We start from the raw sequence: 57,671 nt of genomic DNA on the forward strand, positions 1-57,671 counted from the left end.
TCCGGAGGGCGGCCCCTTGCTTATTGAGCCTGCTTTCTGCAGGCCCTACCTGGCGCGGCTGCGCAGGCCGCTGCCCACAGCCATGAGGTTGGCCAGCAGTTCATCGAACAGGGCCGCAGCGGATTTCGCCGAGTCGCCGGGCCAGTGGTGCACGGGGTGGGCGGCACCCTGGATCTGCTGCCAGTTGGCCTGTTCCGGAATCCGGGGGCTTAGGAGGAGATCCCCGAACATGGACTCCATCTCCGCGAGCCGGTACGCATGTTCCGAGGAACCCGAGCGCACCCGGTTGGCCACAATGCCTGCAGGTGAGAGGTTGGGAGCGAACTCCTGGCGGAAAAGCTGGATGGCGCGCATGGTCCGCTCGGTGCCGGCCACCGAGAACAGCCCGGGCTCGGCCACCAGCGCTACCTTATCGCTGGCAGACCAGGCCATCCGGGTCAGTCCGTTCAGGGACGGCGGGCAGTCCACCAGGACAAGCTGGTAGTCGTCCCCGGTGGCCAGGACAGAGGAGAGCCTGCGCAGGTCGCGGCGGCCCAGGTCCGGCCGGTCATAGATGCCGGTGTAGGCAGAGCCGACGGCGACGTCCAGCACGGCGGGGCCGGACCCGTTGGACTGCGCCCTGGCCGTCCAGCTGCTGCGCACCACGTTTTCGGCCAGTTTTGCCCGGCGGGGGCTCTTGAGCATCCTGCCGATATCCAGCTGGTCGCCGGGCTGGACCCCCAGGGCAGTGGTGGCATCCGCATGGGGATCAAGGTCCACCACCAGCGTGCTGATGCCCGCGGCCAGCGCCGCAGACGCCAATCCTGTGGTGACGGAAGTCTTGCCGACTCCACCCTTAAGGCTGCTGATGCTGACTACTTGCACTTGAGAGACCAAAACCTAACGCCGGATGCCGTGTTGGGGGTAATGTTTGCTCCGGCAGTGCCGAAGCCGGACGGTCCTGCCGCCCTACTCATCATATGTTGATGCATCGGCGAATCCTGCTTTATTGGGCGTCGGCATGGCACCGACTGTGCTGCCGGGGCGGTTTCCGCCCGGGCCGGCATAAGGGTTCGGGACATGACGGGGAAATCTGTGATGGTGGCCACAAAGATTTGTGTTTGTCCTTCGAGGTCCTAGACACTGTGACCACTCACCGATCCACCCGCAATGATGCAGGAGAAGTATGTTTTCCAAAGTTCTGGTGGCCAACCGCGGCGAAATCGCGATCAGGGCCTTCCGCGCCGGCTACGAGCTGGGCGCCAAGACGGTTGCCGTTTTCCCCCATGAGGACCGAAACTCGATCCACCGCCAGAAGGCGGACGAGGCCTACCTGATTGGCGAAGAGGGCCACCCCGTCCGGGCTTACCTGGACGTAGCTGAAGTGGTGCGGGTGGCAAAAGAGTCCGGTGCGGACGCCATTTATCCCGGCTACGGGTTCCTTTCGGAGAACCCGGACCTCGCCCGGGCCGCGAAGGCGGCGGGCATCACCTTTGTTGGTCCGCCGGCCGAGGTGCTCGAACTCGCGGGCAACAAGGTGGCAGCCTTGAAGGCTGCCCGCGACGCCGGCGTTCCCGTCCTGAAATCCAGCGCGCCCTCCAAGGACCTGGACGAACTGATCGCGGCAGCGGACGAGATCGGGTTCCCCATCTTCGCCAAGGCTGTGGCCGGTGGCGGCGGCCGCGGTATGCGCCGGGTGGATACCCGTGAAGCGCTGCCCGAAGCCCTGCAGTCAGCCATGCGTGAGGCCGATGCGGCCTTTGGCGACCCCACCATGTTCCTGGAGCAGGCCGTCTTGCGCCCGCGGCACATCGAGGTCCAGATCCTGGCCGATGCCCACGGCAACGTCATGCACCTCTTCGAACGCGACTGCTCCATCCAGCGGCGCCACCAGAAGGTCATCGAGATCGCTCCGGCCCCCAACCTGGACGAGGGCATCCGGCAGGCTCTGTACCGGGATGCCGTCAAGTTCGCCAAGGCCCTGAACTACGTCAACGCCGGCACGGTGGAGTTCCTGGTGGACACCGTTGGGGAGCGCGCCGGCCAGCACGTCTTCATCGAGATGAACCCGCGCATCCAGGTGGAGCACACGGTCACCGAGGAAGTCACCGACGTGGACCTTGTCCAGGCGCAGATGCGGATCGCCGCGGGAGAAACACTTGCCGACCTCGGCCTCTCCCAGGACACCGTAAAGCTCCGCGGCGCGGCGCTTCAGAGCCGCATCACCACGGAGGACCCGGCCAACGGCTTCCGGCCGGACGTCGGAAAGATCACCGGTTACCGTTCCGCCGGCGGCGCTGGTGTAAGGCTCGACGGCGGCACGGTTTACTCGGGTGCCGAAATCAGCCCGCACTTCGACTCGATGCTGGTCAAGCTCACCTGCCGCGGCAGGGACTACCCTGCCGCCGTCGCGCGTGCACGCCGCGCCCTGGCAGAATTCCGCATCCGCGGCGTCTCCACCAACATCTCCTTCCTGCAGGCGGTGCTGGACGATCCCGACTTCATTGCCGGGGACGTCGCCACCTCCTTCATCGATGAGCGTCCGCAGCTCCTCAAGGCCCGCGTCTCGGCCGACCGCGGCACCAAGCTCCTCACCTGGCTGGCGGAGGTGACCGTCAACAAGCCCAACGGCGAACTCAAGGTCCACTCCAACCCGGCCAGCAAACTGCCGTCCGTCAAGGACAAGCAGGCCGCCCCCGGCTCCCGGCAGCGGCTCCTGGAACTGGGACCCGAGGGTTTTGCCAAGGCGCTTCGCGAACAGAACGCGGTGGCCGTCACGGACACCACTTTCAGGGATGCCCACCAGTCGCTGCTGGCAACCCGCGTCCGCACCCGCGACCTCGTGGCCGCCGGACCCGCCGTCACCGCGCTGCTGCCGGAACTGCTGTCCGTTGAAGCCTGGGGCGGGGCAACCTATGACGTTGCACTCCGGTTCCTGGGCGAAGACCCGTGGGACCGGCTGGCCGCCCTGCGCAAGGCAATGCCCAACGTCTGCCTCCAGATGCTCCTGCGCGGACGCAACACCGTGGGATACACGCCGTACCCCGAAGAGGTCACCGAAGCATTCGTTAACGAGGCCGCAGCCACCGGAATCGACATCTTCCGGATCTTCGACGCCTTGAACGACGTCAGCCAGATGGCCCCTGCCATCCGTGCAGTCAGGGCCACGGGCACGGCAGTTGCCGAAGTGGCGCTTTGCTACACCGGCGACCTGCTGGACCCCGCCGAGAAGCTCTACACCCTGGACTACTACCTGGGGCTGGCGCAGAAGATCGTCGACGCCGGAGCCCACATCCTCGCCATCAAGGACATGGCCGGCCTGCTCCGTCCCGCAGCGGCGGCAAAGCTCGTTTCAGCGCTCCGCGAGCGTTTCGACCTGCCTGTCCACCTGCACACGCACGACACTGCAGGAGGCCAGCTGGCCACCCTGATGGCTGCCGTGGATGCCGGTGTCGACGCCGTGGACGTGGCCTCCGCGTCCCTGGCGGGAACCACCAGCCAGCCCTCGGCCTCTGCCCTGGTGGCAGCCCTGGCGCACACTCCGCGGGACACGGGCCTCAGCCTTGCTGCGGTCAGCTCGCTGGAACCCTACTGGGAAGCGGTCCGCCGCGTCTACGCCCCGTTCGAGTCCGGCCTTCCGGGCCCCACCGGGCGCGTGTACCAGCACGAGATCCCCGGCGGCCAGCTCTCCAACCTCCGCCAGCAGGCCATGGCGCTGGGACTGGGGGAGCGCTTTGAAGCGATCGAGGACATGTACACCGCGGCGGACCGCATCCTTGGCCACCTGGTCAAGGTGACCCCGTCCTCCAAGGTGGTGGGTGACCTCGCCCTGCACCTGGTGGGCCTGAACGCCGACCCCGCCGACTTTGAATCGAACCCGCAGAACTACGACATCCCGGATTCGGTGATCGGCTTCCTGTCCGGTGAGCTCGGCGATCCTCCCGGAGGCTGGCCGGAGCCCTTCCGCACCAAGGCCCTGCAGGGCCGCAGCGTGAAGGTCAGGGACGTGGAACTGAGCGCCGAGGACAGTGCGGCCCTGAAGTCCGACTCCAAGACCCGCCAGCACACGCTGAACCGGCTGCTCTTCGACGGACCCACCAAGGACTACCTGAAGAGCGTCGAAACCTACGGCAACATCTCCGTCCTGGATACCCGTGACTACCTCTACGGCCTGCAGCGCGGCCAGGAACACGAGATCCAGCTGGAGAAGGGCGTGCGGCTGATCGCGTCGCTGGAAGCGGTATCCGAGCCGGACGAGAAGGGCATGCGCACCGTGATGTGCACCCTCAACGGCCAGTCCCGCCCCGTGGTGGTGCGCGACCGTTCCGTGGTCAGCAACGTCAAGGCAGCGGAGAAGGCCGACCCTGCCCAGCCCGGCCACGTGGCCGCGCCGTTCGCAGGCGCCGTCACGGTGACGGTCAAGCCGGGCGACGAGGTAAAGGCCGGCGACACGGTGGCCACCATCGAGGCGATGAAGATGGAAGCATCGATCACGACGCCGGTGGCAGGCAAAGTCTCACGGCTAGCCATCTCATCCATCGAGCAGGTGGAAGGCGGCGACCTGCTCCTGGTGGTGGAGCAGTAATCCCGGCCGCGCAGTAAGACAGCGAAAAGGGTCCTCCCACTGAACACCAGTGGGAGGACCTTTCCCTTTCCAAACGGCCGCGCTTCCGGACCAGGCAACGGATACAGGCGGCCCCCGGTCCGGCAGCGTGCGTAAAAGGGGCCCTGCGCCCCCGCTCGCCGCGCAGCGGCCTCAGCGGGGCGTGGGGAATAGCACGCAGAGGACCGGGGGGCCGCCGGACCCCGGCGAACAGTCAGGAGCGCGGGGCTGCGTACATCTCTTCGATGACCGTCTCGAAGTCCTTCATGACCTGCGCCCTTTTTACTTTCATCGACGGTGTCAGGTGCCCTGACGCCTCCGTGAAGTCGGCGGGCACGATCCGGAACGACTTGATGGCCTCGGCCTGGGAAACCGACGTGTTCGCGGCGGTGATGAGGTCCTGGACTGCGGCCTTGACCACCGGGTTGGTGGCGGCGTCGGCCAGGGTGGTGTCTGCGGGGAGGTTGTGGCGCTGCAGCCAGCCGGGCAGGGCTTCCTGGTCCAGCGTGACCAGGGCGCCGATGAACGGCCGGTTGTCGCCGACCACCAGCACCTGCGAGACCAGTGCGTCGGCGCGGATCTGGTCCTCGAGCAGGGCCGGGATGACGTTCTTGCCACCGGCGGTGACGATGATCTCCTTCTTGCGCCCGGTGATCCACACGAAGCCGTCGTCATCGAGCCGGCCGATGTCCCCGGTACGGAACCACCCGTCGTCGAACGTCTCGCCGGTGAGGTCCGGCCGCTTGTAGTAGCCGCGCATGACGCACACGCCCTTGGCGAGGATCTCGCCGTCGTCGGCGATCTTCACCGCATTGCCCGGCAGGGGCTTTCCGACGGACCCGATCTTGATCAGCGACGGGGTGTTCACGGAGATGGGCGCCGTGGTTTCCGTCAGGCCGTAGCCTTCAAGCACCTGCAGCCCGATGCCTTGGAAAAAGTGGCCCAGCCGCTCGCCCAGCGGGCCGCCGCCGGACACGGCATGGGCAACGTGGCCGCCCATTGCGGCCCGCAGCTTGCCATAGACGAGTTTGTCGAACAACGCGTGGCGCAGCTTCAGGCCCAGGCCGATCCGGCCCTCCTGCCGTGCCTTGGAAAAGGCGATGGCGGTATCGGCTGCCTTGTGGAAGATGGCTCCCTTGCCGCCGTCCTCCGCCTTGGTCATCGCGGAGTTGTAGACCTTTTCGAAGACCCGCGGCACCGCCAGGATGAACGTGGGCTCGTAGCTCTGCAGGTCCGCCAGGAGGTTCTTGATGTCCGGGGTGTGCGCCACGGTAGTGCCGGCCGCCATGGCAAGGACGGAAATGAAGCGGGCAAAGACGTGCGCCAGCGGGAGGAACATAATGGTCTTCGCGTTCTCGTGGACGATCTCGCCAATGATGGCGAGCGCGTTGTCCGAAAGCTCAACGAAGTTGCCGTGCGTCAGTTCGCAGCCCTTGGGCCTGCCCGTAGTGCCGGAGGTGTAGATGATGGTGGCGGTATCAGCCAGGGAGGCTGTTTTCCTCCTGGCTTCAAGATCGTCATCGCTGACCTCCCGGCCGGCTTCGCGGAGGGCATCCAGTCCCTGGCCTTCCAGCTGCCACACGTGCTGGAGAGACGCCAGGCCTTCCGCCGTTACAGCCTGGCGGATGATGTCCTCATGGTGCGCTGCCTCGCCAAAAGCGGCCACGGCGCCGGAGTCGCCGAGGTTCCAGGCAACCTGGGAAGGCGAGGATGTTTCGTAGATGGGGACGGAAACGGCGCCGGCGAACCAAATCGCGAAGTCCACCAGGGACCATTCGTACCGGGTGCGGGACATGATGCCCACGCGGTCGCCGGCGCCCACGCCGCTCGCCATCAGTCCTTTTGCCAGCGCCCGGACGTCGGCCACGAAAGCAGTGGCGGAAATGTCCTGCCAGGACCCGGAGGCATCGCGCCGCGAAAAGAGGGCGGGGTTGCTCTCCTTGGCGGACTGCCGCAGCACCAGGTCGGTGATGTTGGTCTCCGGTGGGACTACAACAAGAGGCGGAACACTGAATTCGCGCACTATAGCTCCTTTGATATCCGAGGTCCCGCACGGGGGTATGCCTAAAGACTAGTACGGCGGTGCGGGGCGGTGCAGTATATAAAGTTACTGGCGGGTAACTTTACAGTCAATGACACCGGGAGACAAGTGGCCGGCATTGCGGCTGCCGCGGGCTCCGGCGATTGTGCCCACCTAGAATGGGGGACTATGTACGTACCGCCCACCGGCGAACAGGCCGGGCCCCTCAGAAGACCCGCCCCCTGGAAGCGCCGGCCCACCGCCTACAGGGCGCGGACGCGGCACGACGGCGGGGGCTTCCGTGAGCACCTGCGCCTCGGCCGCAAGGGCCTCGCCATCGGGATCGACATCGGCGGTACGAAAGTAGCCGCCGGCGTCGTTGACGCGGACGGCCGCATCCTCAGCGAAGCGCGCCGTGCCACTCCCGGCAGCGACCCCCGGGCAGTGGAACGGGTCATCGTCGAGCTGGTGGAGGAACTGGGCAAGGGCCACCGCATTTGGTCCGTAGGCATCGGCGCCGCAGGCTGGATGGACCTCGAAGGCGGCACGGTGCTTTTCAGCCCCCACCTGGCCTGGCGCAATGAACCGCTCCGGGCAAACCTGCAGCAGCTGCTCCGCCGGCCCGTCCTTCTGGCCAACGACGCCGACGCCGCCGCGTGGGCCGAATGGCGCTTCGGTGCCGGGCAAGGGGAGGACCGGCTGGTCTGCATCACACTGGGCACCGGCATCGGCGGCGCCATGGTGATGGACGGGCGGGTGGAGCGCGGCCGCTTCGGCGTGGCCGGGGAATTCGGACACCAGATCATCATGCCGGGCGGGCACCGCTGCGAGTGCGGGAACCGCGGCTGCTGGGAGCAGTACGCGTCCGGGAATGCGCTGGGACGCGAAGCCAGGATCCTGGCCCGGGCAAACTCCCCGGTGGCGCAGGACCTGATTGCGGCCGTCAACGGGCGGACCGAGGAGATTACCGGCGCCATTGTGACGGAACTGGCCCTGGCAGGCGACCCCGCATCACGCGAACTGCTCGAGGAAGTAGGGGAGTGGCTTGGGCTGGGGCTCGCAAACCTGGCTGCGGCCTTGGATCCGGGACTTTTCGTCATCGGCGGTGGCTTGTGCTCGGCCGGGGACCTGCTGGTGGAACCTGCCCGCAAAGCTTTCGCCCGCAACCTGACGGGCCGGGGCTTCAGGCCTGCCGCCGGTATCCAGCTGGCGGCGCTGGGGCCGAACGCGGGACTTATCGGCGCTGCCGACCTATCCCGCGTCAGCAGCCGGACGCGCCGCTAAACCCGGGCGCCGTCGTCGTCCTCGTCTTTTTCCTGCGGAAGCTGCATGATGAGGTACACCGTTCCCAGCACGAACACGGCCACGATTCCCACGATGGCAAGCAACGGTGCCGAGCGCCAGAACATGGCTGAGAACAGCAGCGCCACGGGCCCGCCCACGGCGGCGAGCCAGGCGAGCATGGTAAGCGGGTCCGTTCCGGCGAGGCTGGGTGGTTCTTCCGGGACGAACGCACCGTCCTCCTCGTCTACGCCATAGTCGCGTGGCCCGGCTGGAGCGTCTGCATCCGTGCTTCCGCCGTCCCCTGATGCCTGCCGTTCCGCGGCAGACATTTCCGCAGGTGCCGCGCCTGCCAGGCCCAGGGGGTCGAAGTCCCGGAAAACGGAAGGCCGTCCGCCCGCCGTCGAATCATCCTGCGAAGCAGCGGTAATGCTGGGATCGGTGCCAGGACCGGTGCCGGTGTCAGTGCCGGTGCTTGCGGCGGGAGAGTCGGCTTCGAGCCGGGCCACGAGGTCCAGCCACACAGCGTCGTCCTGGTTGGCGCCCGGGTCCGGGGAGCCGGGATCAGGCCTGTTCATGGGACGTGACCTCCAGCGTTGATGGCGCACTTGCCGTTGACGGCCCAGGACCCGTGCCGGAGGCAACCGACCGGATAAAGTCCACGGAGCCCTGGAAAATCCGGTCCGCGTCGTTGTCCAGGGTTGCCACATGGTAGCTGTTCTCAAGGTAGACCACATCCAGGGGAGCATGGGTGAGGCCGCGGCGGAGCGCCACCAGGCTCGAGTCGGATACCACGTGGTCCACGGTGGAGCGGAATACCTTGACCGGAGCAGTGATCCGGGGAAGGAGCCTGATGGTGTCCTTGAACATCTTGTTGAGCTGGTGCGCCGCAGCGACCGGTGTCCGGGGGTAGGCGCCCTCGTCCATGCCTTCCTTGAGGATGTCGTTGGCGATGGCAGGCGTACTTTTCATCACCAGCTTCAGGAGCCCGGCGATCGGCGCGCGCGGGTCATCGATGACCAGCCCAGGATTGACCACGATCACGCCGGCAACGGGCCGGGTAGCCGCAATCCGGAGCGCCAGCGCTCCTCCCATGCTCAGTCCGGCCGAAAAGACGTAGTCGCAGTCCGCGTCCAGTTCAAGGTAGGCCTGGTCCAAAGCGCCGTGCCACTCCTCCCACCGCGTCCGTGCGAGTTCCTGCCAGCTGGTGCCGTGCCCGGGAAGCAGCGGCATCCGAACGGCGAATCCGGCATCGGCCAAGGCCTGGGCCCAGGCGCGCAGACCGTGCGGACTGGCGGTAAACCCATGCGAGAGGACCACGCCGATGCGGGGCCCCCGGCCGGTGGAACTGCTGCTGAACGGGCTGTGGTCCAGGCCGGAGGTCATGGGGTCTCCAATGAAGTCTTCTGGCGGGCGAGGGCGTGGAAGAAGCCACTGGATTTCGCGTGGATCTCCGGCGCGTCCACGTCCAGCGTAGCGACATGTCCGCTGCTGTGGAGGTCCACTACGTCAACAAGGTTTGGGCCCAGGCCCTTCCGCAACAGTGCCAGGGAGGTTGGCGGCACCACCGCGTCCGTGCGCGACTTGAACACCTGGACCGGAGCCGACACCCTGGGCAAGCCCCGGGCCGCCACGGCAAAAAGCTTCTTCAGCTCGTGCACTGCTGCCAGCGGGGTGCGTGAATAGTCGCCGTCATTGGTGGCTGCCGCCGTCGGCTGTTCCTCCTGGATAGGGATGGTTGTCCGCTGGAAGTACTTCAGCACTCCAACCACCCGGACCCTCCGGTTGTAAAAACTCAGGCCCGGGTTGACCACGGACACCCCGGCCACGTTGTGCCGGGAAGCGGTGAGCAGCGCTATGGCCCCGCCCATCGAGAGTCCGGCGACAAACGTTGCGTCGGTCCGTTCCTCCAGCTCCAGGTAGGCAGCCTCGAAGCTGCTGTACCAGTCGGTCCAGCGTGTCCTGGCCAGATGGCGCCAGTCCGTTCCGTGGCCAGGCAGCAAGGGAACGGTGACGGCATAACCCTGGGACGCCAGGTGCTCGGCCCATGGCAGCAGGCTGAGCGGGCTCCCTGTGAAGCCGTGGCAAATGGCCACGCCGGTACGTGCATTTGGTCCGTGGCCGGGATAGCTGAAAGCGGCAGGAGGGGACGGGGTGCTGCTTTCGCTCATGCCTCCATCGTGTCACTGTTCCGTACAAATCTCACTAGAGTAGGGTTGCATTGAACTGCTGGCCAGGCCCAACGCGGGGTCCGGGGGCCGCCTTTCCGGAGAGGTTTCTCACGTGTTCTATTGGGTCATGAAGCGGATTTTCCTTGGTCCTGTGCTGAAGCTTCTTTTCCGCCCCTGGGTCAAGGGACTGGACAATATCCCGGCCGAGGGCGCGGCGATCATCGCCTCAAACCACCTGTCGTTTTCCGATTCGATTTTTATGCCGCTAATGGTGCGGCGCCCGGTGGTCTTCCTGGCTAAGTCTGAGTACTTCACCGGCACCGGCATCAAGGGCAGGCTGACCGCACTGTTCTTCCGCCTGACCAACCAGTTGCCCATGGACCGGTCCGGCGGGGCTGCATCGGCCGCGTCGCTGAGTGCGGGCATGGAGGTCCTCAACCACGGCGGGCTGCTGGGCATCTACCCGGAGGGCACCCGGAGCCCGGATGCAAAGCTGTACAGGGGCAAGGTGGGCGTGGCAAGGCTCGCCCTGCAGGCCGGAGTTCCCGTGGTTCCGGTGGCCATGATCGGCACGGACAAAGTGCAGCCCATCGGCAAACGGCTGCCGAACATCCGCAGGATCGGCATGATCTTTGGTGAGCCGCTGGACTTCAGCCGGTACCGGGACCAGGCAGAAGACCGTGATGTGCAGCGGAAGGTCACGGACCAGATCATGTTCGAACTGATGCGGCTCTCCGGACAGGAATACGTGGACGAGTACGCCGCCGTGGTGAAGCTTCGCCTGGCGGGAAAGCCCTCCGAACCCGCGGCAGCCGCTGAACCCCTGGCGTCGCCGGCGCCTGCTGCAGCTGATGCGGCCGGTCCCTCTGCCGGTCCTGCGGCGGACGCAGGGCCGGGGGAGGGCGCCGTCCGGAAAACGGACGACGGCGGGGCTGCCGCCAAGGCGTGAAGCGGTTGTGACGCACCGGGCGGGGTGCGTGACGGTACGGTGTCCCGGGGCCCTGCCCGACCGTTAGTCTTAGATGGTGACTGAGCTAACTGCAAAACCCGCCTTTTCGCTGTCCAGCACCGCCCAGAGCGGAGCAGCCAACTATCCCGGACTCGATGACTGGCGGGACCTCCCCATTTCCCAGCAGCCCAGCTGGCAGGACCGGGACGTGTTTGAGGCATCGGTGAAGGAGCTCTCCGTACTCCCTCCGCTGGTGTTCGCCGGCGAGGTGGATGTCCTCCGCGAACGCCTGGCTGCCGCTGCACAGGGCAAGGCCTTCCTCCTGCAGGGCGGTGACTGCGCCGAGACCTTCGAGGCGGCAACAGCGGACAAGATCAGCGCCCGCGTCAAGACCATCCTCCAGATGGCGGTGGTGCTCACCTACGGTGCGGCCATGCCCGTCATCAAGATGGGCCGCATGGCGGGCCAGTTCGCCAAGCCCCGTTCCTCCAACGATGAAACCCGCGACGGCGTCACCTTGCCCGCCTACCGCGGGGACATCGTCAACGGATACGACTTCACGCCGGAATCGCGGGGCCACGACGCCTCCCGCATGCTCCGCGCGTACCACACGTCCGCTTCCACGCTGAACCTCATCCGCGCCTTCACCCAGGGTGGATTCGCGGACCTGCGCTCGGTGCACCAGTGGAACAAGGGCTTCACCGAGAACCCCGCGCATGCCCGCTATGAGTCCCTGGCCCGGGACATTGACCGGGCCATCAAGTTCATGGCTTCCTGCGGCGCCGACTTCGAGGCACTCAAGCGCGTCGAGTTCTTCGCCAGCCACGAGGCCCTTCTCCTGGACTACGAGCGTGCGCTGACCCGCATCGATTCCCGCACCGGATTCCCCTACGACACCTCCGCGCACTTCCTCTGGATCGGGGAGCGTACCCGCGAACTGGACCACGCGCACGTGGACTTCCTCTCACGGGTGCGGAACCCCATCGGCGTCAAGCTGGGCCCGTCCACCACCGGCGACGACGCCCTCCGCCTGATCGACAAGCTTGACCCGGAGCGCGAGCCCGGCCGGCTCACCTTCATCACCCGCATGGGTGCCGGCAACATCCGCGAGAAGCTGCCCGCCGTCGTCGAGAAGGTCACTGCCTCAGGCGCGCAGGTGCTCTGGGTTACCGACCCCATGCACGGAAACACGGTCACATCCCCCAACGGGTACAAAACACGCAATTTCGACGACGTCATTGACGAAGTGCGCGGCTTCTTCGAAGTGCACCACGCCCTGGGCACCGTTCCCGGCGGCCTGCACGTTGAAATGACCGGAGACGACGTCGCAGAGTGCCTTGGCGGCGCCGACCCCGTGGACCAGGACGCCTTCCTGGACCGCTACGAGTCGGTCTGCGACCCGCGCCTGAACCACATGCAGTCGCTGGAAATGGCCTTCCTGGTGGCCGGAGCACTCGCCAAGCACTGATGTCCGGCTGATTACCCTGGCGGTGACGCAGGCGGGTGGGCGCCTACACCACCGTCAGGGTGATAACCGAACCTTCGGGCACTTCCTTGTCCACCGGATCCTGGTCCCGGACCGTGCCGAAGAAGCCGCCCAGGATATTGTTGACGCGCACTTGGAAGCCCAGGCCCTCCAAGGCCTTTCGCGCGTCCGTGGCCTGCTTGCCGATGTAGCTGGGGACCTTCACCATCCGGGGTCCCTTCGAAATGGTCAGCGTCACGGTGCCGCCGCGGGTGAGCGTTCCGGTCGCCGGGGCCTGGCTGGCCACCGAGCCTTCCGGGATGTCCCGGCTGAACACTTCATCGGGGGCGACCTCCGCCGTGAGGCCGGCGGCCTCGATGGCGTCAACAGCATCCTTTTCGTCCTGACCCACCACGGAGGGGACAGGAATCGGCTCGGGCCCTTTCGAAACCACCAGGCTGACTGGCGTGCCATGGCGGACCGCTGTACCCGGGGCAGGCTCCTGCGACAGGACGGTGCCCGCCGGCACCTTCTCATGGAACTGTTCGGTCACCGGGCCAAGCGCCATTTCGGCTGCGTTGAGGCCGGCCTTGGCCTGCTCCAGGGTGCCGCCAGTCAGTTTCGGGAGCGGGAACAGCTCGGGACCCTTCGAAACATAGAGCGACACCGGCTGGAACTTGCGGATTTCCGTGCCTGCGGCAGGCTCGCTTGCCACCACGAGTCCCGAGGGCACGTCGTCGTCGAAAATGTCCCTGGTGGTGGACCGGAAACCGGCGTCGGCCAGAAGCTGCTGTGCCTGGGCCACGGTCTTGTTGGCCACGGACGGGATGGTGGCCGCGGCGCCCGGGCCCATCCCGAAGAACCAGCCGGCCCCGGTAGCCAGCAGGGCAGCGATAACCAGCACGATCACCCACAGGATTCCCCGGCGGCGCGGGCTGCCCTCACGCAACGTCCGGGCGGGGGTGGCGGCCGCGCGGGACCGTGCCCGCTCGTCCTCCTTGTCCGCCTTGCGCTGGGCACGCTTGCCCAGCGGCGGAGGCTGCGGGGACCACGGCCCGGTGTCGTCGTCCGGGGGAGTGAGGGTATGGCGGGAAACGCCGGGATCTGCAGGACCGGGGTAGGGAAGCTGGCCCCGTGAGGGCGGGTAGGCAGGCGCGGCCGGCTTGCCAAACGGCATCACCGTTGTGGGGTTGTTGGCCCGGCCGATCACCTCTGTTGGATTCTGGGTACGCCCTGGATCCTGGAACTGCCCGGTGTGCTGGAACTGCCCTGGATCCCTGGGCGCTGCGGCCTGGGAGTCGGCCACGGCTCCGCCGGCCGCAGCCGCCGGTGGACGCAGGTCCAGCTCCGCGTCGGTGAGGTTGGTCCGGATATGCCGAAGTTCCTGGAGCAGCGCGTTGCCGTCTACCGGCCGGTTTTCGGGGTCGTTGGAGGTGCACCACTGCACCAGCTCGTCCACCTCGGCCGCCAGTCCGGGAACCAGGGCGGAAGGCGGGCCCACTGTCCCGTTGACATGCTGGTAGGCCACTTGGATGGGGACCTCGCCGTTGAACGGCTGCTGCCCGGTGAGCATTTCGAACAGCATGATGCCCACTGAGTAGATGTCGCTGCGTGCGTCCGCGGGCTTTCCCAGGACGAGCTCCGGCGAGAGGTAGGCAACTGTTCCGATCAACGCGCCGGTGCTCGTGGAAGTGGTGACCGCACGCGCGAGCCCGAAGTCCCCAATCTTGATCCGTCCATCGTCCGAAATCAGGACGTTTTCGGGCTTGACGTCGCGGTGGATGAAGCCGGCGGCATGCGCAGCGCCGAGTCCTTCCACTACCGGGTCGATCAGCGCGAGGGCCAGCCGGGGCGGCAGCGCGCCCTTCTCGGAGATGAGGTCACGCAGGGTGTGGCCCTTGATGTACTCCATGACCAGGTAGGCGGTGCGGCCATCGTTCCCCTGGTCGAGGACCCCCACCACGTGCGGGTGGGACAATCTGGCTGCTGCCTTCGCTTCCCGCCCCAGCCTGCCCAGGAAATTATCGTCTGCGGAGAGGTGCGGGTGCAGCACCTTGAGCGCCACGTCCCGTTCCAGCCGCTGGTCCGTGGCCAAATAGACAGTGGACATTCCGCCCCGCGCAAGCTTGGACCTGACGGCATACCGGTTGTCCACCAGCGTCCCAACAAGAGGGTCTGACACGTGTTCCTGCACCCTTCGATCCTAGTCCCCGCAATGAAACGGGCCCGAACCGTTGCCGGTCCGGACCCGTGTCAATCTTCCTGCGTCCCCGCCTCGGGCGGGTCCGGGCGGCGGAAGGTCAGCCGAAGTTCTTCTGGTGCGCCTTGATCGCGGCGACGTAGGCCTTGGTGTCGTCGTACATGCCGTATTTGCTCACGGAGTACTGGCCCTGGTAGTAGCCCGCGATGGCCGTGTCCGTGTCCTTGCTGGTGGCAAGGAGCTGGCGGATGATCGCGACGCCGGCTGTCGCATTGTCGTAGGGGTCCAGGAGGTTCAGCTTGCGTCCCACCAGGTCCGATGCCCACTGCCCGGAGCTGGGGATGACCTGCATGGTTCCGATTGCGTTCGCCGGAGACACTGCGCGCTGGTCAAACCCGGATTCCTGGTGCGCAAACGCGAGGGCGAGCGAGGGTTCCACGCCCATCCTGCGCGCGGTATCGGCCACGATGTTCCGCATCTCGCTGCGGGAGGGCACCGGGGAGGCGTTCAGCAAGGCTTTGTTCTCGTTGGCCGAGCTAACCACCGCGGCGGGGTAGCTGAAGCCGAGGAACGAACTTGGGACGAGGGGCGTCACGGAGGCAGCCGGCTGCGGGGCGGCCGGCTGGGCGGAACCCCCAGGGATGGCCAGCTTGTTGCCCGGGTAGATGACACTGGTCATGCTCAGGCGGTTGGCGGAGAGCAACTCGGAGAGCTTCACGCCGTGGCGCGAGGCAATGGCAGAGAGGGTATCTCCGGCCTTTACGGTGTAAGAGCCGGGAGCCGGAGCCGGGGCCGCGGGTGCCGGGGCAGCCGGAGCGGACGTTGAAGCCAGGCCGCCGGAGACAGGCGCGGCGGCAGCTGGTGCAGCCCCGCCGGCGCCCACCTTGATCTTCTGCCCCGGGTGGATGATGGAGCGCATGTTGAGGTTGTTCCAGGCAAACACGTCAGCCAGGCCCACGTTATGGCGGGCCGCAATGGCTCCGAGCGTGTCGCCTGCCTTCACGGTATAGGTGGCGCCGGTTGGGGCGGCGGGCGCGGCCGGTGCGGGAGCGGCTGACGGGGCGGCCGGAGCAGCGGCAGAGCCTGAAAGTTTAATCTTCTGGCCCGGGTAAATAATGGTGTTCGGCTGAAGGTTGTTCAGTTTCAGGATTTCACCGGTGTTCAGGCCGAACCTTCCAGCGATCGCACTGATGGTGTCGCCGCGCGCAATCGTGTACTCGGCGGGTGCCTGCGGCTGTGTGGGCTTGAAGGCAGCCGGGATAGCAGTGGACACGGCGGAGGCGGGGATGACCGCCGCAGTTGCTTTTGCCGCCTGGGCCTTCATGGCGGCAGCCAGCGTAGCCGGGACAACACGGGCAGGTTGCGCAGCGGCAACGGGCTGGGCCAGCGCCAAGGATGACAATACGACCGCTGGCAGAGCCGCCGTCGTGGCAGCGAGCATGGGCAGGCTCGGCTTGGGGGGCTGCTTGTGCGAGCGGGACATCGTCATGGAAAGAATCCTCTTCTCAACTGCGGGGGCGCGGGCGGGGATGCCGCGTGCATTTCCTTGATACTACTGTTACTGCTGTTAATGCTGTTACATATGTGGTCAATGAGAATCTCTCACGAATTTGGAAATAGCACAAGAATTCCTGGAATGGCTGCAAGGAAGAATTCCGGGTGTGTCCGCAGGTCAGGAGCATCCCATGGAGGCATCGACTAGGCGGCAGGGCGCACAGCGTGGCAACCTTGATCCGTGAGCAATGTAGAAGACCTTGTGGGCGAATGGTTGCCCTTACCCGACGTCGCCCGTTTATTGGATGTTTCCATCACCCGGGTTCACAGCCTGATTGACGAACGTGCCCTTGCGGCACTGCGGGTAGGGGAACGTAGAATCCGGTCCGTGCCCGCGGCGTTTATCCAGGACGGGCAGGTTGTGGACAGCCTCAAGGGGACGATTGTTGTCCTGGCTGACGCCGGCTATTCGGATGAGGACCTGATCGTTTGGCTGTTTACCCCGGATGAATCGCTGCGGGGACGCCCCATCGATGCCCTGCGCGAGGGCCGCAAAACGGAAATACGGCGACGGGCCCAGACCCTCGCCTGGTAATCCGCCGGCCGGGGATGTTCGGAAACACAAAAAACCCGACTGTCCCCGGCAAGCAAAACCCGTTGGCTCAGGAGGCGCGGCTGACTGTCGCTTCAGCCAGCCTCCGCAGGGCGGTTTTCGGCAGTTCATCCAGGGGGAGCGAGTCCAGGGCGTCGAACGCGGCCGCCCCGAATTCGTTGATCAGGACTTCGGTCGCCGCCAGTGCGCCGGATTCTTCAATAATGCGCCTGAGTTCGAGGATGTCCTCTTCCGAGAGGTCGGGGCTGCCAAGCCTTGCGTCGATGAAGGCCGCTTCGGCTGAAGACGCCTGGTCCAGGGCAAGGGCAACCAGCACGGTGCGCTTTCCTTCCCGCAAGTCGTCACCGGCGGGCTTGCCGGTTGTCAGCGGATCACCGAAGACGCCTAGCACGTCGTCGCGGAGCTGGAAGGCTTCGCCCAGGGGCAAGGCAAAAGCGGAGTAGCCGCGGAGCAGCTCATCCGAGGCTCCCGCAAGGGCTCCACCCAGCGCCAGGGGGTGCTCGGTGGAGTATTTTGCGGACTTGAACCTGATGATGGACTGTGCGCGGGTCACGGCCCCGGCCCGGTCCCTCACCGGACCGGCCACTTCCTCCAGGATGTCGAGGTACTGGCCGGCCATCACCTCAGCCCGCATGAGGTTGAAGATCAGCCTGGCCCTGGTGCCGGCGGCCGCACGCTCGCCAATATCCGTAAAAGCTTCCTCGCTGAAGGAGAGGCAAAGGTCGCCTGTCAGGATTGCAGCCGCGTGCCCGAACCGTTCGCTGTCCAGCGCCCACCCCCGCGACCCGTGGAGCTCAGTGAACCGGCGGTGGACGCTTGGACCGCCCCGCCGGGTATCCGACCGGTCGATGATGTCGTCATGGATCAGGGCCGCTGCCTGGAACAGTTCCAGTGCCGCGCCGGCCGTTACCACCTGTTGCGCGGCGGGTTGCCCGCCGGCGCCCCGCCAGCCCCAGTAGCACATCAACGCGCGCAGGCGCTTGCCGCCTGTCACCAGGTTGGAGATGGAACCCATCAGGGGTTCGATGTCCGGCGAGATGCCCGACATAATGGCCTGCCGCAAGGTGAGGAACCCCGTCAGCTCGCCGGCTACCGCCGCAACGAAGTCTGCCTGCTCATTCCTCAGCTGTTCTGCTGCCGTCACTTGGCGGACTCAGCTGCCACGTTGGCCCCGATGGTGAAAGTGGCAACGCCCGAAGCTTCAACCACCGAGAGGTTGACGGTTTCGCTGTCCCCGCGGACAAAGTCCTTGGAAGCCACCGCTCCCACCGCTTCGCCCGGAACGGCTTTGAAGCCTTGCCCCTCAAGGGCCTTGGTGTAGTAGTCCACGACCGCAGCCGTGGGGGCTGTGATGCTTGCAACGAGGGCGGCAGTGGCGGGAGCCGAGGCCTTGTCAAAACTGCTTGACACCACCTTCGCTCCCGGCATGAGGGGCAGGAGCTGCTGCGGGAAGCCCTCCACTACTGCGCCAACGGTCGCCGACGTGTTGGGCGAAGCGGAGGGGCTGGGAGAAGCTGTGATGGTTGACCCGGCAGTTGCCGGAGTGGAAGCGGAGGCAGAGGGGTCCGGGGCTGTCGACGGAGTTGGGCTGCAGGCTGCAAGCAGCAAGGCTGCGCCGGCAGCGAGTGCTGCCAACCCTGCTGGCTTAAGGTTTCCAAAGACCGTCACAGGGACATTCCTCCTGGTGTTGATGCCGGATTCAGCCTCCAGTTTAGTCAGTACAAACGGATAGGATTGCAGCCGTGGGGCCCGAAGGTAAGAACCAGCCGCCCGGAGCGCGCCTTCCGGGACACAGGCGCAAGTGCATCATGCACGTGGACATGGATGCCTTTTTTGTCTCGGTGGAGCTGCGGACGCGTCCTGAACTCGTGGGCAGGCCCGTCATCGTCGGCTTCCCCGCGGACCGTTCCGTGGTCCTCTCCGCCTCCTACGAAGCCAGGGCGTTCGGGGTGAAGTCAGCCATGCCGATGGCCGTGGCCGCGCGGATGTGTCCCCAGGCGGTCATTATCGAACCGCGCCACAAGCTGTACTACGAAGTGTCTGCCCAGCTGATGGGCATTTTCGAGTCCATCACCGAGCTTGTCGAACCCCTCAGTGTTGATGAGGCCTTCCTCGACGTCACCGGCGCCATCAGGCGCCTGGGCGCTCCGAGGGGAATTGGGGAGATGATCCGCCGGCGGGTTGCCGCGGAGCTGGGCATCACGGCATCGGTGGGAATAGCGGAATCCAAATTTGTGGCCAAGATTGCCTCGACCCGCTGCAAGCCGGACGGGCTGCTGATGATCGCGCCCGATGAGACCGTGCCGTATCTCCACAGCCTGCCGGTGGGCGCCCTGTGGGGAGTAGGCGCCAAGACGGCGGATGTGCTCGCCAGGATGGGCATCAGGACAGTTGCCGACGTGGCAGCGACGCCGGTCTCCTCCCTGAAGAAGATGCTGGGTGCCACGGGGGAGCATGTCCACCAGCTTTCCTGGGGAGTTGACCACCGGCCCGTCACCCCGGTCCGGCTGGAGAAGAGCATTGGCGCGGAAGAAACGTTTGCCGTTGACACCGCCGACGACGCACTGCTCCACCGGGAACTGCTGCGCCTGTCCCACCGCACGGCCGCGCGACTGAGGAGTTCAGGGATGGTGGCGCGGACCATCGCCCTGAAGCTCCGGTTCGCCGACTTCTCCACCATCACGCGCAGCCGGACGGTCCAGACGCCCGTGGACAGCGCCCAGCTGATCTACGCGGTTGCCCTGCAGCTGCTTGAGTCGGTGGGGGACAGGGCCATGACCGTCCGCTTGGTGGGGGTGCGCGCCGAGCAGCTCGAGGACGCGGCCCGGACGTCGCTTCAGCTCAGCATCGACCGCCGGGACGACAACTGGCGGGCGGCTGAGCAGGCGCTCGACGAAGTGGCCCGCAAATTCGGCGCCAAGTCCGTCCTTCCCGCCCGCCTGATGGAGCCTGGAAACACCCGCGAATAGCGGCTGCAATAAGGCCCGGCCGGGCCGCCGCCAAAGTGTTTCCCGTCTTTCAGAACAGCCCTCAACAAACTATCCTTAGATATACATAGTTTTCGAGTGACTGGACTTACTGCCGGACCCTCTTGGACATGCTCCCGCTCCTGCGACGGCATGCCGGGTTACCGATCTCCGCCTTGGCAGGCGGAGCGGGAACCTCTTAGGCATAACAGCCGTTAAGGGTGCAGAAGTAGTGGCTGGGATCAGCCCGGACGTTGGCCTACAAAAGGAGGTCGTGATGCCGCTGTCGGAGCACGAACAGAAGCTGCTTGAGCAGCTGGAGAAGCAGCTTCACGAGGACGACCCGAAGTTCGCGAATTCCATGGGTTCAGACCCGGGGCGTTCATGGTCCACGAGGCACGTGGTGATTGGCGTCCTCTGCGCCCTGGCTGGCGTCTTCCTGTTACTCGTGGGTGTCACTCTCCAAAATATCTTCGTCGGAGTCCTTGGCTTTGTGGTGATGGGCGGTGGCGTCTATTTCGCCACCATGCGCAGCAGTTCGGCCGGGACAAAGCCGGGCTCCAAGGCCAGCGGCCGAAAGCCGGGCAAGTCCAGGAGTTCCTTTATGAGCAGCCTTGAGGAACGGTGGGACGAAAGGCGCAGGGGGGAACCCTAAACGCCTCGCGCCGAATTACTCCCGGCACCTCCACTTCGCTCCCCGTCGAAGGGGCAATGCGAAAAGACCCGCCATATGGCGGGTCTTTTCGCATTTAATCGGCGGGCCGCATTGAAAAGGCCGGCGCACGGACAATACTGCGGCGCCACCAGCGGTTTCACCGGCAGCTGGATGCCGCGCCCGGGGAGGAGGTGGCACCCCTGCATGGAAAAGTCCTCCACTTTCCACCACCGCCATGAATCCTTGCAATTTCGCCGTTCTTTTCCCATAACTAGGCCGCTCACCAGCCGCGTTTGCGTTGACTGTGGGGGAAAGTGGAGTAATGTGGAGGACATAAGAGGGTGGTTGCAACATAGGGGATGTGCAGTTCCTGACAGCGGACAGGCGGTGGGCCAGTGTTTCTGGGCACTCACTCGCCACGTCTGGATGAAAAGGGGCGGATCATTCTCCCCGCGAAGTTCCGGGAGGAACTTGCCAGCGGGCTGGTGCTCACGAGGGGCCAGGAGCGTTGCATCTACGTCTTCAGTGAGAAGGAATTTGCGCGGGTCCACGAGCAAATGCGGGAGGCGCCAATCTCCTCAAAGCAGGCACGTGACTATATCCGCGTCTTTCTCTCTGGAGCCTCTGACGAGGTACCTGACAAGCAGGGGCGCGTTACCATTCCACCCGCGCTCCGGGAGTACGCAGGCCTCGGCAGGGAACTGGCCGTGATAGGCGCTGGATCCCGGGCCGAGATCTGGGATGCCCAGGCCTGGAACGAGTACCTCGCGGAGAAGGAAACAGCCTTCTCCGAAACTGATGACCCCATTCCGGGCATTCTCTGACCGGAACGGGACAGCAGGCAGCTTCTTGGATGAGATCTCCAGCCGCCCATCGGCTGGCCATCCTGGCTCACTTCCCCGGAGCCAGGCTGGCGGACGATAGGCGCGGATGGGGATCTGGTCCCAGAAGCACCCCAAGGCGACACCGACGGCGAGAAAGGACGAGGCATGAACGAACACCCGAAGCCAACGTCCGAACGCCATGTGCCGGTCCTTCGGGACCGGTGCATCAATTTGTTGGCACCTGGATTCGAGGCGGCCAGGCTCCGCGGCGAAACGCCGGTGGTAGTGGACGCGACCCTGGGCATGGGCGGCCACTCCGAGGCCATGCTGCAGCGCTTTCCGGATCTGCACCTGATCGGCATAGACCGGGATGAGGAAGCCCTCGCCCTCGCCGGCGAAAGGCTGGCACCGTTCGCGGCCCGCACGGACCTGGTACATGCCGTCTACGACGAGATACGGGATGTCCTGGCGGACCTGGGCGTTTCCGAGGTCCACGGCATCCTGATGGACCTTGGTGTGTCTTCCCTTCAACTGGACGAACGCGAACGCGGTTTCGCCTACTCCTTCGACGCCCCCCTGGACATGAGGATGGACACCAGCCGCGGCCAGACTGCCGCGGACGTGGTGAACAACTACAGCGAAGAGGAACTCGTCAGGATCATCCGGAAGTGGGGCGAGGAGAAGTTCGCCGGGCGGATCGCCAACAGGATTGTCGCCGCCCGTGCCACCAAGCCGTTCACCACAACCGGTGAGCTCGTGGAGCAGATCCGGGCCGTGGTTCCGGCAGCGGCCGCCAAGTCCGGTGGGCACCCTGCCAAGCGCACTTTCCAGGCGCTGCGGATCGAGGTCAACGAAGAACTCGACGTCCTTGAGCGTGCCGTGCCGGCCGCCGTGGACTCCTTGGCGCTGGGCGGACGCATTGTGGTCATGTCCTACCACTCCCTTGAGGACAAGATCGTCAAGGGCGTCCTGCAGGCCCGTTCCAAATCCTCGGCCCCGCTCGGCTTCCCGGTTGAGCTGGAAGAGCACAAGGCCGAGCTGAAGACCCTGACCAAAGGCACTGAGGTGCCCACCGCCGTCGAAATCGCCGAAAACCCGCGCGCCGCATCAGCAAGGCTGCGCGCGGCGGAACGAATCAGAGCCAGGAGAGCTGCATGAGCACCGCTGCCGTCAAGAACTTTCCCGCCGCAACCGGCAGTTCGGCGGCCAGCAGGGCCCTTCCGGCACAGGCTCCCGGAGACGGCCGGAAGGGCCGGACGCCGCTGTCCGTGGTCCGCACCGTACCCCGCAAGCGCCGCGCACCTTTCGTAGTCCTGTGCTTCGCCATGCTCGCCGTGGCGTTGGTGGCCGTGCTGGTGTTGAACATCTCGGTGTCCACGGCGCAGTACCAGTTGGTGGAGCTGCGGGCCAGGCAAAGCACACTGACCAAGCAGAACCAGGACCTCACCCAGCAGGTGCAAAACTTCGAGGCGCCCCAGAACCTGGCCGCCAAAGCGTCGGAGCTCGGCATGGTCGCCTCCACCGTCAAGGGCCAGATCGACCTGTCCACCCTGTCCGTCACGGGCAAGGCGACACCGGCAGTTAAGGGCAGCTCCGGAGGGGCCATCATTCCAGCACCCGCCGTGCCCGGCCAGCTGATTGTGGTTCCGCCGGCAACCAAGGGCGAACCGCTGGCCAGCCGCAAACCCACAGAAGCGGCAGCCCCAGCTGCCCAGGGTGCCGCAGCAGCCGAAGCTGCGGGATCCAGGGCGGCGACTCCAGAGGCGCCCGCTCCCGCAGGTCCGCCTGCCGGCGTTCCCGCACCGGCTGCCGCAGCAGCTGCCGCGGTGGAGCTCCACGGCGGATCCGTTCCCGCACCCGAGCAGAAGGTGCCCGGGCAGTAACACACGGCAGGTCTGACAGGCAGCAGGATCGAGCAGCAAGGGAATTCACGGTGGCGCAGAGGTCCGGCAAGGCAGTCAACAGCAAGGTGCCCAACGCCACCAAGCGCCTGCGCCTGGGGCTCGGCATTATGCTGACGCTCCTGCTGGTGGTGGGCGGCAAGCTCTTCCTTGTCCAGGGACTCGATGTAGGGGGCATGGCGGAAGCTGCCCTCAACAGCCGGATGAAGCAAACCGTCCTGCCGGCCGAACGGGGCAGCATCCTGGACTCCCGGGGCACGGTGCTGGCCAACAGCGTGATCCGCTACAACGTGGTGGTGGACCAGAGGGTCAACACAAAAACCGAGAACTTCAAGCGCCTGGACGACGCCAAGGAGAAGCTGGTTGACGTCAGCCGGGAACAAGGGCTGACGGAACTGGCTGCTGCCCTCGGCATGGAGAAGGACGCCATCCGCGAGGCCGTGACCGGCCAGCAGCCGTATTACATCGTGGCCAAGGACGTAAAGCCTGACGTCGAGGACCGCATCTCGCAGCTGCAGATTCCCGGCATCGTCACGGAAGGCGTCAGCAAGCGCGTCTATCCCAACGGCTCTGTTGCCGGCGGCATCATCGGCTTCCTCCAGGACGGCACCACCGGCCAGGCCGGCATCGAACAGACCCAGGACGAACTCCTGAAGGGCTCGGACGGCAAACGGCTGTTCGAGATCGGGGCCGACGGCCTGCGCATCCCCGTGGGGGTGGACGAACTGACGCCGCCGCAGGACGGGAAGGACGTCAAGCTCACCCTCAACTCGGACCTCCAGTATTTCGCCCAGCAGGCGATCCAAAGCCAGTCGGACAAACTGGGCGCCGAGTGGGGCGTCATCATCGTGATGGACGTCAAGACGGGCAACCTGGTTGCCATGGCCGACACGAATTCGCCGGACCCGAATGACCCGGGCAGGGTGGCCGCCAAGGACCGCGGCGTCCGTGCCGTGACGGCGGCCTATGAGCCCGGTTCCGTGGAGAAGATGATGACGGCGGCCGCCCTCATTGAGGAAGGCAAAGCCAAGCCCCTCGATACCTTCACCCTTGGACCCACCTACACGGTGGACGGGCAGACCTTCAGTGACTCTTTTGCCCATGGAACCGAGGAGCGGACCCTGGCCGGCATCCTGGGCTATTCGATGAACACCGGCACCGTCATGGCCGGGCAGCGCCTGAGCAAGGAACAGCGCTATGACTGGCTGAAGAAGTTCGGAGTGGGCGAGGCCCCGGATATCGGACTGCCTGCCACGGCCTCGGGCATCCTCACGCCCTGGGAACAGTGGGACGGCCGGCAGGAATACACAGTCCTGTTCGGGCAGGGCGTCTCGCAGTCCACGCTGCAGACCGTACGTGCGTTCCAGTCCATCGCAAACAACGGGGTGATGCTCCAGCCGCGCCTGATCGACTCCTACGTGTCCGCTGACGGAACAGAGGAGAAGGTTCCGGCCGCGGAACCGCGGCGGGTCGTCTCCGAGGACACCGCCCAGCAGGTCCAGGACATCCTCGAAAGCGCAGTCACCGAGGGGCAGATCAAGGACGCGGGCATCGACGGCTACCGGGTGGGAGCCAAGACGGGCACCTCCGAGTCTCCGTGCGACGACGGCAAGTCAGGGTTCTGCGGCTACACGGCCTCCATGGTGGGCATGGCACCCATGGATGATCCGCGGTTTATTGTGGAGGTGGTACTCCAGCGGCCCAAGGGAAGCATCTACGGGATTACCAACGGGCCGGTCTTCCGGTCGGTCATGAGCCAGGCACTGCGGACCTACAACGTCCAGCCATCAACTGGTGAACCGGCCAGACTGCCCCAGTTCGCCAAGTAACACCCCGGCAGCATCCGGAGCAGCCGCCGCTGCTACGGTTCATCCATGCCGGGCACGGTCCACTAGCACCATCGGAGATCCCTTGTCAGAGTTCAATCCGTCCCACCACAGTGCAACCCCGCAGGGACCTGCACAGGACGAACAAGCCCCGCAGGGACCTGCGCCGGTGGTACCGGGCCAGCCCCGTTTCCGGCCGTCCGTTGTTGATGCCGTCCGGCTGGACAGCATCGGCGAGGCGGTCGGCGTCACAGTTCCGGGAACCTCCGCCGGTGTGGCGGTGACCGGCATTTCGTTGAACTCCCGGACGGTGGAACGGGGTGACCTGTACGTCGCCCTTCCGGGCGCAACCCGCCACGGGGCCGACTTCGCCGCCCAGGCCATTGCGGCTGGAGCCGCGGCCATTTTGACGGACGACGCCGGTGCCCGCCTCCTTGCCCTGTCCTCCGACACGTCGGTTCCGGTGCTGGTGGTTGATGCTCCGCGGAACGCGGTGGGCACGTTGTCCGCCATGATCTACCGCCACAGCCGGGACGGGGCGCCGCTGCAGCTGTTCGGCGTGACGGGCACGAACGGCAAAACCACCACCACCTACTTCATCACCTCGCTGCTGAGGTCCCTCGGCAAAAAGTCCGGCCTGATCGGCACCATCGAGATCCTCGCCGGCGGCGCACCGGTTCCGAGCGTCCTGACCACGCCGGAGTCCCCGGACGTCCACGGTCTGCTGGCGCTGATGCAGGAGAACGGGCTTGCTGCGGCTGCGATGGAAGTTTCCTCGCACGCCATCTCCTACCAGCGGGTGGACGGGGTGCAGTTCGATGTAGCCGGATTTACGAACCTCACCCAGGACCATCTTGACCTGCACCACACCATGGAGGACTACTTCGCCGCGAAGGCCGAGCTCTTCACGCCCGCCCGTGCGCGGACAGCAGTGGTAACGGTCGACGACGAATGGGGGCGCCGCCTCGCAGCCCGCACCGGGGTGCCTGTCACCACACTCAGCACGGTGCCCGGGAACAGTGCCGACTGGACCGTCACTGGGACAAGGCCGCGCGGGCTTGGCACGGAGTTCACCCTCACCGGGCCCGGCCAAACCATCCTGAACGTCCACACGGGACTTCCCGGCAGCTTCAATGTGGCGAACGCAGCACTCGCCGTGGTGATGGTTATTGCCGGCGGAGTTGACGCCGCGACGCTGCAGGTTGCGCTGGATCAGGGCGACCCCTTCACCGTGGCGGTACCGGGGCGCATGCAGCTGGTCTCCGAGCAGCCGGCCGCCGTGGTGGACTTTGCGCACAACACGGACGCACTGGCCAGGGCGCTGGAAGCCGTCCGGTCGCCGGAACCTGGTTCCCGGCTGATCGTGGTGTTCGGTGCCACGGGCCAGCGCGACCAGGGCAAACGCCCCGCAATGGGCGCGATCGCCGCCCGGCTCGCAGACACCGTGATCGTCACCGACGACGACCCCCACGACGAGGACGCGGCAGCCATCCGCGCCGACGTCCTCGCGGGGGCCCTGGAAGCCCAGGCAAGCGAGTCCCTGCCCTGCCAGGTGCTGGAGGTTTTTCCCCGTGACCAGGCCATCCAGCGCGCCGTGGAACTCGCACGGCCCCAGGACACCATCCTGGTTGCCGGCCGCGGCCACGAGGTCTGGCAGGAGGTCAAAGGCGTCAACCTCGCACTGGATGACAGGGTGGAGCTGCGCAGCGCCTTGACAGCCAGGGGATTCAACGTTCTCCAAGACGACCGGATAGAGTCCTAGACCGAGATGATTGCATTTACTGCGGCGGAAATCGCCGACATCACTAAAGGGCGCCTGGACGCCGAGCCCGGGATCACGCCTCTTTCGGTGGTCACCGATTCCCGCGAGGCCACGCCGGGGTCCCTGTACGTCGCAAAACCCGGCGAGTACGCGGACGGGCACGACTTCGTCGAAGCCGCCTTCACCGCGGGCGCCACCCTGGCACTCGTGGAGCGCGCAGTAGCAGCCCCGGACGGTACTCCGTACCCCGCCGTGGTGGTTCCCGACGCCGTGCTCGCGATGGGCGCGCTGGCCGCGGAAGCTGTCCGCAGGATCCGCGCCGCCCGCGCGGAAGCCAACGACGACCTGACAGTTATCGGCATCACCGGTTCGGCCGGAAAGACCACCACCAAGGACCTCCTCGCCGGCATACTTTCCCGGCAGGGTGCCACAGTGGCGCCGCGGGGGTCCTACAACGGTGAAATCGGGGTGCCGCTCACGGTCTTCACCGCCGGAGCTGACACCCGCTACCTCGTGATCGAGATGGGTGCCACCGGCATCGGCCACATTGAGTACCTGGCCGAGATGGTCAAACCGGACATCGGCGTGGTGCTCGGCGTGGGGACAGCGCACGCCGGCGAATTCGGGGGAGTTGAGAACATCGCCCGTGCCAAGGGCGAACTCGTGGAAGGCCTGGCAGCCTCCGGGACCGCCATCATCAACCTCGACGACGAGAGGGTTGCGGAGATGCGCGCCCGCACCTCAGCGGCCGTCGTTGGATTCTCTGCCGAAGGCCGGCCCGACGCCGCCGTGCAGGCGCTCCACGCGGACACCAACGCGGAGGGCCACCCGGAATTCGACCTCCTCCTTCCCGGTGGGGACACGACCTACCACGTCAGCAGCCGGCTGATCGGCGCCCACCATGTCAGCAACCTGCTTGCCGCTGCGGCAGCTGCCTGGGCAGCAGGGGTTGCGGGCCCGGACATCGCCGACGCCCTGGGCAACCAGGCGGCAACCAGCCGCTGGCGCATGGAGCGCACCGAGCGGGAGGACGGCGTCACCGTCATCAACGACGCCTACAACGCCAACCCCGAGTCGATGCGCGCGGCCCTGCGAACACTGGCCGACCTCGGCCGCGGCAGGCGCACCTGGGCGGTCCTGGGCGCCATGCTCGAACTCGGCGAGGATTCGATCCGGGAGCATACAGCCGTCGGCACCCAAGTAGTGCGCCTCAACATTTCCCGGCTGGTGGTAGTGGGCCGGGAAGCCCGGGCCCTCTACGTATCTGCCGTCCAGGAAGGCTCCTGGGGAGACGAATGCGTCTTCGCCGAGACCGCCGACGACGCCTACGAGCTGCTGCAAGCGGAACTCGAACCCGGCGACCTGGTGCTGTTCAAGTCCTCCAACAGCGTGGGGCTTCGCCATTTGGGCGATCGGATAGCATTACCCCCACAAACCCCGCAGCCCGCCGACGAAAGGAGCACACTGCTGTGATTGCACTTTTGATCGGCGCCGGGCTGGCCCTCCTCTGCTCCCTGGTGGGCACGCCGCTGTTCATCCGGCTCCTGGTCCGCCGCGGCTACGGCCAGTTCATCCGCGACGACGGCCCGACGTCCCACCACACCAAACGCGGAACACCCACCATGGGCGGAACCGTGGTGGTGGCAGCGGTCCTGCTGAGTTACGGGCTGACGCACCTCATCATGCTCATGGTGAATCCGGATTCCCCAGGCCCTTCCGCCTCCGCCCTGATCCTGCTGTTCCTCATGGTGGGCATGGGGCTGGTCGGATTCCTGGATGACTTCATCAAAATCTCGCGGCAGCGCAGCCTGGGGCTCAACGCCAAAGCGAAGCTGATCCTGCAGGCAGCAGTGGGCGTCATTTTCGCCGTGCTTGCCCTCAACTTCCCCGATGAGGACGGCCTCGCGCCGGCCTCCACCAAGATTTCCCTGGTCCGGGACCTGCCCTGGCTGGACCTCGCCTTCGGCGGAACCGTGCTGGGCGCCATCCTCTTCGTCATCTGGTCCAACCTGATCGTCACCGCGGCAACCAACGGGGTGAACCTGACGGACGGCCTTGACGGTCTGGCTGCCGGGGCCTCGGTCATGGTTTTCGGCGCGTATACCCTCATGGGCATCTGGCAAAGCAACCAGGCCTGCGGGTCCCCCCGGGAGGCCGGCAGCGGGTGCTACACGGTCAGGGACCCGCTGGATTTGGCCCTGCTGGCCGCCATCATGAGCGCCGCCCTGGTGGGATTCCTGTGGTGGAACACCTCGCCAGCCAAGATTTTCATGGGCGATACCGGCTCCCTCGCCATCGGCGGCGCAATCGCAGGTTTCGCCATCCTCTCCAGGACCGAACTGCTGCTGGGAATCATCGGCGGGCTGTTCGTCCTGATCACCCTTTCGGTGATCATCCAGGTGGGTTACTTCAAGGCCACCGGCGGTAAACGCGTCTTCAAGATGGCACCGCTGCAGCACCACTTTGAACTGAAGGGGTGGGCTGAGGTGACGGTGGTGGTCCGGTTCTGGATCCTCGGTGGACTTTTCGTCGCCGTGGGCCTGGGAATTTTCTACGCTGAATGGGTTGTGCTGCTGTGACCGTTTCCCCCCGCCTCCAGGAGCTCGTGAGCTGGGATTCCGACTGGGCCGGGCTGCGGGTCGCAGTCACCGGCATTGGGGTCTCCGGGTTCGCCGCCGCTGACACGCTGATTGAACTCGGTGCCCGCGTGGTGGTGGTTGACGCCGCCACCAGCGACACTGCGAAAGCCCACGCCGATACCCTGAAGATCGTTGGCGCCGCTGACGTCCTGCTCGGGGATGACGCAGTGGCCCACCTGCCCAAGATCGACGGCAAGCTTCCGGAGCTGATCGTGACATCGCCTGGCTGGCGGCCCGACCAGGCCCTGCTCGCCGCCGCTGCACGTGCGCACATCCCGGTGTGGGGCGACGTCGAACTCGCCTGGCGGGTGCGCGTGCGGGAAGGCCGCAAGACGGCGGACTGGCTGGCGATCACCGGCACCAACGGCAAGACCACCACGGTGGGCCTCACCGAATCCATGCTGCGCGCCGCCGGACTGAAGGCCATCGCCGTGGGCAACGTGGGTACCCCGATCCTGGATGCCCTCAGGGACCCGGTGGAGTACGACGTTTTCGCCGTGGAACTCTCCAGTTTCCAGCTGCACTGGTCCGAGTCGATCTCACCCGTGGCCAGCGTGTGCCTCAACGTCGCCGAGGACCACGTTGACTGGCATGGCTCCTACGACTCCTACCTTGCGGACAAGGCCAAGGTCTACGAACGCACCCAAAAGGCCTGCCTCTACAACGCCGAGCAGATCGAAACAGAACGCATGGTGGAAAACGCCGATGTGGTGGAGGGTTGCCGGGCGGTGGGCTTCACCACCCTTACCCCCGCCATCAGCATGCTCGGCGTGGTGGAAGGCCTGCTGGTGGACCGCGCGTTCATCGAAGAGCGGAGGGACAGCGCCGCGGAGCTCGCTTCGATGGCCGACCTTGGCGCCATTGCGCCGCGGCACATGGTGGCCAACGCCCTGGCGGCGGCAGGCCTGGTCCGCGCGTACGGCGTGGAGCCCAAAGCCGTGCGGCAGGGGATCCAGGACTATGTTCCCGGGGACCACCGCATCCAGCCGGTCGCCCGCCACAACGGAGTCCTGTGGATCAACGATTCCAAGGCCACCAACCCGCATGCGGCAGCCGCGTCACTCGCCGCATTCAACAACGTCATCTGGATCGCGGGAGGCCTCTCCAAGGGCGTGACCTACGACGACCTTGTGCGGGAGCACGCGCACCGGCTCAAGGCGGTGGTCCTGATCGGGACAGATACGTCCGCACTGGCCGGCGCCCTCGCGCGACACGCGCCCGATGTCCCGGTGATCCAGCCGGCGGCGGGTGACACTGAACAGGTGCAGACTGCTGCAACAGACGGCATCCAGGCCGGTTCCCCCGCAGCCGGGAAGCCGGTGATGGCCCGGGCGGTTGCGTCAGCAGCCCAGCTGGCCGGCTCCGGCGATACTGTGCTGATGGCCCCGGCAGCTGCTTCCATGGATCAGTTCTCTTCCTACGCTCACCGTGGTGACACTTTCATCGAAGCTGTCCGCGAGCTGGTGGAAGGGCAGGCCCAGACCGGCGAGGAGTAACAATGGTCAGCACGCCAACACGACCGCCGGCCCAGCAGCAGGCCGGCAAGCCACGTCCCGGTTCCTCGGCATCACCGGCCACCCGGCCTGCGACAGCCGTTACCCGCCTCCGTGCCGGCTACCGGAAGTTCTGGTCGGCCCTGGAAGGAACCGGCACCTCCAGGAACGGCTCCACCTACTACCTCATCCTGGGGTCCACCCTGGCGCTGACGGCGATCGGCATCATGATGGTGCTCTCCGCCTCCAGTGTCGAATCGATCGCCGCCGGGAAGTCCCCGTACGGGGACGCGCTGAAGCAGGGCATGTTCGCCGGGATCGGCATCTTCACCATGTTCGTCCTTTCCCGGGTGAACGTCGTATGGCTCAGGCGGCTGGCGTGGCCGGCGATCATCGCGGCCCTGGCCCTCCTGGGACTCGTGCAGCTTGTGGGCACGGAGGTCAACGGCAACAAGAACTGGATCGACCTCGGCGGCATCACCTTCCAGCCGTCCGAAGCGTCCAAGCTGGCCCTCGCGCTGTGGATGGCCACCGTCCTTGCCAGGAAGGGCAAGCTCCTCAGCCGCTGGCAGCATGTGGCCGTCCCCGCCGTCCCGATGGCCATCATCATCGTTGTGCTGGTCCTGGTGGGCAACGACCTCGGAACGGCCATGATCATCATGATGATTACCGCTGCCGCCCTCTTCTTCGCCGGGGCGCCCCTGTATCTCTTCGGCATCGCGGGCCTGGTGGCAGCCGCCGGAACAGCTGTCATGGCCGTCACCAGTTCAAACCGCATGTGCCGCATCACCTCCTGGTGGACCGGCGAGTCCTGCGCCGACGGCATCGACGCCAACTACCAGGCCACCAACGGGCTCTACGGGCTCGCCTCGGGAGGCTGGTTCGGCGTAGGGCTGGGGCAAAGCCGGCAGAAGTACAGCTGGATCCCCGAAGCCCACAACGACTTCATTTTTGCCATCATCGGCGAGGAGCTCGGACTGGTGGGGACCGTCGTCGTCCTCATCCTGTTCGCCATCCTGGGCGCGGCGATCTACCGCGTGGTGGTGGCGCAGGCGGACATGTTCCACCGGGTGCTGGCCGGCACCATCATGGTGTGGCTGCTGGGACAGGCCACGGTCAACATGTCCGTGGTGACCGGCCTGATGCCCGTGATCGGCGTGCCCCTGCCGTTCATTTCCTACGGCGGATCCGCCCTGCTGATGTCGCTCTGCGCCATCGGGGTGGTGCTCTCCCTGGCCAGGGAGCAGATGGCCCCGTCCATCCGTCCCAAGCGGATGCTCAAGTTCAAGGCCAAGCCGGCGCGGAAAGACGCGGCCCGGAAGAAGACTGCAAGAAAGCGTGCCTAGCCCTCCATGACCTCCAAGACCCCATCCATCGTCCTGGCAGGCGGCGGCACCGCCGGGCACATCAGCCCGCTGCTCGCCATTGCCGCTGCGCTGCGGAGCGCATCACCCGATGCCGCCATCCTCGCCGTCGGCACGCCGTCCGGGATGGAAACCAGGCTTGTCCCCGCGGCAGGGGTTGAGCTGGCCACCATCGACAGGGTTCCGTTCCCGCGGAAGCCTTCGGCTGACCTCGTGCGGCTTCCCGCGCGCCTTGCCGGTGCCGTACGCCAGGCCGGAGCCATCCTGGACAAAGCTGCCGCGGACGTCCTGGTGGGGGTGGGCGGATACGTGTGCACGCCCATGTACCTGGCTGCCCGCAAACGCCGCATCCCCATTGTCATCCACGAGGCAAATGCCCGCCCGGGCCTCGCAAACCGGGTGGGCGCCATGATGACCCACAGGGTCGCCGTCGCCTTCGCCAACACCCCTCTCCGGCATGCAGTCCACGTGGGCATGCCGATGCGTACCGAGATTTCGGGGCTGGACAGGGCTGCCTCCCGCAGCGCCGCCCGGCAGGCACTCGGCCTTGACCCTGCACGGCCGGCGCTGATCGTCACCGGGGGATCCTCCGGAGCGCAGAGCATCAACAGGACCATCGCCGCCGCCGTGGAGCGCCTGGCCGGCGCAGGCATCCAGACCCTGCACATCACCGGGCGCGGCAAGACCGTCCTGGACGGTGCCGGAAAGCCGCTTGCCGCTGACGGCTACCGTCAGGTGGAATACGTCGACGGCATGGAACTTGCGTACGCTGCGGCTGACGTCCTCCTGGCACGTTCCGGTGCGGCCACCGTCTGCGAAGTTGCTGCTGTGGGGGTACCCGCGGTCCTGGTGCCCCTGCCCATCGGCAACGGCGAGCAGGCACTGAACGCTGCCGGACTGGTTGCTGCCGGCGGCGCGCTCCTGGTCAATGACCGCGACTTCACCGCCGAGTGGGTGGACAAGGAACTGGTTCCGCTCGTGACGGACCAGGCACGGCTCGCCGCCATGGCAGCCAGTTCCTACCGGCTTGGCATCCGAAACGCCGATCAGCGGATGGCTGATCTCATCCTGGAAGCGGTGAAAGCATGAACCACGCAGCGATCCCCAGCCTCGAATCGCTGGGCAGGGTCCACTTCGTGGGCATCGGAGGCGTCGGCATGTCAGCCGTGGCCAGGATCATGGTGGCCCGCGGCGTACCGGTCAGCGGCTCCGACGCCAAGGACCTGCCCGTGATGGCGGACCTCGCAGCGGCCGGTGCGCGCATCGCCGTCGGGTATGCCGCCGCGAACCTGGGCGACGCCCAGACGGTCGTGGCAGGCTCCGCCATCCGCGCGGACAACCCCGAGATCCTTGCTGCCAAGGCTGCTGGCCTGCCGGTCCTTCACCGATCCGAGGCGCTGGCCGCCACCATGGGTGGTGACACGGTGGTGACCGTGGCGGGAACCCACGGAAAGTCCACCACCACCTCCATGGTCACCGTCCTGCTGCAGGGCGCGGGACTGGACCCCTCGTTCGCCATCGGCGCCAACGTTCCCTCGCTCGGCGTCAACGCTGCCCATGGAAGCTCCGGGATCTTTGTGGCGGAGGCCGACGAGTCCGATGGATCCTTCCTCAACTACCGGCCCCGGATCGCCGTGGTCACCAACGTGGAGCCGGACCACCTGGACTACTACGGTACGGCCGAGGCCGTGTACGAGTCCTTTGACCGGTTCACGGCGCTGCTGCCCGCGGACGGGGTGCTCGTTGCCTGCGCGGACGACGCCGGCGCGCTGGCCCTTGCCGAAAGGACCCGTCAGCGGGGCACCGCCCGCGTGGTGCTCTACGGAACCGCGGAGGGTGCGGACCTCGTGCTGCACGACGGCGGTCCGGGCAGTACGGCCGTGTCCACACCGTCAGGCCGCTACCCGCTTGCCCTGCAGGTGCCCGGGCGGCACAACGCGCTGAACGCGGCGGCCGCGTTCGCCGTCGCCCTTGAACTGGGAGTTGACCCCGGCGTTGCGGCCGGCGCCCTTGCGCACTTTTCCGGTGCCTCCCGGCGTTTTGAGTTCAAAGGCGAGGGAAGGGGAGTGCGCGTGTTCGACGACTACGCCCACCACCCGACCGAAGTGCGCGCTGCCCTCGCCGCGGCCCGCTCCGTTGCGGGGGACCACAAGGTGCATGTCCTTTTCCAGCCGCACCTGTTTTCCCGCACCCGCGAATTCGCACAGGAGTTCGCTGATGCCCTCAACCTTGCCGACACCGCCCTGGTGCTGGACATCTATCCCGCCCGCGAAGATCCCATCCCGGGCGTGACCAGCCAACTCATAGCCGACCACCTGGACCAGGGCGGCCGGCTGGTGGCGGCCGCGGATGCCGTGGCAGTCCTGGCTTCCGCCGCGGCCGACGGGGACATTGTGGTGACCGCCGGTGCCGGTGATGTCACAGCCTATGGGCCGCAGATCGTCGAGGCGCTGCGTGGCTAGCACCCGCCGGCCCACCTACACGTCCACCGGCAGGGCCGGTGGAGGAGGTGGCGGCGACGACGTCATTTCCGCATCCCGGAGTGTCCCGGAGCCCGCTCCAGAGAAACCGCACAAGCCGAAGAAGCCCCGGCAGCCTGCCAAGGCCGGCGTTCCGGGCTTCGGCCGCGGCAAGGGCAAGGGGAACAAAGCGGAACCCCCGGCGGCGTCCGGCACGGCCGGGGCGAACGTGGTGGCTTTCCCCGAGCCGAAAGGAAAGCGGCGAAAGCGGAATATCCTGACCGCGGCCGGCGTCCTCCTGGCCGTCGTGGCGGGGCTGCTGGCGGCGGCCATTTTTTCGCCGGTCCTGGCCGTCCAGACCATTTCGGTATCCGGGACGCACCTGCTGACCCCTGCCCAGGTGCAGGCCGCGCTTGAGCCGCTGCAGGGCAAGCCGTTGCCCCAGGTCACCGACGAAGAGGTGGCCCGGCTGCTCGAACCCCTGGTCCAGGTCAAGTCCGTGTCCGCGCAGGCGAGGCCCCCGTCTGGCCTCGCCGTGGCAGTGCGGGAAAGGGTTCCGGTAGCCCTGGTCAAGCAGGGGGAGCAATACCAGCTGGTGGACGTCGACGGCGTGCAGCTGGCAGCCACGGCCGATCCTGCCTCGGTGTCGCTCCCGGTGATCGACGGCGGCGCGGGCACCATCGGCCAGGATCTCTTCCGCGCCACGGCCGCAGTCCTGGGCGCCCTGCCGGCGGACGTGCTCGCCAAGCTCTCCAATGCCTCCGCCCAGTCGGTGGACGCGGTGGAACTCAAGCTCGTGGACGGCCAGACCATCATCTGGGGCAACGCCGGCGAAAAGGAACTCAAGGCCAAGGTCCTGGCCGCACTCCTGAAAGTTCCGGCCGACCCCAAGAACCCCGTCAGGGTCTACGACGTGAGCGTGCCCCGGCACCCGGTGACCCGCTGAGCGCTTTCTTTCCCGGTATTAATCCGACACGCGGAGCCGGTTATTGAATGTGGCAACCAGAGGAAATACCGTCACAGACATGAGTTACTTGACATAACTATAACCTTCAACTCGAAGGTTAAGGTTGCAGGCTTCAAGCTCTCCATCAGTTTTCGCAATAAGACACGAACAAGGGACACGTAACGTGGCAGCTCCGCAGAATTACTTGGCCGTCATCAAAGTCGTCGGCATCGGCGGCGGTGGCGTGAACGCAGTCAACCGCATGATCGAGGTCGGCCTCCGAGGTGTTGAATTCATCGCCATCAATACCGACGCCCAGGCCCTGCTCATGAGCGACGCGGATGTGAAGCTCGACGTCGGACGCGAGCTGACCCGCGGGCTCGGAGCAGGCGCCAACCCCGAGGTGGGCAAGCAGGCGGCCGAGGACCACGCGGATGAGATCGAGGAAGTCCTCCGCGGCGCCGACATGGTGTTCGTGACTGCCGGCGAAGGCGGCGGCACCGGCACCGGCGGCGCCCCCGTCGTCGCACGCATTGCCCGTTCCCTGGGCGCGCTGACCATTGGCGTGGTCACCCGCCCCTTCACCTTCGAAGGCCGCCGTCGCGCCGGCTCCGCAGAAGCCGGCATCGACGCCCTGCGTGACGAGGTGGACACCCTGATCGTGATCCCCAACGACCGCCTCCTGTCCATCAGCGACCGCAACGTTTCGGTGCTCGATGCCTTCCGCTCTGCGGACCAGGTGCTGCTCTCCGGTGTCCAGGGCATCACGGACCTCATCACCACCCCGGGCCTGATCAACCTCGACTTCGCGGACGTGAAGTCCGTTATGCAGGGTGCGGGTTCCGCGCTCATGGGCATTGGCTCCGCGCGCGGCGAGGACCGTGCGGTGAAGGCTGCCGAACTGGCCATCGCGTCCCCGCTGCTGGAGGCCTCGATCGACGGCGCCCACGGTGTCCTGCTGTCCATCCAGGGCGGTTCGGACCTTGGCCTGTTCGAGATCAACGAGGCCGCCCGCCTGGTGCAGGAAGTCGCCCACCCGGAAGCCAACATCATCTTCGGTGCCGTCATCGACGATGCCCTGGGCGACGAAGCCCGCGTGACGGTCATTGCCGCAGGGTTCGACGACGTCAAGGCCACCTCGCCGTCCATGGACCAGTCGCAGCCCCAGGTGGCGCCCCAGCGGCCCGCCGCTCCGGCTGCGGCTCCCGCCCCGTCCCAGGCCCCGTCCGGCGGTAACTACCAGGCGCACGTCCAGCCTGTCCATGCAGGAGTAGGGGCAGCAGGCCTCAGTAACTGGGGGCAGCAGCGCCCGTCCGCCGTTCCCGCTGACTCCGGCTTCGACGTGGACCTTCCCTCCGTTGTGGAACCTGACCTGACCGGCAGCCACTCGGATGACCTGGATGTCCCCGACTTCCTGAAGTAGGCCGCGGCTTGTTCCATTGGCGCGCCGAGATCCTGCCCGGGGTCTCGGCGGCGTTCACTGACAGCGGCGCCGGCAACCTCGCACTGCACGTGGGCGACGACCCCCGGGCAGTGCTGCGGCGCCGTGAACAGCTTGAGGCCGCCGCGGGTATCGGGCCTGAGGGCCTGCGGTTCATGGACCAGGTTCATGGAACGGCCGTTGCCGTGATGGAGCGGGCAAGCGCGGCCCCACAGGCGGACGGCATGGTTTCGCGCGGGCTGCCGCTCGCCGTCATGGTGGCTGACTGCATTCCTGTCCTGCTCGCCGGCGAGTCTGCCGACGGTCCGGTCCTGGCTGCCGTGCATGCGGGCCGGCCGGGCGTGGCCAACGGCGTCATCCCTTCGGCGGTGGACAGCATGAGGTCCCTGGGCGCTTCGGCCATAAAGGCCTGGCTTGGGCCCTCCATCTGCGGCAACTGTTACGAAGTTCCGGCGGCGCTGCGGGACGAGGTGGCCGCCCTCGTGCCGGCGACGCTGTCCACTACGTCCTGGGGTACGCCTGCGCTGGACCTGCCGGCCGGTGCCCGGAGCCAGCTGGAGCGCGCGGGGGTTGACGTCGAATACGCCGGTCAATGCACGTTCGAGACGGATTCGCTGTACTCGTACCGCCGAGACAGGAACACGGGGCGTTTCGCAGGCCTGGTCTGGTGCCATGGGTGAGCCTTCCGCTGACGACGGCGAGGCCGGCCGCCGGGATCCGCTCGGCGAGGATCCACGTACCACAGAGCTGTCCGGACGGCTGGAGGCTGTCAGGGGCCGCATCAGGGCTGCCGCCGCCGCGGCCGGACGTGCAGACGAGCTCCCCACGCTGATCGTGGTCACCAAGTTCCACCCCGCCGAGGATATCCGGCGGCTCGCGTCCCTGGGGGTCACCGACGTCGGGGAAAACCGCGACCAGGAGGCGGCCGCGAAGGCGGAGCTCCTGGCCGACTGCGGACTCACCTGGCACTTTGTTGGACAGCTGCAGACCAAGAAGGCCAAGTCCGTGGTGCGCTATGCCGCCGCCGTCCATTCCGTGGACCGGCCCCAGCTCGTGGAGGCCCTGGCCAAGGCGGTGCGGATCCAGCAGGACAGCACCGGCCGGGCGCCGCTGGACTGCTTCATCCAGGTCAGCCTGGAGGACGACGCCGGTGCCCACCGCGGTGGCGCCGCCCCGTCCGACATTCCACTGCTGGCCGACCGGATAGCAGCAGAGGAGGGCCTTCGCCTGGCAGGCGTGATGGCAGTGGCACCCCTGGGCGCGCCGCCCGGACCCGCCTTCGAGAAGCTGGCGGGGTTGTCGGCAATGCTGGCGGCACAGCATCCCGGTGCCAGTGCGATGTCCGCCGGCATGAGCCAGGACCTTGAAGCGGCCATATCCTTCGGGGCGACACACCTGCGAATCGGTTCCGATATTCTCGGATCGCGTCCCCCGGTGGGGTAGCGTCGGTCCTATTGGAAGTGATGGGCGGGGGACTCCAGTGCTGTCAAGTCATTGGGCGGCCCGCATAAGGGACACGATTAGGAGTCGACCATGGCCGGCGCTCTGCGCAAGACAATGATCTATCTTGGGCTCGCCGACGGCGATGAGCATTACGAGTCCGAGCACCAGTCAACACGTAAGGATGAGGACGAAACGATGGAAGCTGACCGCGAGGAGCGCCGTGCACCTGCACCCGTCCGCGAGGTCAGCCGCGAAACGTCCTACGCCCCCGAAGAGGAATACCGCGCCCCAGTGACTCCGATCAAACGAGCGGCCTCGAGCCGCGAAGAAACCAGCGGACTGCGCCAGATCACCACGATCCACCCCCGCTCCTACAACGATGCCAAGCTCATCGGCGAGAGCTTCCGTGACGGCATTCCGGTGATCATGAACGTTACGGACATGGGGGAGGCCGATGCCAAGCGCCTGGTGGACTTTTCCGCAGGCCTGGTTTTCGGACTCCGCGGGAGCATTGAGCGGGTCACCAACAAGGTCTTTTTGCTGTCGCCGTCGTACGTCGAAGTCATTGGCGATGACAAGAAAGCCAGCGAAACACAGGCAAGCTTCTTCAACCAAAGCTGAGCACCAGGTGGTGCGTGGATGCCAGACAGGGACACCTGTCTGGCATCTGTGCTGAAATAGACGGGACACATCGGCAGCGTGCCGCGGTGCGCACATGGACATGGAGATATGGATTAAGTCATGGGAATCGCTTTCGGACTTGTCTATCTCGCGTTGCTCCTGTTCTTTGTCGCACTGATCATCAGGCTGGTCTTTGACTGGGTCCAGATGTTTGCGCGGGAATGGCGTCCACGGGGCGTCGCCCTGGTGGTGGCCCACGCCGTGTATTCGATCACCGATCCGCCCCTGAAAGTGCTGCGCCGGCTGATCCCGCCCCTGCGATTGGGCGGCATCTCCCTGGACCTGGGTTTCCTGATCCTCTTCATTGCAGTCAGCATTGCGATGGGGATCACCAGGGGCCTTGCCTGATTTACCCGAAACAGACCTAGCAGCGCAGGGTGGACCCGTCCGGGAACAGCTACTGTGAAGCGAAGAAAACTCGTGTTTGACACCGCAGTGTTGAATTAGAGTAACCAGACCAAATTTAGGTACCGTAGTTTTGACGGCCGGAAGGCCTACTGACTAACTAGACCAGTGAGGTGACCAGATGGCTTTGACGCCAGAAGACGTTGTCAACAAGCGCTTTCAGCCGACCAAGTTCCGCGAGGGCTACGACCAGGACGAAGTTGATGACTTCCTGGACGAGATCGTTGTTGAGCTCCGCCGCCTGAACCAGGAGAACGACGAACTTCGCAAGAAGCTCGCCGAAGCCGGGTCCAGCGTTCCGGCCAGCTCGGCTGCTTCCCCCGTCGTGGAGAAGGTCCCCGCGCCCGTCAAGGCCGACAAGGATGAGGCACGCGAAAAGGCGGAAGCCGAAGCCAAGGCCGCGGAAGCCGCGAAGAAGAAGGACGTTCAGCCGTCCGCTCCTGCCGCCGCAGCCCCAGCTGCCGCCGTCGCAACCCCTTCGGCTGAGTCCGCAGCTGGCCTGCTGGCCATGGCCCAGCAGATGCACGACCGCCACGTCGCCGATGGCCAGGCCCAGAAGGACAAGATCATCGCCGAGGCGCAGATCGAAGCCAGCAGCCTGGTCAACGATGCACAGGAGAAGTCCCGCAAGATCCTCGGTGCCCTTGAGCAGCAGCGCTCCGTCCTGGAACGCAAGGTTGAGCAGCTCCGCGGCTTCGAGCGCGACTACCGCTCACGCCTGAAGGCCTACATCGAAGGCCAGCTGCGCGACCTGGATGCCCGTGGTTCCGTGGCTACGCCGGAAGTCAGCGAAGCCAACTAATCCGTCAAGCACGTATTCTGAAAGCCGGTGGCTGAGGATTCCTCGGCCACCGGCTTTTGGCATTGACACCGGTTTTACGAACGAAAGCACCATGACTGACGAACTCGCTGCGGACTCCGCACGCCCTGTCCCACCTGCCCCGCGCCCAGGCCGCGCGGTGCTGCTGTCCGTCTTCGCAGGGTTTGCGCTTTTCGCCTACATCCTTGACCAGCTCACCAAGCTGTGGGTCACGTCCAGCATGGTGGAAGGCGAACGGATCCCCGTCTTGCCGCCACTGCTGCACTGGTACTTCATCCGGAACTCCGGCGCTGCGTTTTCCATCGGCGAAAACGTCACCTGGGTGTTCTCCATCATCATGGCCGCGGTGGCTGTGGCCATTCTGTTCCAGATCCGAAAACTGGGATCGCTATGGTGGTCCCTGGCGCTGGGCCTGCTGCTGGGCGGCGCCCTGGGCAACCTTACCGACCGGCTGTTCCGGGAACCGTCCTTCGGCATGGGCCATGTGGTGGATTTCATCCAGCTTCCCAACTTCGCGATCTTCAACATCGCCGACTCGGCGGTGGTTTCCGCCGTGGCCATCATCTGCGTCCTGACACTTCGGGGCATAGCACTGGACGGAAGCCGGCTGACCTCAGAACGCAAGGACACGTCCGGCGATGCCTGAAACGATGCCTGAGCGGATTGTCGTTGGTGATGAATATGGGGGAGCCCGGGCGGATGCCGGCCTTGCCGGCCTGCTTGGCATTTCGCGTTCCCTCGCCGCCTCGCTCCTTGCGGAGGGCCATGTGCAGAGCAAGGGCAAGACGCTGGGCAAGTCGGAGAAGCTGGTGGCAGGCGATGTGCTCCAGGTCAGCAGGCCGGAACGGCGTGACCCCCTGGAAGTCGTGGAGGAAGTTGTGGAAGGCCTGAAAATCCTGCTCGATGACGAGGATTTCGTCGTGGTTGACAAGCCCGTGGGCGTCGCCGCCCATCCGTCACCGGGGTGGGTAGGGCCCACGGTGGTGGGCGGCCTGGCCGGGGCCGGCTACCGCATCTCCACCTCCGGGTCGCCGGAGCGTGCCGGCATCGTGCACAGGCTCGACGTCGGAACGTCGGGTGTCATGGTGGTGGCGAAGTCCGAGCGCGCCTACACCGCCCTGAAGCGGGCATTCAAGGAGCGCACGGTGGACAAGGTCTACCACGCCGTTGTCCAGGGCCTTCCGGATCCGCTGGTGGGAACCATCGATGCACCCATCGGCCGGCACCCGGGGCACGACTGGCGTTTCGCCGTGATCGAGGACGGGCGCCACTCCGTCACGCACTACGAAGTGCTTGAAGCCTTTGGCAAAGCCAGCCTGGTCGAAGTCCACCTGGAGACGGGCCGCACCCACCAGATCCGCGTCCACTTTGCCGCCCTTCGGCACCCCTGCGCCGGAGACCTGACGTACGGTGCCGATCCGCGGCTTGCTGCCACCCTTGGCCTGACGCGGCAGTGGCTGCACGCCCGGGAACTGGGATTCGACCACCCGGTGACCGGGGAACCGGTCCGGGTCAGCAGCGACTACCCGCAGGACCTCGCGTTTGCCCTGGAAGTGCTCGCGTCCGGCAAGGCCTGACGCGGTCCAGCCACACCCGGCGCATAGAATAGTGCGGTGACTTCCAGCAACGACTCGTTTGTCCATCTCCACAACCACACCGAGTACTCGATGCTGGACGGTGCCGCCAGGCTCGGCGAGCTGTTCGACGAAACGGAGCGGCTGGGCATGCCTGCCCTTGCCACCACCGACCACGGTTACCTCTTCGGCGCCTTCGACTTCTGGAAGAAGGCCACGGACAAAGGGATCAAGCCGATCATCGGCGTCGAAGCCTATGTGACTCCGGGAACAGCCCGCGGTGACAAGAGCCGCGTGCGCTGGGGTGAGGAACACCAGCGCAAGGACGATATTTCCGGCGGTGGTTCCTACACCCACATGACCCTGCTCAGCTACAACAACGCGGGCATGCGGAACCTGTTCCGGGCATCCTCCATCGCCTCCCTTGATGCAGTCTTCGGCAAGTGGCCGCGCCTGGACAGGGAGCTGCTGAACACCTATTCCGAGGGCCTGATCGCCACCACGGGCTGCCCGTCCGGTGAAATCCAGACCCGGCTGCGGCTGGGCCAGTACCGCGAGGCGCTGGAGGCCGCTGCGGAGTTCCGGGACATCTTCGGGCCGGAAAACTACTTCTGCGAACTCATGGACCACGGGCTGGACATCGAGCGGCGCGTCACTGGGGACCTGCTGCGGCTCGCCAAGGAGCTGAACCTCCCGTTGGTGGCCACCAACGACCTCCACTACACCCACGAGCACGATGCCAAGGCCCACGAGGCCCTGCTGGCCATCCAGTCCGGTTCAACCCTGCTGGAACCCACCTATGACAACGGCGGGTCCCGCTTCGCCTTCTCCGGCAGCGGCTACTACCTGAAGTCGCCCCAGGAAATGCGGGAACTGTTCCGCGACCACCCCGACGCGTGCGACAACACCCTCCTGATCGCCGAGCGCTGCGAAGTGTCCTTCAACACCGGGGCCAACTACATGCCGCGGTTCCCCTGCCCGCCGGGGGAGGACGAAACTTCCTGGCTGGTCAAGGAAGTGGCCAAGGGGCTTGAATACCGTTACCCGGGCGGTGTCCCCGACAACGTCCGCGCCCAGGCCGACTACGAGCTGGGCGTCATCACTTCCATGGGTTTCCCCGGCTACTTCCTGGTGGTGGCGGACTTCATCAACTGGGCCAAGAACAACGGCATCCGGGTTGGCCCCGGACGTGGTTCCGGCGCCGGCTCCATGGTGGCCTACGCCATGCGCATCACCGACCTGGACCCGCTGCGCCACGGTCTGATCTTTGAACGGTTCCTGAACCCGGACCGCGTCTCCATGCCCGACTTCGACGTCGACTTCGATGACCGGCGCCGCTCCGAAGTCATCGACTACGTGACCCGGAAATACGGCGACGAACGCGTGGCCATGATCGTCACGTACGGCACCATCAAGACCAAGCAGGCGCTGAAGGACTCTTCGCGCGTGCTGGGCTACCCGTTCAGCATGGGTGAAACGCTCACCAAGGCCCTGCCCCCGGCCGTGATGGCCAAGGACATCCCGCTGGCGGACATCCAAAACCCGGAGGCCAAGCGCTACGGCGAAGCGGGCGATTTCCGCCAGCTCATCAGCACGGACCCGGAGGCCGCGAAGGTTTTTGAGACGGCCTTGGGCATCGAGGGCCTGAAGCGGCAGTGGGGTGTCCACGCGGCCGGCGTCATCATGTCCTCGGACCCGATCATCGACGTCATCCCCATCATGCGCCGGATCCAGGACGGCCAGGTCATTACCCAGTTCGACTACCCCACGTGTGAGGGCCTCGGCCTGATCAAGATGGACTTCCTGGGCCTGCGGAACCTGACGATCATTTCCGACGCCCTGGAAAACATCAAGATGAACCGCGGCATCGACCTGGACCTGGAAAACCTGGAACTCGACGACGCCCCGTCCTACGAGCTGCTGGCCCGCGGCGACACCCTGGGCGTGTTCCAGCTCGATGGCGGGCCCATGCGGTCCCTGCTCAAGCTGATGAAGCCTGACAACTTCGAAGACATTTCCGCAGTGCTCGCCCTGTACCGGCCCGGTCCCATGGGTGCCAACGCGCACACGGACTATGCGCTGCGCAAGAACGGGATCCAGGAAGTCATCCCGATCCACCCGGAACTGAAGGAACCCCTTTCGGAAATCCTCGGCGGAACCTATGGCCTGATCGTGTACCAGGAACAGGTTATGGCCGTGGCGCAGAAGCTGGCCGGGTACTCGCTGGGCCAGGCAGACATCCTCCGGCGCGCCATGGGCAAGAAGAAGAAATCGGAACTGGACAAGCAGTTCGCGGGTTTTTCCCAGGGCATGCAGGACAACGGCTACTCCATGGAGGCCGTGAAAACCCTGTGGGACATCCTGCTCCCCTTCTCCGACTACGCCTTCAACAAGGCGCACTCGGCCGCCTACGGCGTGATCTCCTACTGGACCGCTTACCTGAAGGCGCACTACGCCCCGGAGTACATGGCCGCGCTCCTGACCTCCGTGGGCGACGACAAGGACAAGTCGGCCATCTACCTCAACGAATGCCGGCGCATGGGCATCACCGTGCTGCCGCCGGACGTGAACGAGTCCGCCCTGAACTTCACTCCCGTGGGCAATGACATCCGCTTCGGCATGGGTGCCATCCGCAACGTGGGCGTCAACGTGGTGGAGGCCATGGTGGCCGCCCGGGAAAGCGAGGGGGCGTTCACGTCCTTCAAGGACTACCTGATGAAGGTCCCAGCCGTGGTCTGCAACAAGCGGACCATTGAATCGCTGATCAAGTCCGGCGCCTTTGATTCGCTGGGCCACCACCGCCGGGCCCTGGCCATGATCCACGAAGAGGCGATCGACTCCGTCATCACGCTCAAGCGGAACGAGGCGATCGGACAGTTCGACCTCTTCGCCGGCTTCGACGAAGCCGAGTCCGAGTCATCCCTGAGCATCGAAATCCCGGACCTGCCGGAATGGGAAAAGAAGGACAAACTCTCCTTCGAACGCGACATGCTGGGGCTCTACGTTTCAGACCACCCCCTGCAGGGCCTCGAAGGGCTGCTGAGCCAGCATGCGGAGATGAGCATCACGTCCGTCCTGGGCGAAGACGGACCGCAGGACGGCGCCATCATCACCATTGCCGGAATGATTACGTCGCTGAGCAGGCGCATTGCGAAGGCCAGCGGCAACGCGTACGCACGGGCCGAGGTGGAGGACCTGGGCGGCTCCATGGAAGTCATGTTCTTCGGCCAGGTCTACGGCCCCATCGCTTCCGTGCTCGCCGAGGACCTGATCGTGGTGGTCAAGGGACGCCTGCAAAAACGCGACGACGGTGCCATCACACTGAACTGCATGGAGCTGTCCGTCCCCGACCTCAGCGAGGGGCTCAACGGCCCGCTGGTGATCACCATGCCCACCTACAAGGCCACGGAAGCGGTGGTCACCGAACTTGGCGACGTCCTCCGTACCCACCGGGGCAACTCCGAAGTGCGGCTGCACCTCCAAGGCGACACGCGGACGGAAATCATGGGCCTGCCGGTCCACTTGCGCGTGAACCCCAGCCCGTCCCTGTTCGGCGACCTGAAAGTGCTCCTCGGCCCCGCCTGCCTTGACGCCTGACACACGGACCGACGACGGCGGGCGGCACGTGCCGCCGTCGTCCGCGGTTTGCCGGGACTGCTAGATCTCGTAGTCCAGGGGAACCGGCTGGCCGTACGCTCCGCCGTGGTATAGCAGGGGAGAGCCTTCGCCGCCCACCTGGCCGTCCACCACCTGGACCACCACCACGGCGTTGTTTTCGAAGGACAGGCGCATCTGCACTTCGCCAATAAGCCAGCCTGCCACGCCCTTGAGCACCGGCACGCCGTGCGGGCCCACCTCCCAGTGGTCACCCTCGAAGCGGTTGCCGGCACCGGCAAACCGGTCAGCAAGCTGCTGGTTCTCCAGGCCCAGCATGTGGACCCCAAGGTAGGTGGTGTTGGCCACGGCAGGCCACGAGCGTGAACTGCGGGCCATGTTGAAAGTGAAACGCGGCGGCTGCGCGGAAAGTGAGGCAACCGAGGTGGCGGTGAAACCGTAGGGCTGGTCCTGGTAGTTGACCGTGATGATGGCGACGCCGGCAGCATGGCGCCGGAACATCTCCCTGAACGTCCGCTCGAACGGAACGTCGGCTGTTGTCACGGAAACTCCTGGTGGCTGGAATGGCTGGTGTTCTCTGTCCTCCTTCAAGGGTATTGGTCCGGCGCGCCTGCGGTGAATCACTTGAAGCACCACGAACGGCGGTTAACCCGGCAGAACATTTGTTAAGGTTTGTTGCATGACGAAAGCCACCCGCCGCACGCGCCCGCGCCTGTCCTGGGCTGTATTCGCGGTCCCGGCAGCTGCGGGTGTCCCGCTCGGCATCCTGTGGTGGCTCCTGGCCCCCGGCGGGCTCAACCTGATCACCCGGGATCCCTCCCTCGCCAGCGGCACCAATCCGGTGGTCTGGCTGCCGCGGGACCTGACGCTGGCCGGCCTGCTGGTCCTGGCCGGGTGCCTCCTTGCCGTCTTCCTGGCCGACAGGAAGAGCGTGGACCCGCAGGCGGACCTGCTGATGGGGCTCGCCGGCGCCCTGTGCGGCGCAGTGACCGCCTGGCAGGCGGGGCTGCTCAGTGCCCAGCTGTGGGCGCCCGCCGTGGACGCCTCGGCGAACGCCAGCATTGCCTTTTCGCTGCGGGCCTGGCCGGTGCTGCTGCTGTGGCCCGCTGCCACGGCCGCTTCGGTTTTTGTACTGGAGCTTCTAAACCTCCTGGGCAGGAAGTCCGACGGCGGCACGCACCAGCCGCAGCACGCTGCGGCGGCGCCGTGAAGCAGGGCGGCGGGCCCGTAAAATGGCATGGTGACCATTTCTTCGGAGAATCCCGCCAGCCCAGCCGCCGCCGTCGTAGACTTCCGCACCGTTGACCTGCGCGGCCAAAGCCTGACCCTCGCCGGACTGCGCGCCGCTGTCCCGCGCGCCCAGGGCCAGACCGTGGCGGACGCGGAAGGGAAGGTCCTGGACATCATTGCGGCCGTCCGGCGGGGCGGCTTCGAAGCACTCGGAGAACTCGCCCTTCGATTCGACGGCGTGCAGCAGCGCCATCCGCTGGTCCCGCAGGAGGCCCTGGCAGCCGCCCTGGAGGAGTTGGAGCCGTCCGTCCGCAGCGCGCTTGAGGAGTCCATCAGCCGGGCACGGCGCTTCGCGGACGGCCAGCGCCCCCGCAACATCGAGGTCGAGCTTGGCGACGGCGCCGTGGTGGCCCAGAACTGGGTGCCGGTGGCAAGGGTGGGACTCTACGTACCCGGCGGCCTCGCCGTCTACCCGTCCTCCGTAATCATGAACGTTGTTCCCGCCCTCGCCGCCGGAGTGCAGTCGATCGCACTGGCGTCGCCGCCGCAGAAGGAGTTCGGCGGCCTGCCGCACCCCACCATCCTGGCCGCCGCCGCTCTGCTGGGCATCACGGAGGTGTACGCCATCGGCGGCGCCCAGGCCATCGCCGCGTTCGCCTATGGTGTTGAGGCCACGGAGGCTGGCCCGGCACTGGAGCCTGTGGACGTGGTGACCGGGCCGGGCAATATCTTTGTTGCCACCGCCAAGCGCCTGGTGAAGGGCGTCGTGGGGATCGATTCGGAGGCCGGCACCACGGAGATCGCCATCCTGGCGGACTCCACGGCCCGGCCGGCCCTGGTGGCCGCAGACCTCATCAGCCAGGCTGAACACGACCCCAAGGCGGCCTCGGTGCTGATTACCGATTCCGAGGACCTCGCCACGGCGGTCCGCGCCGAACTCGGCCGCCAGGCTGGGGCCACCAAGCACTCCGGACGGGTCCTCGAGGCGCTGTCCGGACCGCAGTCCGGGGTGGTGCTGGTGGACAACCTGGAACAGGGCATCGCAGCGTGCGACGCCTATGCGGCAGAACACCTGGAGATCATGACGGCGGACGCCGCCGGCGTGGCCGCCAGGATCCGGAATGCCGGCGCCATTTTTGTGGGCGACTACAGTCCCGTCAGCCTGGGGGACTACTGCGCGGGGTCCAACCACGTCCTGCCCACCAGCGGCACCGCCGCTTTTTCGTCCGGCCTGAATGTCACCACGTTCCTGCGGGCCATCCAGGTAGTCAACTACAGCAGGGACGCGCTGGCCGAGGTCAGCGGGCACATTGTCAGCCTGTCCGGCGCGGAGGACCTTCCCGCCCACGGGGAAGCGGTGACGGCAAGGTTCGCCTGAAACCCCTCCGGGGCCAATATCTAGTGGCTCCTACCACTACATGTAGTATTACACGCTTGTTATTAGGGGTCCCGGGGACATAAAATAGGAGGCGCTGAAGGTGCGCCTGCACTGGCGCCTGGGAAGGAGGGTGGCACTATGTATTGTCCGTTCTGCCGCAACCCGGACTCCCGGGTGGTGGACAGCCGCATGGCGGATGACGGTTCGGCCATCCGCCGGCGCCGCCAGTGCCCGGAGTGCGGCCGAAGATTCACCACGGTGGAAACTACCAGCCTTTCCGTGATCAAGCGTTCCGGCGTGGGGGAGCCCTTCAGCCGCAGCAAGGTGATCAACGGGGTGCGCAAGGCCTGCCAGGGGCGGCCCGTCAGCGAAGACGACCTCGCGCTGCTCGCGCAGGAAGTGGAAGAGCAGATCCGGTCCTCCGGCGCGGCCGAAATCGACGCCCACGAGGTTGGCCTGGTCATCCTCGGCCCGCTGCAGAAGCTGGACAAGGTTGCCTACCTGCGCTTTGCCAGCGTCTACCAGGCTTTTGAATCCCTTGAGGACTTTGAAACCGCTATCGCCCTTCTCCGCCAGGAGGAGGAAGGCGCCCCGGGTATTACCGCAAAGGGCGCGAAGAGCTCCGAGAAGAGCCCACTCTAGACTCCGGTGGCGGCAGCGGAGGGGAAGCCGCAGCCGCCACCGGCACCACCGTCAGGATCCGCGTTGGCGGGCGGTTCACCTGCCCCCGGACACCGGCAGCACCACTCCTGTGATGTAGGACGCCTCGGCTGACATCAGCCACAGGACTGCCGCGGCCACCTCCTCCGGCTCCGCTCCGCGTCCCATGGGAATGGTGGGGTTGAGGCGTTCCATCCGGTCCGGCATCCCGGCTGCTGCGTGCAATCCCGTGTTGGTGCTGCCGGGGGCCACGGCATTGACCCGGATGCCTTGGCTGGCCACTTCCGCCGCGAGGCCCACGGTCAGGACGTCCACCGCACCTTTGGACGCCGCATAGTGCGCCCATGTCCCGGGTGACCCTGCCTTGGTGGCAGTGGATGAGATGTTGACGATGCAACCTCCGCGTCCTCCGGCCGCTGTGCCGAGGCGCCGCACCGCCTCCTGGCACACCTGGACGGTCCCGGTGATGTTGACGTCCATCACCCGGCGGACCGTCTCAGCCGGCACATCCGCAAGCTTGCCGATCCGGTTCCCGGTTATCCCGGCGTTGTTCACGACGGCCGTCAGTGTGCCCAGGTTGGCGGCGGCCTCGAACAGGGAACGGACGGCGGAGGGGTCGCTGACGTCCGCCCGCACCGGAACTGCCGTGCCGCCGTCGTCAGTAATGCCTCGCACCACGGAATCCGCGCCGGCGGCATCCGCCGAGTAATTCACGACGACGGCAAATCCCCGGCGGGCAGCAAGCCGTGCAATGGCGGCGCCGATGCCGCGGCTGGCCCCCGTCACCACCATGACGCCCCGGCCCGGGGCGGTCGCAGCCACGGCTACTTGGCGAGCTTGTGCTTCAGCGCGATTTCGATGGCGGCACCAACGATGCCGGCCTCGTTGCGAAGGACTGCCGGCACGATGGGGGTGCGGAGCCGGAGGTTGGGCAAGTACTCGTCGGCGCGCTTGGAGATGCCGCCGCCCACAATGAACAGTTCGGGCGAGAACAGGAATTCGACGTGCGAGAAGTAGCGCTGCAGCAGGACGCTGTATTCGTCCCAGGACAGGCCGTCGCGCTCCCGTGCCACTGCCGAGGCTTTGGATTCGGCGTCGTGGCCGTCGATTTCCAGGTGGCCCAGTTCAGCGTTGGGAACAAGCTTGCCATCGAAAATGAACGCCGAGCCGATTCCCGTGCCCAAAGTGATCACCAGGACCGTGCCCTTGACACCGGCCCCCGCACCGTAGCGGGCCTCCGCCAGCCCTGCGGCGTCGGCGTCGTTGATGACCTCCACCGGCCGCCCCAGCCGGGCGGTCAGGAGCGCATCGATGTCCGTGTTGAGCCAGCTCTTGTCCACGTTGGCGGCGGAGTGGACCACGCCGTGCTGGATGATGCCGGGGAAGGTCACGCCCACGGGCGAGCCGGCCGCCGGCGCCTCGGGCCGGGCAGAAAGCTCTGAGACCACCAGAGCCACTGCTTCGGCAACGGATTCCGGGGTGGCCGGCTGGGGGGTGGGGACCCGGAACCGTTCGCCAAGCAGCTTGCCCTTCTTCAGGTCGACGATGCCGCCCTTGATTCCAGTGCCTCCGATGTCGATGCCGATCAGGGGGGCGTTCTTGTGCGACTTTTCGTCATTCTTGGCCAATGGGATTCCGTTCGTGGCAGAGGCGGGCAGGGTTGCGGCGGCCGGAGGGCCGCCTGGGATGTGATGTCCGGTCAGGAACCGGGAAAGGGTATGCGGCGATCAGTACATCAGGCTGGAGACCAGGTGAACAGGCTACGGCAGGGTCAGGATCTCCGCACCGGAGTCCGTCACCAGCAGCGTGTGCTCAAACTGGGCAGTGCGCTTCCGGTCCTTCGTGACCACGGTCCAGTCATCAGCCCACATGTCCCACTCCACGGTGCCCAGGGTCAGCATCGGCTCGATGGTGAAGACCATGCCGGCTTCGATCACGGTGTTGTAGGCCGGGGCGGCATCGTAATGCGGAATGATGAGCCCAGTATGGAATGCTTCGCCCACGCCGTGGCCGGTGAAGTCCCGCACCACACCGTAGCCGAAGCGCTTGGCGTAGGACTGTATGGCGCGGCCGATCACGTTGATTTCACGACCTGGGGCCACGGCCTTGATGGCCCGGTTCAGCGACTCCTGCGTCCGTTCCACCAGCAGCCGGGATTCCTCGTCTACGTCGCCCACCAGGAAGGTGTAGTTGGTGTCGCCGTGGACGCCGTTGATGAAAGCGGTGATGTCGATGTTGAGGATGTCGCCGTCCTGGACCACGGTGCTGTCCGGGATGCCGTGGCAAATGACTTCGTTCAGGGACGAACACAGGGACTTGGGGAAGCCCCGGTAGCCCAGGGTGGACGGGTAGGCGTGGTGGTCAAGGAGGAACTCGTGGCCCACCTTGTCCAACTGGTCCGTGGTGACGCCCGGCTGGATGTGCTTGCCCACTTCCACGATGGCCTGCGCGGCGATCTTCGAAGCCACCCGGATCTTCTCGACCGTTTCGGGGGATTTGACCTCCGAACCCGTGAACTTTGCCGGGGCAGGCTTGCCGACGTACTCCGGCCGGGGGATGGACGCCGGGACGGGACGCTGCGGACCTATGGTTCCCGGAGTGAGGGTGCCGATGGGTGCAGTCGAGGCAAGGGAAGGCATAGATTGATCATATAAGGCACTGCAGAACGCCTAACAACCGGAAGCCGCGCGGGACCCGCGAAAGAATTTAAGTTACGCGGATCACGCCGCTGCTTCCCCGCCGCCGGAACGAGGAGCCACGATGACTGAGTACTGGTACAACGTCAGGACGCACGAGATCGAAGAGGACCGGCTGTCCGACTGGAGCCAGCTGATCGGCCCGTACAAAACCAGGGAAGAGGCCGAGCACGCCCTAGAGAAGGTCCGCGCCCGCAATGAGGCGTGGGAAAAGGACGACGACGACTGAACGTCGGGCGGACGGGCTGGCCGGGTGCCGGCCAGCTGTTCCGTCGGCGCCTTTCAGAAGGAGTGTTCAGGCCCGGGGAACTGGCCGGACCGGACGTCGTCGGCGTAGGCAGTGGCAGCATCCAAAAGGGTGCTGCGCAGGTCCGCGTACTGCTTGACGAACTTGGCCATCCGCCCGCCGCGGAGCCCCGCCATATCCTGCCAGACGAGCACCTGCCCGGTGGTTTCCTTCCCGGCGCCAATTCCCACCGTGGGAACAGAGACCGCCGCGTCCACCGCGGCCGCCGTCTCGGCCGGAACCATTTCCATCAGCACACTGAACGCGCCCGCCTCAGCCAGCGCGACGGCGTCGTCAATCAACCGCTGCGCGTCGCCGCCGCGGCCCTGGACGCGGTACCCGCCCAGCGCGTGCTCGCTCTGCGGGGTGAAACCGATGTGCGCCATCACCGGGATCCCGGCCTGCACCATGGCCTTCACGGTGGGGGCATAGTACTTGCCGCCCTCAATCTTGACGGCGTGGGCCAGGCCTTCCTTGAGGAAGCGAACGCCCGCGGCGACGGCCTGCTCGGGCGAAACCTCGTAGCTGCCGAACGGCAGGTCGGCCACCACCAGCGCGCGTTTGGCGGACCGCGCCACGGCCCTGCACAGCGGGAGCAGCTCGTCCACGGTCACCGGCAGGCTGGTTTCATTGCCGAACACGTTGTTCGACGCCGAGTCGCCGACGAGGAGCACTTCGATGCCGGCGGCGTCGAAGATCTCCGCCGTGTACTGCTCATAGGCAGTCAGCATCGCGAACTTGGTCCCATCCCTCTTGGCCTGCTGAAGGTGGTGGATGCGGACTTTTGCAGGCTTCCGTTCCGCAGCGGACGCGGCAGCCTGCCCGGGCCCGCTGCCGTAGGGGGCGGGGACGTCGGCGGACATGCTGGAGTCGGAGCTGTTGCTTGTGGCCATGGCACGAGCGTAGTGCGGTACCGGCCGTCCTAGCTACCGGCGGCCGTCACGGCCAGTGGTGATACGCATCATAGGTCAGCGCCAGGACACATCCCCGGGAGCGGGCGGAGGCGCGCTCCGGAGCCAAAATCCGGCCGGGAGGTGTTAACGCTGTGTTACGCGCGGCGCAGGCTCCAGCATCGGCGCCGAATGCTTAGTACAGTGTTGGTGAACTGCTGCCGGCTTTCCCCCTCTGCGGACCCGGAGCATGGACGTTGACCGGAGAAGAGGCCATCATGGACCGCCAGCAAGAGTTTGTCCTGCGCACAATCGAAGAGCGCGACGTACGGTTCGTACGCCTGTGGTTCACCGACGTCGTGGGCTCGCTCAAGTCCGTGGCACTTGCGCCCGCTGAGGTTGAGGGCGCCTTCGAGGAAGGCCTGGGCTTCGACGGTTCCGCGATCGAAGGCCTGGCCCGGGTGTTCGAATCCGACATGTTGGCCCAGCCCGACCCCTCCACGTTCCAGATCCTGCCCTGGCGCGGCGAGACGGAGCAGACGTCGAGGATGTTCTGCGACATCCTCACGCCCGACGGCGAGCCGTCCGCCGCGGATCCGCGCAATGTGCTGAAGCGGACCCTCGCCAAGGCGGCGGACATGGGCTTCACCTGCTACACGCACCCCGAGATCGAGTTCTACCTCCTGAAGTCGCAGGAACCGGGTCCGGACGGCGCGCCCGTGCCGGTGGACGAGGGCGGCTATTTCGACCATGTGCCCGGCGGCGTAGCCCAGGACTTCCGCCGGACGGCCGTGACCATGCTCGAATCCGTGGGGATCTCGGTCGAATTCAGCCACCACGAAGCAGGTCCAGGCCAGAACGAAATCGACCTCCGCTACGCGGATGCCCTGCAGACCGCGGACAACATCATGACGTTCCGCACGGTCATCAAGGAAGTGGCACTCCAGCAGGGGACCTATGCCACCTTTATGCCCAAGCCGTTCACCGCGCATCCCGGGTCCGGCATGCACACGCACTTCTCCTTGTTTGAGGGGGACACCAACGCCTTCTACGAGGCCGGCGCGGAATTCCAGCTGTCCAAGACCGCCCGCCAGTTCATTGCCGGCATCCTGAAGCACGCCCCGGAATTCACTGCGGTGACCAACCAGTTCGTCAACTCCTACAAGCGGCTCTGGGGCGGCGGGGAAGCCCCCAGCTACCTGAGCTGGGGCCACAACAACCGCTCGGCGCTGGTCCGGGTTCCGCTGTACAAGCCGGGCAAGGGGCAGTCCGCCCGGATCGAGTACCGCGGCATCGATTCCGCCGCGAACCCCTACCTGGCGTACGCCGTCCTGCTCGGCGCCGGCCTCAAGGGCATCGAGGAAGGCTACGACCTTCCCGCAGCCGCCGAGGACGACGTCTGGTCGCTGAGCTCCGCGGAACGCCGGGCCATGGGCCACGATCCCCTTCCCGCAAGCCTCCACGACGCCATCCGGACCATGGAAGACTCCGAACTGATGCCCCAGATCCTGGGCGAGCAGGTCTTTGAACACTTCCTGCGCAACAAGCGCGCCGAGTGGCAGGACTACCGCCTGCAGGTGACGCCCTACGAGCTGCAGCGCAACCTCGGCATCCTCTAGGCGGCGGGCGTGAGCCTGGCACGCCGCCTTATTGCGGCCGGTTTCAGCGACCTTGAAAAGGGCGAAAGGTTCCTGGCTGCCCGCGAACTGGAAGGGCTGGACCAGGACAGGCTATTCGCGGGACTGCACATGGCAGCCAGCCCGGACACTGCCCTGCAGTCCCTGGTCCGGCTGATCGAAAAGCACCCGGAGCTGCGGGACCTCGCCGCCGCCGACCCCGACACCAGCGAGCCCATGTACCGGGTGCTCGGTGCGTCCGAGGCGCTGGGGGAGTTCCTCATCCGCCACCCGGAACACCTGGAGGCCTTCCGGGTCAGGGCAAGTCCTGAGCCGCTGCAGGCAAATCCCGCGGACCTGCGCGACGCCCTGCTGCAGTCCGTTGGCGCCGACCCGCGTGCCGAGCGCCCGGTGGCAGCCAGCACGGGAGCCGAGGCCTATGCCGCCCTGCGCACGGCCTACCGCAGGGGAGTAGTGGACCTCGCCGTCAAGGACCTGTGCGCGGCCGATCCCCTGGACTTCCTGCCGTCTGTGGGCGGCGAACTCGCGGACCTGGCCGGGGCAGCCATCGAGGCGGCCCTCGCTGTCTCGCGCGCCGAGGCCTCCGGGCAGTACGCCGCGGAGGACGTAGCCGCCGTCGGGCTTGCCGTCATCGGCATGGGCAAATGCGGCGCCCGCGAGCTGAATTATATTTCCGACGTCGACGTCATTTACGTCGTGGACCCCGGGTCCCTCGACGACGCGCACGCCAGCACCATCGGGACGGCCCTTGCCAGCGGGATATCCCGCGCCATCTCCTCCGTCGCACGTGAGCCGGGCCTCTGGGAGGTGGACGCAAACCTGCGGCCGGAAGGAAAATCCGGTCCGCTGGTGCGCACCCTGGCCTCACACGAGACGTACTACGCCCGCTGGGCCGAAAGCTGGGAGTTCCAGGCCCTCCTCAAGGCCCGCACCATTGCCGGTGACGCCGCCCTGGGCCGCCGCTACGAGGAAGCCGTGGCGCCGCTGATCTGGAGTTCCGCGAGCCGTGACGGTTTCGTTGAATCCGTCCAGGCGATGCGCCGCCGGGTCACCGAGCACATTCCGGCCGCGGAGGAGCAGAGGCAGATCAAACTGGGCCGCGGGGGCCTCCGTGACGTTGAATTCACTGTCCAGCTGCTTCAACTGGTGCATGGGAAGGCAGATGAAACGCTGCGACGGCGTGACACCACTTCTGCCATCGCTGCCTTGTCCGCCGGCGGGTACATTGGCCGCTCCGACGCGGCCGCGTTCGACAATGCCTATCGGTACCTGCGGCTGCTGGAGCACCGCATCCAGCTCTTCCAGCTGCGCAGGACCCACCTTATGCCGGTGGCTGAACCGGCCCTCCGGTCGCTGGCCAAGGCCGTGCTGGGGCCCTTCTCAAACGAGCGGCCCCACCCGGACGCGTTGCTCGCCACGTGGCAGAAGACCAAGCGTTCAGTACGGGAACTGCACGAGCGTATCTTCTACCGGCCGCTGCTCAACACGGCCGCCAAGCTCAGCAGCGAGGACGCCAAACTGACCCCGGAAGCCGCCCAGGGCCGGCTTGCCGCCCTCGGATACCGGGATCCACAGGGTGCCATGCGGCACATCGAGGCGCTAACGGCCGGTGTCAGCAGGCGCGCCGCCCTGCAGCGGCAGCTGCTGCCAATCCTGCTTGACTGGCTGGCCGAGGGCGTGGATCCGGATGCCGGGCTGCTTGCCTTCCGGCGCATCAGTGAAGCGCTGGGAACCACGCACTGGTACCTGGGAATGCTCCGGGACTCCAACGCCGCAGCAGAACGCCTGTGCCACATGCTGTCGAATTCCAGGCTGATCGCGGATCTCCTGGAGGTCTCGCCCGAGTCCGTCGCCTGGCTGGGCCACGACAAGGACCTGATGCCGGTGGGCTTCGAAGCCCAGTGGCAGGAGATCACGTCCAAGATGTCCCGGCATGCGGATCCGGAGAGCGCCATGCGGCTGATCCGCCTGATCAGGCGGCGGGAGATCCTGCGGATCGCCGTGGCCGATTCAGCCGGCCTGCTGGACCAGGACCAGGTGGGGACGGCCCTGGCGGACACCGACCGGGCTGCAGTGCTGGGTGCCCTGCGGGTGGCCGAAGGCATCGTCTCCGCCGGCGGCCCGTTGAAAACGGCAGTCCTGGTGGTGGCCATGGGCAGGCAGGGCGGCCGCGAGATCGGCTACGGCTCGGACGCGGACGTTATGTATGTGCACAGGGCACTGCCCGGTTTCAGCCAGGAGGAAGCGCAGGAGCAGGCTGCCCGGATCGTCGCGAAGGTCTCCACGCTGCTGACCCAGCCCCTGAAGCCGGCCATCATGGCCGAGCGCGTCCTGCAAATGGACGCAGACCTGCGGCCCGAGGGAAAGAACGGCGCGATGGTCCGCTCGCTGGATTCGTTTGCCGAGTACTACCGGCGATGGTCCCTGATCTGGGAGGCCCAGGCGCTCCTAAGGGCGCGCCCCATGGCCGGCAACGACGATCTGGCCAAGGATTTCCTCGAACTCATTGACCCCATCAGGTACCCGGAAACCATCGCGGACACCGACGTGCGGGAAATCAGGCGGATCAAGGCGCGCGTGGAGGCAGAACGGCTGCCCCGGGGAGCCGACCCCGCACGGCACCTGAAACTGGGCCGCGGCGGATTGAGCGACGTCGAATGGCTGGTCCAGCTTCTGCAGCTTCAGCACGCGGGCCGGCACCCCGAATTGCGGACCACGTCCACGCTCGAGGCTCTGGAGGCCGCCGCCCAGCTTGGCCTGCTGGCCCGCGCGGATGCCGAGCTCCTGGCCCGGGCCTGGCGCCTTGCCAGCCGCATCCGGTCCGCCAACGTGATCTGGAGCGGCAAGGCGTCGGACCTCCTGCCCTCCTCCCGCCGCGACCTGGAAGCGGTGGCGCGCTGGTGCGGGTACGAGCCGGGACAGGCAGCCGTGCTTGAAGAGGACTACCTTCGGGTCAGCCGGCGCGCACGGGCGGTCTTCGAACGGGTTTTCTACGGCCAATAGGCACGGCAGGCAGCAGGACGCCTCCCCGGCGGTGACCGCGAATGGCTGACACCAGTCAGAGCCGGTGCTATTTTGGGCCCATGGCTACCGAAATCTATTTCAACCTGCCCGTCAAAGACCTGAAACGCTCGGTGGACTTTTTCACCGCCCTTGGCTTCTCCTTCAACCCGGACTATACGGACGAGAATGCCACCTGCATGATCGTCAACGAGAACGCGTACGTCATGTTCCTGGTGGAGTCCTTCTTCAAAACCTTCACCTCCAAGGACGTTGCGGACAGCAAGGGCTCCGCCGAGGCGATC

Annotated in this window: 49 protein-coding genes (1 of these 49 running past the window's edge); 35 read left to right on the top strand and 14 right to left on the bottom strand. The window is 66.2% G+C overall.

The window, feature by feature from the left end; translation table 11 throughout:
• Nucleotides 1-45 precede the first annotated feature (45 nt).
• Nucleotides 46-864 (bottom strand): ParA family protein, encoded by an 819-nt coding sequence (locus tag FHJ30_RS08265; protein WP_139028835.1) that lies wholly within the window; start codon nt 862-864, stop codon nt 46-48.
• 301 nt (nt 865-1,165) lie between these two features.
• Between FHJ30_RS08265 and FHJ30_RS08270 the strand changes: the two genes are divergently transcribed.
• Nucleotides 1,166-4,564: a pyruvate carboxylase gene (locus FHJ30_RS08270; RefSeq protein ID WP_139028836.1), complete on the top strand. Its 3,399-nt coding sequence runs from the start codon at nt 1,166-1,168 to the stop codon at nt 4,562-4,564.
• Nucleotides 4,565-4,796: 232 nt separating this feature from the next.
• Here FHJ30_RS08270 and FHJ30_RS08275 read toward each other — a convergent pair whose 3' ends face one another.
• Nucleotides 4,797-6,605 (bottom strand): long-chain fatty acid--CoA ligase, encoded by a 1,809-nt coding sequence (locus tag FHJ30_RS08275; protein ID WP_139028837.1) that lies wholly within the window; start codon nt 6,603-6,605, stop codon nt 4,797-4,799.
• Nucleotides 6,606-6,791: 186 nt separating this feature from the next.
• Here FHJ30_RS08275 and FHJ30_RS08280 point away from each other — a divergent pair, with 186 nt between their 5' ends.
• Nucleotides 6,792-7,886, top strand: a complete 1,095-nt coding sequence (locus FHJ30_RS08280; protein WP_139028838.1) for an ROK family glucokinase — start codon at nt 6,792-6,794, stop codon at nt 7,884-7,886.
• Here the strand turns inward: FHJ30_RS08280 and FHJ30_RS08285 are convergent.
• The 3 genes from FHJ30_RS08285 to FHJ30_RS08295 are packed head-to-tail and all read right to left on the bottom strand — an operon-like array spanning nt 7,883 to nt 10,054.
• Nucleotides 7,883-8,461, bottom strand: coding sequence for a hypothetical protein (locus tag FHJ30_RS08285; protein WP_139028839.1), 579 nt, complete (start codon nt 8,459-8,461; stop codon nt 7,883-7,885). The genes FHJ30_RS08280 and FHJ30_RS08285 overlap by 4 nt on opposite strands.
• Nucleotides 8,448-9,269 (bottom strand): carboxylesterase, encoded by an 822-nt coding sequence (locus tag FHJ30_RS08290; protein ID WP_139028840.1) that lies wholly within the window; start codon nt 9,267-9,269, stop codon nt 8,448-8,450. The genes FHJ30_RS08285 and FHJ30_RS08290 overlap by 14 nt, the downstream gene beginning before the upstream one ends.
• Nucleotides 9,266-10,054 carry a carboxylesterase gene (locus FHJ30_RS08295; protein ID WP_139028841.1) on the bottom strand — a complete coding sequence of 263 codons (789 nt, stop codon included), beginning with the start codon at nt 10,052-10,054 and terminating at the stop codon, nt 9,266-9,268. Before FHJ30_RS08295 ends, FHJ30_RS08290 begins: the two co-directional genes overlap by 4 nt.
• Before the next feature lie 112 nt (nt 10,055-10,166).
• Between FHJ30_RS08295 and FHJ30_RS08300 the strand changes: the two genes are divergently transcribed.
• Together FHJ30_RS08300 and FHJ30_RS08305 are read left to right on the top strand one after the other, a co-directional pair.
• Nucleotides 10,167-11,003: a 1-acyl-sn-glycerol-3-phosphate acyltransferase gene (locus FHJ30_RS08300; RefSeq protein WP_139028842.1), complete on the top strand. Its 837-nt coding sequence runs from the start codon at nt 10,167-10,169 to the stop codon at nt 11,001-11,003.
• Between the two features lie 73 nt (nt 11,004-11,076).
• On the top strand, nt 11,077-12,471 hold the full coding sequence (locus FHJ30_RS08305) for a class II 3-deoxy-7-phosphoheptulonate synthase (protein WP_139028843.1): 1,395 nt from the start codon (nt 11,077-11,079) through the stop codon (nt 12,469-12,471).
• Nucleotides 12,472-12,514: 43 nt separating this feature from the next.
• Here FHJ30_RS08305 and FHJ30_RS08310 read toward each other — a convergent pair whose 3' ends face one another.
• Both FHJ30_RS08310 and FHJ30_RS08315 read right to left on the bottom strand, forming a co-directional pair.
• A complete protein-coding gene (locus FHJ30_RS08310) occupies nt 12,515-14,662 on the bottom strand; it encodes a Stk1 family PASTA domain-containing Ser/Thr kinase (protein WP_139028844.1) in 2,148 nt (715 codons plus the stop codon).
• Between the two features lie 106 nt (nt 14,663-14,768).
• On the bottom strand, nt 14,769-16,157 hold the full coding sequence (locus FHJ30_RS08315; protein WP_139028845.1) for a lytic transglycosylase domain-containing protein: 1,389 nt from the start codon (nt 16,155-16,157) through the stop codon (nt 14,769-14,771).
• A 246-nt stretch (nt 16,158-16,403) separates the two neighbouring features.
• Between FHJ30_RS08315 and FHJ30_RS08320 the strand changes: the two genes are divergently transcribed.
• The gene (locus tag FHJ30_RS08320; protein ID WP_171058969.1) at nt 16,404-16,757 is read left to right on the top strand and encodes an Rv2175c family DNA-binding protein; all 354 of its coding nucleotides are present in this window, start codon (nt 16,404-16,406) and stop codon (nt 16,755-16,757) included.
• A gap of 67 nt (nt 16,758-16,824) precedes the next feature.
• Here the strand turns inward: FHJ30_RS08320 and FHJ30_RS08325 are convergent, their stop codons facing one another.
• Both FHJ30_RS08325 and FHJ30_RS08330 read right to left on the bottom strand, forming a co-directional pair.
• Nucleotides 16,825-17,919 (bottom strand): polyprenyl synthetase family protein, encoded by a 1,095-nt coding sequence (locus FHJ30_RS08325; protein WP_139028846.1) that lies wholly within the window; start codon nt 17,917-17,919, stop codon nt 16,825-16,827.
• Nucleotides 17,916-18,443 (bottom strand): hypothetical protein, encoded by a 528-nt coding sequence (locus FHJ30_RS08330; RefSeq protein WP_139028847.1) that lies wholly within the window; start codon nt 18,441-18,443, stop codon nt 17,916-17,918. Before FHJ30_RS08330 ends, FHJ30_RS08325 begins: the two co-directional genes overlap by 4 nt.
• Nucleotides 18,444-18,517: 74 nt before the next feature.
• On the opposite strand from FHJ30_RS08330, the gene dinB reads away from it, so the two are divergent.
• From dinB to dnaE, 23 genes are all read left to right on the top strand, one after another.
• On the top strand, nt 18,518-19,744 hold the full coding sequence (gene dinB / locus FHJ30_RS08335; RefSeq protein WP_240793643.1) for a DNA polymerase IV: 1,227 nt from the start codon (nt 18,518-18,520) through the stop codon (nt 19,742-19,744).
• Between the two features lie 274 nt (nt 19,745-20,018).
• Nucleotides 20,019-20,396: a DUF3040 domain-containing protein gene (locus FHJ30_RS08340; RefSeq protein WP_139028848.1), complete on the top strand. Its 378-nt coding sequence runs from the start codon at nt 20,019-20,021 to the stop codon at nt 20,394-20,396.
• A 395-nt stretch (nt 20,397-20,791) separates the two neighbouring features.
• Nucleotides 20,792-21,220: a division/cell wall cluster transcriptional repressor MraZ gene (mraZ, locus tag FHJ30_RS08345; RefSeq protein WP_009358613.1), complete on the top strand. Its 429-nt coding sequence runs from the start codon at nt 20,792-20,794 to the stop codon at nt 21,218-21,220.
• Nucleotides 21,221-21,385: 165 nt separating this feature from the next.
• Complete coding sequence (rsmH, locus tag FHJ30_RS08350; protein ID WP_139028849.1) at nt 21,386-22,378, top strand: 16S rRNA (cytosine(1402)-N(4))-methyltransferase RsmH; 993 nt, start codon at nt 21,386-21,388, stop codon at nt 22,376-22,378.
• Nucleotides 22,375-23,103 (top strand): hypothetical protein, encoded by a 729-nt coding sequence (locus FHJ30_RS08355; protein WP_139028850.1) that lies wholly within the window; start codon nt 22,375-22,377, stop codon nt 23,101-23,103. Before rsmH ends, FHJ30_RS08355 begins: the two co-directional genes overlap by 4 nt.
• Nucleotides 23,104-23,153: 50 nt before the next feature.
• The gene (locus FHJ30_RS08360; protein ID WP_139028851.1) at nt 23,154-24,950 is read left to right on the top strand and encodes a penicillin-binding protein 2; all 1,797 of its coding nucleotides are present in this window, start codon (nt 23,154-23,156) and stop codon (nt 24,948-24,950) included.
• Nucleotides 24,951-25,032: 82 nt separating this feature from the next.
• Nucleotides 25,033-26,709, top strand: a complete 1,677-nt coding sequence (locus tag FHJ30_RS08365) for a UDP-N-acetylmuramoyl-L-alanyl-D-glutamate--2,6-diaminopimelate ligase (protein ID WP_139028852.1) — start codon at nt 25,033-25,035, stop codon at nt 26,707-26,709.
• A gap of 6 nt (nt 26,710-26,715) precedes the next feature.
• Complete coding sequence (gene murF / locus FHJ30_RS08370; protein ID WP_139028853.1) at nt 26,716-28,182, top strand: UDP-N-acetylmuramoyl-tripeptide--D-alanyl-D-alanine ligase; 1,467 nt, start codon at nt 26,716-26,718, stop codon at nt 28,180-28,182.
• A complete protein-coding gene (gene mraY / locus FHJ30_RS08375) occupies nt 28,179-29,288 on the top strand; it encodes a phospho-N-acetylmuramoyl-pentapeptide-transferase (protein WP_139028854.1) in 1,110 nt (369 codons plus the stop codon). Before murF ends, mraY begins: the two co-directional genes overlap by 4 nt.
• Nucleotides 29,270-30,844 (top strand): UDP-N-acetylmuramoyl-L-alanine--D-glutamate ligase, encoded by a 1,575-nt coding sequence (gene murD, locus FHJ30_RS08380; protein WP_171058970.1) that lies wholly within the window; start codon nt 29,270-29,272, stop codon nt 30,842-30,844. Before mraY ends, murD begins: the two co-directional genes overlap by 19 nt.
• Before the next feature lie 2 nt (nt 30,845-30,846).
• The gene (ftsW, locus tag FHJ30_RS08385; protein WP_139028856.1) at nt 30,847-32,187 is read left to right on the top strand and encodes a putative lipid II flippase FtsW; all 1,341 of its coding nucleotides are present in this window, start codon (nt 30,847-30,849) and stop codon (nt 32,185-32,187) included.
• Nucleotides 32,188-32,193: 6 nt separating this feature from the next.
• The gene (murG, locus tag FHJ30_RS08390) at nt 32,194-33,294 is read left to right on the top strand and encodes an undecaprenyldiphospho-muramoylpentapeptide beta-N-acetylglucosaminyltransferase (RefSeq protein WP_139028857.1); all 1,101 of its coding nucleotides are present in this window, start codon (nt 32,194-32,196) and stop codon (nt 33,292-33,294) included.
• Nucleotides 33,291-34,667, top strand: a complete 1,377-nt coding sequence (gene murC / locus FHJ30_RS08395; RefSeq protein WP_139028858.1) for a UDP-N-acetylmuramate--L-alanine ligase — start codon at nt 33,291-33,293, stop codon at nt 34,665-34,667. The genes murG and murC overlap by 4 nt, the downstream gene beginning before the upstream one ends.
• A complete protein-coding gene (locus FHJ30_RS08400) occupies nt 34,660-35,610 on the top strand; it encodes a cell division protein FtsQ/DivIB (protein ID WP_139028859.1) in 951 nt (316 codons plus the stop codon). Before murC ends, FHJ30_RS08400 begins: the two co-directional genes overlap by 8 nt.
• Before the next feature lie 184 nt (nt 35,611-35,794).
• A complete protein-coding gene (gene ftsZ, locus FHJ30_RS08405; RefSeq protein ID WP_139028860.1) occupies nt 35,795-37,033 on the top strand; it encodes a cell division protein FtsZ in 1,239 nt (412 codons plus the stop codon).
• 8 nt (nt 37,034-37,041) lie between these two features.
• A complete protein-coding gene (locus FHJ30_RS08410; protein WP_139028861.1) occupies nt 37,042-37,731 on the top strand; it encodes a polyphenol oxidase family protein in 690 nt (229 codons plus the stop codon).
• A complete protein-coding gene (locus tag FHJ30_RS08415) occupies nt 37,724-38,494 on the top strand; it encodes a YggS family pyridoxal phosphate-dependent enzyme (protein WP_139028862.1) in 771 nt (256 codons plus the stop codon). The genes FHJ30_RS08410 and FHJ30_RS08415 overlap by 8 nt, the downstream gene beginning before the upstream one ends.
• Before the next feature lie 90 nt (nt 38,495-38,584).
• A complete protein-coding gene (locus tag FHJ30_RS08420) occupies nt 38,585-39,115 on the top strand; it encodes a cell division protein SepF (RefSeq protein WP_139028863.1) in 531 nt (176 codons plus the stop codon).
• A 120-nt stretch (nt 39,116-39,235) separates the two neighbouring features.
• Nucleotides 39,236-39,523 carry a YggT family protein gene (locus tag FHJ30_RS08425; RefSeq protein ID WP_139028864.1) on the top strand — a complete coding sequence of 96 codons (288 nt, stop codon included), beginning with the start codon at nt 39,236-39,238 and terminating at the stop codon, nt 39,521-39,523.
• 178 nt (nt 39,524-39,701) lie between these two features.
• Entirely contained in the window at nt 39,702-40,382 is a 681-nt protein-coding gene (locus FHJ30_RS08430) for a DivIVA domain-containing protein (RefSeq protein ID WP_139028865.1), read from the top strand.
• Between the two features lie 91 nt (nt 40,383-40,473).
• Nucleotides 40,474-41,046 (top strand): signal peptidase II, encoded by a 573-nt coding sequence (lspA, locus tag FHJ30_RS08435; RefSeq protein ID WP_139028866.1) that lies wholly within the window; start codon nt 40,474-40,476, stop codon nt 41,044-41,046.
• 4 nt (nt 41,047-41,050) lie between these two features.
• The gene (locus tag FHJ30_RS08440; RefSeq protein WP_139028882.1) at nt 41,051-41,977 is read left to right on the top strand and encodes an RluA family pseudouridine synthase; all 927 of its coding nucleotides are present in this window, start codon (nt 41,051-41,053) and stop codon (nt 41,975-41,977) included.
• Nucleotides 41,978-42,013: 36 nt separating this feature from the next.
• A complete protein-coding gene (gene dnaE, locus FHJ30_RS08445) occupies nt 42,014-45,571 on the top strand; it encodes a DNA polymerase III subunit alpha (protein ID WP_139028867.1) in 3,558 nt (1,185 codons plus the stop codon).
• A 60-nt stretch (nt 45,572-45,631) separates the two neighbouring features.
• Here the strand turns inward: dnaE and FHJ30_RS08450 are convergent, their stop codons facing one another.
• Nucleotides 45,632-46,090, bottom strand: a complete 459-nt coding sequence (locus tag FHJ30_RS08450) for a flavin reductase family protein (RefSeq protein WP_139028883.1) — start codon at nt 46,088-46,090, stop codon at nt 45,632-45,634.
• A 178-nt stretch (nt 46,091-46,268) separates the two neighbouring features.
• Here FHJ30_RS08450 and FHJ30_RS08455 point away from each other — a divergent pair, with 178 nt between their 5' ends.
• The 3 genes from FHJ30_RS08455 (at nt 46,269) to nrdR (ending at nt 48,839) form a co-directional block, all read left to right on the top strand.
• Nucleotides 46,269-46,799, top strand: coding sequence for a hypothetical protein (locus FHJ30_RS08455; protein WP_139028868.1), 531 nt, complete (start codon nt 46,269-46,271; stop codon nt 46,797-46,799).
• A gap of 27 nt (nt 46,800-46,826) precedes the next feature.
• A complete protein-coding gene (hisD, locus tag FHJ30_RS08460; protein WP_139028869.1) occupies nt 46,827-48,197 on the top strand; it encodes a histidinol dehydrogenase in 1,371 nt (456 codons plus the stop codon).
• Nucleotides 48,198-48,335: 138 nt separating this feature from the next.
• On the top strand, nt 48,336-48,839 hold the full coding sequence (nrdR, locus tag FHJ30_RS08465) for a transcriptional regulator NrdR (RefSeq protein ID WP_104999691.1): 504 nt from the start codon (nt 48,336-48,338) through the stop codon (nt 48,837-48,839).
• A 75-nt stretch (nt 48,840-48,914) separates the two neighbouring features.
• On the opposite strand, the gene FHJ30_RS08470 is transcribed toward nrdR, so the two are convergent.
• The 3 genes from FHJ30_RS08470 to map all read right to left on the bottom strand — a co-directional run bounded on the left by FHJ30_RS08470 (nt 48,915) and on the right by map (nt 51,496).
• A complete protein-coding gene (locus FHJ30_RS08470; protein WP_139028884.1) occupies nt 48,915-49,649 on the bottom strand; it encodes an SDR family oxidoreductase in 735 nt (244 codons plus the stop codon).
• Between the two features lie 32 nt (nt 49,650-49,681).
• The gene (gene ppgK / locus FHJ30_RS08475; RefSeq protein WP_139028870.1) at nt 49,682-50,485 is read right to left on the bottom strand and encodes a polyphosphate--glucose phosphotransferase; all 804 of its coding nucleotides are present in this window, start codon (nt 50,483-50,485) and stop codon (nt 49,682-49,684) included.
• Nucleotides 50,486-50,617: 132 nt separating this feature from the next.
• Nucleotides 50,618-51,496 carry a type I methionyl aminopeptidase gene (gene map, locus FHJ30_RS08480; RefSeq protein ID WP_139028871.1) on the bottom strand — a complete coding sequence of 293 codons (879 nt, stop codon included), beginning with the start codon at nt 51,494-51,496 and terminating at the stop codon, nt 50,618-50,620.
• A 121-nt stretch (nt 51,497-51,617) separates the two neighbouring features.
• Between map and FHJ30_RS08485 the strand changes: the two genes are divergently transcribed.
• On the top strand, nt 51,618-51,782 hold the full coding sequence (locus tag FHJ30_RS08485) for an SPOR domain-containing protein (RefSeq protein ID WP_120691318.1): 165 nt from the start codon (nt 51,618-51,620) through the stop codon (nt 51,780-51,782).
• A gap of 53 nt (nt 51,783-51,835) precedes the next feature.
• Here the strand turns inward: FHJ30_RS08485 and panB are convergent, their stop codons facing one another.
• Nucleotides 51,836-52,732, bottom strand: a complete 897-nt coding sequence (gene panB, locus FHJ30_RS08490) for a 3-methyl-2-oxobutanoate hydroxymethyltransferase (RefSeq protein WP_139028872.1) — start codon at nt 52,730-52,732, stop codon at nt 51,836-51,838.
• Nucleotides 52,733-53,007: 275 nt separating this feature from the next.
• Between panB and glnA the strand changes: the two genes are divergently transcribed.
• The 3 genes from glnA to FHJ30_RS08505 form a co-directional block, all read left to right on the top strand.
• Nucleotides 53,008-54,348 (top strand): type I glutamate--ammonia ligase, encoded by a 1,341-nt coding sequence (gene glnA, locus FHJ30_RS08495; protein WP_066280551.1) that lies wholly within the window; start codon nt 53,008-53,010, stop codon nt 54,346-54,348.
• Between the two features lie 9 nt (nt 54,349-54,357).
• Entirely contained in the window at nt 54,358-57,369 is a 3,012-nt protein-coding gene (locus tag FHJ30_RS08500) for a bifunctional [glutamine synthetase] adenylyltransferase/[glutamine synthetase]-adenylyl-L-tyrosine phosphorylase (protein WP_139028873.1), read from the top strand.
• Nucleotides 57,370-57,449: 80 nt separating this feature from the next.
• Nucleotides 57,450-57,671 carry the 5' portion of a VOC family protein gene (locus FHJ30_RS08505; protein ID WP_139028874.1) on the top strand. It continues 222 nt past the right edge of the window, so 222 of the gene's 444 nt are visible here — the first part of the coding sequence; the start codon lies at nt 57,450-57,452; the stop codon falls past the right edge of the window.

Origin of the sequence: Arthrobacter sp. BB-1 (assembly GCF_006151685.1) — a bacterium.
Taxonomy (GTDB): domain Bacteria; phylum Actinomycetota; class Actinomycetes; order Actinomycetales; family Micrococcaceae; genus Arthrobacter.

What these genes read in the sequence shown, in the direction of transcription:
- FHJ30_RS08270 (WP_139028836.1), top strand. Translation starts at nt 1,166, where the DNA reads ATGTTTTCCAAAGTTCTGGTGGCCAACCGCGGCGAAATCGCGATCAGG.
- FHJ30_RS08280 (WP_139028838.1), top strand. Translation starts at nt 6,792, where the DNA reads ATGTACGTACCGCCCACCGGCGAACAGGCCGGGCCCCTCAGAAGACCC.
- FHJ30_RS08285 (WP_139028839.1), bottom strand. Translation starts at nt 8,461, where the DNA reads ATGAACAGGCCTGATCCCGGCTCCCCGGACCCGGGCGCCAACCAGGAC.
- FHJ30_RS08290 (WP_139028840.1), bottom strand. Translation starts at nt 9,269, where the DNA reads ATGACCTCCGGCCTGGACCACAGCCCGTTCAGCAGCAGTTCCACCGGC.
- FHJ30_RS08295 (WP_139028841.1), bottom strand. Translation starts at nt 10,054, where the DNA reads ATGAGCGAAAGCAGCACCCCGTCCCCTCCTGCCGCTTTCAGCTATCCC.
- FHJ30_RS08305 (WP_139028843.1), top strand. Translation starts at nt 11,077, where the DNA reads ATGGTGACTGAGCTAACTGCAAAACCCGCCTTTTCGCTGTCCAGCACC.
- FHJ30_RS08315 (WP_139028845.1), bottom strand. Translation starts at nt 16,157, where the DNA reads ATGACGATGTCCCGCTCGCACAAGCAGCCCCCCAAGCCGAGCCTGCCC.
- FHJ30_RS08340 (WP_139028848.1), top strand. Translation starts at nt 20,019, where the DNA reads ATGCCGCTGTCGGAGCACGAACAGAAGCTGCTTGAGCAGCTGGAGAAG.
- rsmH (WP_139028849.1), top strand. Translation starts at nt 21,386, where the DNA reads ATGAACGAACACCCGAAGCCAACGTCCGAACGCCATGTGCCGGTCCTT.
- FHJ30_RS08355 (WP_139028850.1), top strand. Translation starts at nt 22,375, where the DNA reads ATGAGCACCGCTGCCGTCAAGAACTTTCCCGCCGCAACCGGCAGTTCG.
- murF (WP_139028853.1), top strand. Translation starts at nt 26,716, where the DNA reads ATGATTGCATTTACTGCGGCGGAAATCGCCGACATCACTAAAGGGCGC.
- murD (WP_171058970.1), top strand. Translation starts at nt 29,270, where the DNA reads ATGGGTTGTGCTGCTGTGACCGTTTCCCCCCGCCTCCAGGAGCTCGTG.
- ftsW (WP_139028856.1), top strand. Translation starts at nt 30,847, where the DNA reads ATGGTCAGCACGCCAACACGACCGCCGGCCCAGCAGCAGGCCGGCAAG.
- murG (WP_139028857.1), top strand. Translation starts at nt 32,194, where the DNA reads ATGACCTCCAAGACCCCATCCATCGTCCTGGCAGGCGGCGGCACCGCC.
- murC (WP_139028858.1), top strand. Translation starts at nt 33,291, where the DNA reads ATGAACCACGCAGCGATCCCCAGCCTCGAATCGCTGGGCAGGGTCCAC.
- FHJ30_RS08415 (WP_139028862.1), top strand. Translation starts at nt 37,724, where the DNA reads ATGGGTGAGCCTTCCGCTGACGACGGCGAGGCCGGCCGCCGGGATCCG.
- FHJ30_RS08420 (WP_139028863.1), top strand. Translation starts at nt 38,585, where the DNA reads ATGGCCGGCGCTCTGCGCAAGACAATGATCTATCTTGGGCTCGCCGAC.
- FHJ30_RS08425 (WP_139028864.1), top strand. Translation starts at nt 39,236, where the DNA reads ATGGGAATCGCTTTCGGACTTGTCTATCTCGCGTTGCTCCTGTTCTTT.
- FHJ30_RS08430 (WP_139028865.1), top strand. Translation starts at nt 39,702, where the DNA reads ATGGCTTTGACGCCAGAAGACGTTGTCAACAAGCGCTTTCAGCCGACC.
- lspA (WP_139028866.1), top strand. Translation starts at nt 40,474, where the DNA reads ATGACTGACGAACTCGCTGCGGACTCCGCACGCCCTGTCCCACCTGCC.
- FHJ30_RS08440 (WP_139028882.1), top strand. Translation starts at nt 41,051, where the DNA reads ATGCCTGAGCGGATTGTCGTTGGTGATGAATATGGGGGAGCCCGGGCG.
- FHJ30_RS08450 (WP_139028883.1), bottom strand. Translation starts at nt 46,090, where the DNA reads ATGTTCCGGCGCCATGCTGCCGGCGTCGCCATCATCACGGTCAACTAC.
- FHJ30_RS08455 (WP_139028868.1), top strand. Translation starts at nt 46,269, where the DNA reads ATGACGAAAGCCACCCGCCGCACGCGCCCGCGCCTGTCCTGGGCTGTA.
- hisD (WP_139028869.1), top strand. Translation starts at nt 46,827, where the DNA reads ATGGTGACCATTTCTTCGGAGAATCCCGCCAGCCCAGCCGCCGCCGTC.
- nrdR (WP_104999691.1), top strand. Translation starts at nt 48,336, where the DNA reads ATGTATTGTCCGTTCTGCCGCAACCCGGACTCCCGGGTGGTGGACAGC.
- FHJ30_RS08470 (WP_139028884.1), bottom strand. Translation starts at nt 49,649, where the DNA reads ATGGTGGTGACGGGGGCCAGCCGCGGCATCGGCGCCGCCATTGCACGG.
- map (WP_139028871.1), bottom strand. Translation starts at nt 51,496, where the DNA reads ATGCCTTCCCTTGCCTCGACTGCACCCATCGGCACCCTCACTCCGGGA.
- FHJ30_RS08485 (WP_120691318.1), top strand. Translation starts at nt 51,618, where the DNA reads ATGACTGAGTACTGGTACAACGTCAGGACGCACGAGATCGAAGAGGAC.
- panB (WP_139028872.1), bottom strand. Translation starts at nt 52,732, where the DNA reads ATGGCCACAAGCAACAGCTCCGACTCCAGCATGTCCGCCGACGTCCCC.
- glnA (WP_066280551.1), top strand. Translation starts at nt 53,008, where the DNA reads ATGGACCGCCAGCAAGAGTTTGTCCTGCGCACAATCGAAGAGCGCGAC.